Consider the following 56,297-nt stretch of genomic DNA (forward strand, 5'->3'; position numbering starts at 1 on the left):
CGAACGCACCGGCCGCGGCTGGCTGATCAGCGATATCTCGTTGTTGCGCACCGAGAAGATCTGGCCGTTGACCTCGTGCGCCGCATCGCTCGCCAGGTACACCGCCAGCGGGGCGATCTTCGACGGCGTCATCTGCTGGATCTTGGCCACGCGCGCCTTCTGCTCGTCGGTGTCGGTCGGGATGGCGCCGATCATGCGGCTCCAGGCGAAGGGCGCGATGCAGTTGGAACGCACGTTGAACTTCAGCATGTCGAGCGCGATCGACTTCGACAGCGCCGCGATGCCGAGCTTGGCGGCCGAGTAGTTGGCCTGGCCGAAGTTGCCGATCAGGCCCGAGGTCGAGGTCATGTGCACCATCGCGCCCGCGTTCTGTTCCTTGAAGAAGGTCGCGGCGGCGCGGCTCACGAAGTAGGTGCCGTACAGGTGGACCTTGATCACCGAATCCCACTCGTCGACCGACATCTTGTGGAAGAAGCGGTCGCGCAGGATGCCGGCGTTGTTGACCACCGCATCGATGCGGCCGAAGTTGTCGACCGCGCATTGCACCATGCGCGCCGCGCTGGCGGCATCGGCGACGCTGTCGGTGTTGGGCACCGCCTCGCCGCCGATCGCGTGGATCTCGTCGACCACCTGCTGCGCCGGACCGGCGCTGTGGCCGGCACCGTCGACCGCGGCGCCGATGTCGTTGACCACCACGCGGGCGCCGTGCCGCGCCATGGCCAGCGCGATGTCGCGGCCGATGCCGCCCCCCGCGCCGGTGACCAGAACCACTTTGCCTTCGACCATCGGATTTCTCCAGAAACTTGCCTGCGGAATCGCCTGCGCAGGATGCCACGGGCGGCGCCGCCCGTGCTTCGGGATTCCGAAAGAGGGGCTTCAGTCCGCCCTAGTTCCGCTCGCGCACCACCAGCGTCTGCACGGCGGTGCCGATCGGGCCCCGCTCGTCATAGAGTCGCGACAGCGTGAGGCCGGCGCCGCTGGCGTCGACCTGGGTTTCCGACGACAGGCCGATCCATTCGCCCGCCGGCGCGCGGTGCAGGTGCAGGTTCAGGTCGGCATTCGAGAACAGGAAGCGGTCGGGCGGCAGCACCCAGCTGAGCCCGTTGCCGAAATCGGCCGCGGCGGCGGCGCGCATCGCGGGCGAGTTGGGCACCCCTTGCACCAGCGGCACCGCCAGCCGGAACCATGCGGCGCCCGGGCCGGGCCGGGAAACGTCGCCCTGGGCCGCCAGGGTGTCGACCGCGGTGGCGTAGAACGAGATGCCCTCGGGCAGCCCCGGGATGCGCAGCGGCTCGCTGCAATCCTGCGGCGCCGGCAGCAGGCGCGCTGGCGACGGACCGGGCAGGCCGTCGGGCAGGGCCAGCGCCTGGCCGCGCAGCATCAGCGCATGGCCGCGCGCCACCAGCGTGTCGCCGGCCAGCAGCTCGATGGTGAGGCGCGTGGTCGAGCGCGCGGACTGCATGCTGAAACGGGTGGCGAGCGGTGCGACCGGCACCGGCTTGACCAGCTCGACGGTCAGGCGCGCCAGCTGCCAGCCGGGTTCGTCGATGGCGCTTTCGGACACGTGCGCGAGCAGGGCGCTGGGAGCGCCGCCGTGCTGCGCGCGAGGGTCCCAGGGGCCGCGCGAGAGCGCGCTGGGCAGCCAGGCCTCGCCCTCGCGGGTGAAGACGGCGGCAGGGCGTTCGGATTCGATCGGGGGATGGGTCATCGCCGTATTCTTACCGCAGCTGGTGCTTGAGCAGCTTGCCGGTCGCGGTGCGCGGCAGCGCCTCGCGCACTTCCCAGGCGCGCGGGATCTTGTAGCGCGCCAGCTGCGGCTCGAGGTACTTGCGCAGCGCGTCGCCGTCGAGCACCCGGGCCGGGCGTGCCACCATCACCGCGGTCACGGTCTCGCCCCATTCGGGGTGCGGCCGGCCGATGACGGCCACGTCCTGCACGTCGGGATGCATCGCCAGCACGTCTTCGACCTCCTTCGAGTAGACGTTCTCGCCGCCGGTGACGATCATGTCGCGCAGCCGGTCGACGATGAAGAGGAAGCCGTCCTCGTCGATCCGCGCCAGGTCGCCGCTGCGGTACCAGCCCTCGTCGTCGAAGGCGGCGGCCGAGGCCTCGGGGTTGTCGAGGTAGCCCTTCATGATCGCGGGCGAGCGCAGGTGGATCTCGCCCACTTCGCCGGCCGAGCAGCGCTCGCCGTCGGCGCGGCGCACCTCGACCGCGACCCCCGGCACGCCGGCGCGGCCGATCGAGCCGGCCTTGGCGATCGCCTCTTCGGGGTAGAGCACCGTGCCCAGCGGGCCCGACTCGGTCATGCCGTAGACCTGCACGAAGCGGTCGCTGCGGTAGCTGTCGGCCAGCTTGCGTGCCATGTCGGCGCCCAGCGGCCCGCCGCCGTAGGCCCACACCCGCATCGCGCTGAAATCGTAGGACTGCAGCTCGGCCACCACCTGCAGCGGTGCCAGGAAGGCGATCGGCGCGCCGAAGGTGAAGCTGATGCGCTCCTGCGCCAGCGTGTCGAGGAAGGCCTTGGGCGCGTACTCGCGCAGCAACACCACGCTGCCGCCCATCAGCAGGGTGCCGAGCAGCCAGTTGTTGAGCGGCGACGAATGCCAGGCCGGCATCGCGATCAGGGTGCGCTCGTGGCGCGTGATCGAGGTGCTTGCGGCCGCGCACACCGCAGCGAGGAACACGTTGGCATGGGTGTGCAGGCAGCCCTTGGGCTTGCCCGTGGTGCCCGAGGTGTAGAGGATCTCGGCCAGCGCGTCGGTGGCTGGCGGCGTGCCGCGCTCCAGGGGCGCGGCCTGCGCGAGCAGTTCGTCGAAGCTGGCCATGCCGGCGCCGGCGCTGTCGGTCGAGAGCCACGCCGGTGCATGCTCGACCTTCTGCGCGAGCGCCGCCAGTGCACCGTCGACCACGCACAGCTTGCTGCTCGAATGCCGCAGCACGTAGTCGACCTCGGGCGCCTGCAGCTTGTGGTTGACCGGCACCACCGCGGCCCCGAGCCGCCAGGCGCCGAACAGCGCGAGCACGAAGCCCTGCGTGTTGAAGCACAGCAGCGCCACGCGGTCGCCGGCGACGATGCCCTGGCCGCGCAGCACGGTGGCGGCGCGGCGGCTCAGCTCTGCGAACTCGGCGTAGCTGTAGGAGCGGCCCGCGGCGCGCAGGAACTCCTTGCCCGGCTGCACCCGGGCGTGCTGGTCGAGGATCGAAACGAAATCCGTCATGCTGCAATCCGCCTCACTGCCACGCGGCGCGCAGCAGCGCGGCCGGATCGCTGGTGCCCGAGGTGATGCCGGTCACCGGCCCCCAGTCGGGGTCGAAGCGGCTGCCGATGAAGGCGGCCGACGCCTCGGCGCTCGCGTGCTGCAGCATCAGGCAGGCCTGGGCCGTGAGCACCAGCCGCTGCGTGAAGCGGCGCGCCTGGCGTTCGAACTCGGCCGGCGGCAGCGCGACCGCGTCGCGCAGCGCCTGTGCCTGCGCCCGCAGGCGGCTGTCCTGCGACGCCACTTGCTGCAGGTGGTCGAGCACGAGGTGCGCATCGTCCGGATTGCGCGAGACCGCGCGCAGCACGTCCAGGCTCATCACGTTGCCCGAGCCTTCCCAGATCGAGTTGACCGGCGCTTCGCGGAACAGGCGGCCCATCGGGCCGTCTTCCACATAGCCGTTGCCGCCGAAGACCTCCATCGCCTCGCCGGTCAACGCCACCGCGCGCTTGCAGTTCCAGAACTTGGCGGCCGGCGTCACGAGCCGGCGCCAGGCGACGTCGAAGGGATCGGTCGAGCCGAAGTGCGAGGCCAGGTCCATCGCCAGCAAGGTGGCGGCCTCGGACTCGAGCGCCATGTCGGCGAGCAGCTCGGTCATCACGGGCTGCTCGATCAGCGCCTTGCCGAAGGCGTGGCGGTTGCGCGTGTAGTGCAGCGCCTGTGCCAGCGCCTGGCGGATGAAGCCGGCGCTGGCGAGCGCGCAGTCCAGGCGGGTGTAGGTCGCCATCTCGATGATGGTCGGGATGCCGCGGCCCTCGTCGCCGACCAGCACGCCCCAAGCCTCCTTGAACTCGACCTCGCTGCTCGAGTTGGAGCGGTTGCCCACCTTGTCCTTGAGGCGCTGGATCTGGATCGGGTTCTTGCTGCCGTCGGGCCGCCAGCGTGGCACGAAGAAGCAGGTGGACCCGCGCTCCTCGGTCTTGGCGAGCACCAGGTGGCCGTCGCACATCGGCGCCGAGAAGAACCACTTGTGTCCGGTGATCAGGAACTCGTCGCCCCAGGGGCCCCGGCCCGCCGGCACCGCGCGCGAGGTGTTGGTGCGCACGTCGCTGCCGCCCTGCTTCTCGGTCATGCCCATGCCGACCGTCATCGAGTCCTTCTGTGCGAAGGGCAGGTCGCGCGGATCGTGCACCGTCGCGTTCAGTTTGGGTTGCGTGGCCTCGAACAGCGCCGGATTGAGCCGCATCACCGGGATGCAGGCCTTGGTCATGGTGGTCGGACAGGTCGAGCCGGACTCGATCTGGCTGTGCATGTAGAGCGAGGCGCCGTAGGCGGTCCAGGCCGAGGGGCGCGGGTCGACGAAGGGCAGGTTGGCGATGCCGTTGCGGCGCGCGATGCCCATCATCGTGTGCCACGCAGGATGGAACTTCACGAGGTCGATGCGCTCGCCGGTGCGCGAGTGGGTGTGCAGTTCGGGCTCGTGGCGGTTGGCGTCTTCGGCGGCGCGGAGGGTCGCTTCGCAGCCGTACTCCGCGCCCTGGCGCAGCAGCTCGTCGTCGCGCCAGCCGGCACCGCCTCGCGCCACCGCGCGGCGCAGCGCCGGGTCGCTGGCGTAGAGGTTGTAGTCCTTGAGTTCGGGGGCCTGGTTGTCGGGATGGATGCCGGTCATGGTGTGCCTTTCGGGGGTGAAGGGGGCGCGGCCTCAGCCGCCCGCCGGGCGCCTCAGGCGGGTTGGGCCGAGGCGGTGGCAGCGGCCAGCGCAAGCGCGGCCGAGGCCGCCCGGAGGAAGGTTGTCATGTGTTGCTCGTCTCCCGTTTTTCTGCGTTCCGCGCCGGGCTTCGGCGCTGCTTTCCAGGGCTGCAGAATGCAGCCGGTCAGCTCTAAAAATTCTAGGAACAACCGACGCTTCGAGTGTTCGGGTTCCAGGCAAGGAGGCCAGGATCAAACGCTCACCGACTTCTCCCCCGAGGAGGAAGCCGCGACAGTCGCGCGCACTTCACACTTCCCAAGCCCTGCAGGACGCCTTTGTTCGGCTTTTGGTCGAGCGCGGCTACGCGGGCATCACGATCCGCGAGATCGTCCTGGTGGCCGGCACCGGCCTCGGCAGCTTCTATGAATACTTCGCGAGCAAGGAAGACCTCGCGCGGGTCTGCCTGCACCTGCGCTCCAAGGCGCTGCTGATGGCGCTGCGCGACGCGGCCGAACGCCACGCCGGCCGGCCGATGCGCGAGGTCGTCGACGCGGCGATTGAATCGCAGATCGAGGCGCACCGCGAGCACCCGCTCGAATGGGGCGCCCACTACCTGCTCGAGCGGCAGCTCTCCGGACCCGACGCCTACCGCAAGATGTACGACCGCTTCGTCGACGAGTGGGGCCAGGCGCTCGCGGCCGCGAGCGACGCCCTGCCGCCCGGCCCGAGGGCGGAGGCGGCACGGGTCTGCCTGACCTTGATCTACGGCCTGATGGCGCAGGCCCACATCGGCGTGCGCAGCGCGCCGGACATGCGGGCGATCTCGCGCCAGGCGCGCGGCGCGCTCCACGCCTACCTGGACAGCCTGCGGCCCGCCTGACTCAATGCCCCAGCGGCACGCTGGCTTCCTTCAACACCCGCAGCACGAAGCTCGACTTGCTGTGGCGGATGCCGGGGATCTTGTAGAGCTTCTCGCGCAAGAGGCGCTCGTAGTCGCGCGTGTCGCGCACCGCGATGCGGATGTAGTAGTCGTAGTCGCCCGACACCAGGTAGGCCTCCTGGATCTCGGGAATGGTCGCCAGCACGCGGCCGAATTCGTAGAGCGTCTCGTCGGTGTGGCTCTCGAGCGTGAGCTGGACGATCACGAAGTCGTTGTAGCCGAGCTTGGCCGGGTCGAGGTCGACCGTGTAGCGCTTGATCACGCCCTGCGATTCGAGCTTCTTGATGCGGGTCCAGCAACTGGTGGCCGAGAGCCCGACCGCGGCGCCGATCTCCTGCAGGGTCTTGCGCGAGTCCTCCCGCAGCTCCCGCAGGATGGCGAGATCGATTCTTTCCGATGAATCTTCGATCAAATCGTCTTTAGTGCGATTGGTTTTCATTGGATGGCGCGAATGAAGCGGAAAAATGAAGCCTATTCTGCGCCAGAGCCGGAAGAATCATGGCATGCAATCCTCCCTGGCCCTTTCCCCTTCGCCCGCCGCGCCGGCGCCCTTCGAGGCAGCGCGCCTGCGCAATGGCGCCGTCGCGCTGCTCGACACGCTGATCGACTGCGGCGTCGACACCCTCTTCGGCTACCCGGGCGGCGCCGCGCTGCCGCTGTACGACGCCCTGCACGGCGAGCCGCGCCTGCGCCACGTGCTGGTGCGGCACGAACAGGCGGCGGTCCATGCCGCCGAGGGCTATGCCCGCAGCACCGGCCGCGTCGGCGTGGTGCTGGTCACTTCGGGGCCCGGCGTCGGCAACACCATCACCGGCCTGCTCGATGCCATGAGCGATTCGGTGCCGGTGTTGTGCATCAGCGGCCAGGTCGCCAGTTCGGTGATCGGCACCCAGGCCTTCCAGGAGAGCGATGCGCTCGGCATGTCGCGGCCGGTCACCAAGTGGAACCACCAGCCGCGCTGCGCGGACGACGTTCCGTCGGTGATCCGCCGGGCACTGGAGATCGCGGCCTCGGGCCGGCCGGGGCCGGTGCTGGTCGATGTGCCGAAGGACGTGCAGCTGGCCTTGCTGCAGCGGCCCGCGCCAACGCAGCCGGCCGCGCCCGCGCGCAAGGCGCGCGCAGCGGTCCTGCCGCCGCCCGATGCCTTGCAGCGCGCGGCCGACCTGATCTCCACCGCGCGCCGGCCCGTGCTGTACGGCGGCGGCGGGCTCGTGAACTCGGGCCCGCTGGCCTGCGCCGCCTTCACGCGCCTGGTGCGCCGCCTCGACGCGCCCTGCACGTTGACGCTGATGGGCCTGGGCGCCTTCCCGGGTTCCGATCCGCGCTTCCTCGGCATGCTGGGCATGCATGGCGCGCTGGAGGCCAACCTCGCGATGCACGAGGCCGACCTCGTGGTCTGCGTGGGCGCGCGCTTCGACGACCGCGTCACCGGCAAGCTCGACGAGTTCTGTCCCCTGGCGCGGAAGATCCACATCGACATCGATCCGGGCAGCATCGACAAGGTGGTCAAGGTCGACGTGCCCCTGCCGGGCGATTGCGGCGCGGTGCTCGATGCCTTGCTGGCCCAGCCGGCACTCGACGGCCCGGCACCCGGGCGGCTCGCGCCCTGGTGGCAGCGCATCGCGCGCTGGCGGGCCGAGCGCTGCTTCGACTTCGCGCCGCGCGCCGGCGCGATCCTGCCGCAGCAGCTGATGGCGTCGCTGCAGGCCCAACTGGCCAACCGCGACGCGATCGTCTCGACCGATGTCGGCCAGCACCAGATGTGGGCCGCGCAGTACCTGCGCTTCGAACGGCCCGGCCGCTGGCTCACCTCGGGCGGCGCCGGCACCATGGGCTACGGCCTGCCGGCGGCCATCGGGGCGCAGATCGCGCATCCCGAGGCGCTGGTGGTGTGCGTGAGCGGCGATGCCTCGGTGCTCATGAACATCCAGGAACTGTCGACCGCTGTGCAGCATCGCACGCCGGTCAAGCTGGTGCTGTCGAACAATGGCTACATGGGCATGGTGCGGCAGTGGCAGGAGCTCAACCACGGCAACCGGCTGAGCCACAGCTGGAACGAGGCGCTGCCCGACTTCGTGGCGCTGGCGAAGGCCTTCGGCTGGGGCGCGCGGCGCGTCACGGCGCCCGCCGAGCTGGAGGCCGCGCTGGCGGAATGCCTCGCGAGCGCGGGTCCGTTCTTTCTCGACGTTCAGGTGGCGGCCGAGGAAAACTGCTTTCCGATGATGCCGTCCGGTTGCGGGCACCATCGGGTGATGCTCGCGAAGGACCGCTGGTACGCGGACCCGGTCACGGCAGCCAGCCCCTGAACAGGCGCTTGAACAACCGCCGCCGTGCCCGGTACGGCCGGGATTGCGCATGGCCGGCCGGCGCCGGGGCCGGTGCGGGAATCGCGGCGCTGGCCGCGAGTTGCGCCAGCGATTCGAAGAGCAGCCTTCTAGGCTCCAGGCGGATGCCGCCGAGGCGCAGGAAGTCGATGGCGACGCGGCCGGCCTGGAGGGAGTCGCCGCCGAGATCGAAGAAGTTGTCGGAACGTGATATCTCGAAAGGCGCCAGGCCCAGCACGCCGCCCCACACGCCCGCAAGGGCGATTTCGGCGGCGGTGGCGGGCTCGTCGCCGCGCCGGGCGGCCGAACGATCCTCCGCCTTCGGCGCCGGGAGCGCGTGCCGGTCGATCTTGCCATTGGGCAGCAAGGGGAGCGTCGGCAGCGCCACGTAGTGCTGCGGCAGCATGTAGCCGGGCAGCCAGGGCCTCAGGTGCTCCTTGAGCGCGAGCGCGTCGAGCGCCCCTTCGCGCGGTACCACGTAGGCCACCAGGCGGATGTCGCCCGGCCGGTCTTCGCGCGCCGTCACGAGGCACTGGGCCACCGAAGGATGGACCAGCAGGCGGGCCTCGATCTCGCCCGGCTCGATGCGATGGCCGCGCACCTTGACCTGGAAGTCGAGCCGGCCCTGGTGCTCGATCAGCCCGTCGTGCCGCCATCGCCCGCGGTCGCCGGTGCGGTACAGGCGGGCTTGCGGGTCCGGATCGAAGGGATCGGCGATGAAGCGCTCGGCGCTGAGTTCGGGCCGGTTCCAATAGCCCAGTGTGACGCCGTCGCCGCCGATGAAGATCTCGCCGGAAACGCCGGGCGGACATGGCCTGTGCTGCGCATCGAGCACGTGGATGCGGGTGTTGGCGATCGGCCGGCCGATCGAGATGGCCTGCGCGTCCGGCTGCACCTTCCAGCAGGTGGACCACACCGTGGTCTCGGTGGGGCCGTACATGTTCCAGAGCTCGCCGCTTCGCTGCAGGAGTTCGCGGGCCAGGCTCGGGTTCAGGCTCTCGCCGCCGACCAGGGCCTTGAAGGTCGGCGAGCCGCGCCAGCCGGCATCGATCAGCATGCGCCAGCTCGCCGGGGTGGCCTGCATCACGGAAGCCCGTGAGCGCTCGATCAACTGTCCGAGTGCGATCCCGTCGGTGGCCTGCTCGCGGGTCGCCAGCACGACCGTGGCGCCGATCGAAAGCGGCAGCAGCAGTTCCAGCACCGCGATGTCGAAACTCAGCGTGGTGACGGCCAGCACGGCGTCCTGCGCCGTGAGCCCGGGTTCGCGCTGCATCGACAGCAGGAAGTTGACCACCGTCCGATGCGGCACCACGACCCCCTTGGGCTTGCCGGTGGAGCCGGAGGTGTAGATCACGTACGCCGCGTCCCCGGCGCTCGCGTCGCGCTCGGCGTCGGGCGGCAGGGGCGTGTCGGGCTGCGCCGTCAGCGCGGCCTCTTCGCTGTCCGGCACCAAAGTCGGCAGCCCGTGCTCGCGCCACCATTCGATCATGTCCTGCGGGCTCATGAGCAGGCTCAGGCCGGCGTCCAGGGCCATGTCGAGCAGGCGCAGGCGAGGATAGGCCGGGTCCAGCGGCACGTAGGCGGCGCCCGCGGACAGGATCGCGAGTTGCGCAACCACCATGGACGGGCCACGCTCCAGGCACAGGCCGACGCGGCAGCCGCGCTGCACGCCCCTGTGGCGCAGCGCGTGCGCCAGGCGGTGCACGCGCGACCACAGTTCCGGGTAGCCCAGCGCCTCGCCCGGAATTTGGAGGATCGCCGTGCCGGCCGAGGCGCATTGCCCCGCGAGCAGGCCGTGCACCGTCATCGCGCGGGGGTAGGCGCTCTCGGTCTGGTTCCACGTCGCCAGCCTGGCCAGCTCCAGCGGGTCGGCGGCCGCCAGATCGTACAGCGGCCGTTCCGGATCCTGCATGAGCCGGTCCAGCAGATGGAGGTAGCTGTCCAGCAGCGCCTGCGCCGTCGCCGGCGCGAAGAGCTCGGTGGCGTAGGTCAAGGCCAGCGAACGCTCGTCCTCGGTCTCGATGGTGAGCGCCAGATCGAACTGGGTCGCTCCCAGGCTCAGGGGAATGAAGCTCGTCTCCAGCCCTTCGAACCGGGGATTCTGGCGGGGTGTGTTCTGCATGTTGAACATCGCGCGGACCTCGGGAACCCTGCTGCCGCTGTTGTTCCGCCGCAGACTGTCGACCACATGGTCGAAGGGCGCATGCTGATGACTGAAGGCCGACAGGCAGGTCTCGCGCACCTGGCACGCCAGCTCGCGGAAGTTCATGGCGGGCTGCACATCGCTGCGCACCATCAGGGTGTTGACCAGCGAGCCCACCAGGGTCTCGGCCTCGACCCGCGTGCGACCCGCAATCGGCGTTCCCACCACGATGTCCTGCTGGCCGCACTGGCGCGCGAGCAGCACCTGGAACGCCGCCAGCAAGGTCATGAAAGGCGTGAGGCCCAGGCGCCCGCTGAAGCGGGCTACTTCCTGCATCCAGTCGTCGGGGATCAGCCGTCGAACGTTCTCTCCGCGGCTCGTGCGCCGGCGGGTCACGGCGGAATCGGCCACCAGGTTCAAGGGGCTCATGCCGGCGAGTTGCTGCAGCCAGTAGCGGGTGTCGCCGGCCAGCGTCTCGGCGTCGGCATGGCCGCGTTCCCAGCTGGCGTAGTCGACGAAGTCGATCGATTGGCGCTGTGCGGGAGCGGGCGCTCCGGCGCAGGCGGCGTTGTACATCGCCTCGAGGTCCTGCAACAGCACGCCCCACGACCAGTCGTCTCCGATCAGGTGGTGCATCACCAGGACCAGCGCATGGTCCCGGGCGCCGAGTTCGACCAGGATGAAGCGGTGCAGCGGTCCGTGCGCCAGGTCGAAGGGCTCGGCGGCCAAGCGCGCGGCCTGCCGTTCGAGTTCGGTGTCCCGTTCGGGGCCGGGGGTGGCACGCAGGTCCAGCCCGACCAGGTTCGCCGGTTGCACCGGTCCGACGGTGGCCATCGGTTCGGCGTCCCCCATCGCGAAGGTGGTGCGAAACGCCTCGTGGCGGGCGACGAGCCCGTCGAGTGCCTGGCGCAGCGGCGCCGCCTGGAGGGGCCCGCGCAGGCGAAGCGCCTTGCGGACGTGGTACGCGGCACCGTGCGGGTCCATGTCGTGGAACATCCACATGCTGCGCTGCGAGAACGACACCGGCAGCGGCCGGTCGCGCGAGACCGGCACGATCGGGGCAGGCCCCGCGGCGGCGCCACCGGACAGCGCCGGCCGATGTGCATCGATCGCCCGGGCCAGGGTCTCGATGGTCGGATGTTCCAGCACGCTGCGCACCGGCAGTTCGACCTTCAGGGTCGCGCCGATGCGCGAAGCGATCTGCGTCGCCGACAGCGAGTGGCCGCCGAGCTCGAAGAAGTTGCTGCGAATGCCGAATCCGGATCGTCCGAGCACCGCCTGCCAGATGTCCATCAGGATGGATTCGGAGGTTGATCGGGGGGGCAGCCGGTCGAACTGTTCGGCGTCGACCCGGACGGCCTGGTCGTGCAGGTCGCGGCGCCTGACCTTGCCGCCCGGGCCGACCGGAATCGTCTCGAGCACGCGGATTCGCGCCGGGATCTTGAAGTCGGCCAGTTGCCCGAACAGCGTGGCGCGCAGCGCCTGTTCCTCGATGGCGTGGCCGGCCGCGGGGATCACGATGGCGTGCACGTCCTCGCCGAGTGTCGGGTGCGGCGCGGGGTAGGCCGCCGCCTGGGCGACACCGGGCAAACGCAGCAGGGCCTGCTCGACGTCGAAGGGCGAGATCTTCTCGCCGCCGCGATTGATCATCTCCTTGCTGCGTCCGGTGAGGAACAGGTCCCCGTTGGCGTCGAAGCGGCCCAGGTCGCCGGTGAGGAACCAGCCGTCGCGAAAGGCTTCCGCATTCGCCTCGGGGTTGTCCTCGTAGCCCTCGAAAAGGGCCGGACCGCGCGCCACCACGGCGCCGACCTGCCCGACGGGCAGGCTGTGGCCGTGTCCGTCGACCACGCGCAGCTCGGCGCCGACCGGGCGCCCCACGGAGCCCGGCTTGCGCGGCGCGGGCGGCAAGGGATTGCTCGCCAGCTGGGTGGCCGATTCGGTCATCCCATAGGACTCGATGACCGGCACTCCCCAGAGGTCCTCGACACGCCGCAGCAACGCCGCCGGCATGGGCGACGAGGCCGAGCGAATCAGGCGCAGGGCATGTGCGGGCACGGCGATGCCTTCGCGGGAGGCCTGGTCCGCGATGGCATGGTGGACGGTCGGCGCGGCGGTGTACCAGGTGGGCTCGAACTCGGCCATCCAGCCCATGAAGGCCGTGGCGTCGAAGGCCGGCGCGCAGACCACGGACGATCCGGCCGCCAGCGGCGCGAGCAGGCCGCCGACCAGGCCATGGCTGTGATGGATCGGCATCACGCACAGTGCGCGATCCGCCGGCGCGAGGGCGAGATGCCGCGCGATGCTGCGGGCCGAACACACGACCTGGCGCTGCCCGAGCGGCACCCGCTTGGCCTTGCCGGTGGTGCCCGAGGTGAACAGCACGAAGGCGGTCTGCGACGGCTCGGGCCAGGGGGCGTTGACGTCCGCCGCGCCTTCGGACGGGCGCGCGAGCCAGTGCGGAAGGTCGAACTCCAGGGGGACCAGGTTCAGGGTCCGTGCGAGTCGAGCCGGCACGGCATCGCCGGGCAACCCGACGATGGCGTCGGCGCGCGCATCGGCGAGCAGGGCCAGCAATTCGGGCTCGGGCAGTCCCGGAGGGAGCGGGATGCAGGTGGCTTGCGCGCCGATCGCCAGGGTGGCTACGGCCGACTCGATGCCGCTCGGCAGGACCACGGCGATGCGCGAGGCAGGGGAGAGCGCGCGAGCGGCCAGCCAGGGCCGCAGGCCCCGGACGATCGCGAACAGTTCGGCATAGGCGATGGCCGGCTGTCCGGGGGACAGCAGGGCCGTGGCCAAAGGCTGCACGAGCGCATGGAGCGCCAACTGAGTGTGCAGGGTTGCGGCGCCGTGCTCGTTCAAGACAGTTTCACCGGGCAGGCCGGCACAACCAGCAGAACGCAGCGGCGAGGCAGAACCATCGCGCCGTTGATGCGTTCTGGTGGTTGGTGGTTCCTGGACGTGGACAGCATCGAAACACTCTGCCGTGTTTCGGCTGAACTGACACTGACATCGAGGGGGCGTCTCACAGACAGGACTCCATTGCGTGATTTTGTTCACGAAGCTTGCTTGCCGCTCGAAACATGGCGCGCAAAAAGAAAACGGCGCTATCTTTTCGATAGCGCCGTTCTTTTACCAGCGATGGGTTTGCTGGTGGGCCCTGAGTGACTCGAACACTCGACCTACGGATTAAGAGTCCGCTGCTCTACCAACTGAGCTAAGAGCCCCTGAAAAGCATTACTGCTACTCAGGCAATCCCACGATTATAGCCATAACTTTTGCCGCTTCTTCAGGTCCGCTCAAAAATGCAGGCAATCCCCTGGCCGCCGCCGATGCACATCGTCACCAGCGCGTACCGGCCCTGGATGCGCTCGAGCTCGTACAGCGCCTTCACCGTGATCAGCGCGCCCGTGGCGCCGACCGGATGGCCGAGCGAGATGCCCGAGCCGTTCGGGTTCACCTTTGCCGGGTCCAGGCCCAGGTCCTGGGTCACGGCGCAGGCCTGCGCCGCGAAGGCCTCGTTGGCCTCGACCACGTCCATGTCCGAGGCCTTGAGGCCGGCTTTTTCGAGCGCCTTGCGCGAGGCCGGCACCGGACCGATGCCCATGTAGGCCGGGTCGACGCCGGCGAAGGCGTAGGCGACGATGCGCGCCATCGGCTTCAGGCCGCGCCGCGCGGCCTCTTCCTTTTCCATCAGCACCACCGCCGCCGCGGCGTCGTTGACACCCGAGGCGTTGCCCGCGGTCACCGTGCCGTTTTCCTTCAGGAAGGCCGGCTTGAGCTTGGCCATGTCTTCGATCCTGGCGTCGTTGCGCACGTGCTCGTCGGTGTCGAAGAGGGTGGTGCCCTTGCGGCTCTCCAGCGCCACCGGGACGATCTGCGACTTGAAGTAGCCGGCTTCGATCGCCTTCTGCGCGCGTTGGTGGCTGGCGAGCGCGGTCTGGTCCTGGGTCTCGCGGCTGATGTCCCACTTCTTGGCGATGTTCTCGGCCGTGATGCCCATGTGGATGGTCTGGAACGGGTCGTGCAGCGCGCCGAGCATCATGTCGACCATCTTGCTGTCGCCCATGCGGGCACCCCAGCGCGCCGTGAGGGACGCGAAGGGCGCCCGGCTCATGCTCTCGGCGCCGCCGCCGACCGCCACCTTGGCATCGCCGAGCTGGATGCTCTGCGCCGCGCTGACGATCGCCTGCAGGCCCGAGCCGCACAGCCGGTTGACTGTCAGCGCGGGGGTTTCCTGGGCGCAGCCGCCTTCGATCGCGGCAACCCGGGCCATGTACATGTCGCGCGGCTCGGTGTTGATGACGTGGCCGAAGACCACGTTCTCGACGTCCTTGCCGTCGACCTTGGCGCGGGCCAGCGCCTCCTTGGTGACCAGGGCGGCGAGCTTGGTAGGCGGGACGTCCTTGAGGCTTCCGCCGAAGGTCCCGATGGCGGTGCGAACGCCGCTGACGACAACCACTTCCTTCATGAATTTCTCCTTGGCAAACGAAGCGCCGATGATGCCAGCCCGGCTGCCGCCGCGGTAACGCCCGCGTTACGATGCGCTCCCCGAACAGGAGTGTTGCGATGACCGATTCCAGCTTTCCCCGACATGTGGTGGTCACGGGCGCCGCCGGCGCGCTGGGGCGCGCGGTGGTGCAGCAGTTTCTCGGGCAGGGCGCGCGCGTGGCCCTGGTCGACCATCGGCTGGAGCACCTGGCCAGCACCTTTCCGGGGCTGGACAACTCGCAGCACCTGCTGCTCGAAGCCGACGTGACTTCGACCGAGGCCATGGCCGGGGCAGGGCAGCGCATCCTGGCCGCCTTCGGCGGGCAGGTCGACGCCCTGGTCCACATCGCCGGCGGCTTCGAGATGGGCGAGCCGGTGCATGCGCTCGGTCGCGCGGCCTGGGACCGCATGATGAACCTCAACGCCTGGTCTTTCGTGGCGGTGACACAGGCGCTGGTGCCCGCGATGATCGAGCGCAGGGCCGGCCGGGTGATTGCCGTGAGCGCCAAGACCGCCGCCCGCGGCGCCGCCGCCATGGCCGCCTACATCGCCTCCAAGAGCGCGCTGCAGCGCCTGGTCGAGGCCGCCGCGGCGGAACTCGCGCCGCACGGCATCGGCGTCAACAGCATCGCGCCCAGCGTGCTCGACACGCCTGCCAACCGGCAGGCGATGCCCAACGCCGACCCGGGCCAGTGGGTGTCGACCGCGGTGGCGGCGCAGACCGTGGCCTTCCTGGCCTCGCCGGCCGCCGCGGCGCTGCACGGCCAGCACCTGGCGCTGGACGCCTGAGCGGCCTGGCGCCAGGGCGCGCCCGGTCGGGTTGCACCAAGGGGCAATCGCCGCTTCACCTTGGGACAAGTGCGTTTTGTGCCCGGCTTGCGCATGCTGTGGGCACGCTGCGGCGCGGCGGGTTGCCCGCACGCGCCAGCGCACCCCTCACAACCAGGAGTCGACATGGCATCGAAGAAACCCGCCGCCAGCCCGTCCGGAGCGAAGCCGCCCAATATCCTCGTGATCTGGGGCGACGACATCGGCATCGCCAACCTCAGCTGCTACACGCACGGCCTGATGGGCTACCAGACGCCCAACATCGACCGCATCGCCAGGGAAGGGATGAAGTTCACCGACTCCTACGGCGAGCAGTCCTGCACCGCCGGCCGCTCGTCCTTCATCACCGGCCAGAGCGTCTACCGCACCGGGCTCTCGAAGGTTGGCATCCCGGCCGCGCCGATCGGCATGAGCGACAAGATCGTCACCATCGCGGCGCTGCTCAAGACCCGGGGCTATGCCACCGGCCAGTTCGGCAAGAACCACCTGGGCGACCGCAACGAGATGCTGCCGACCAACCACGGCTTCGACGAATTCTTCGGCAACCTCTACCACCTGAACGCCGAGGAAGAGCCGGAGATGTACGACTACTACCCAGAGAAGGACTTCCCCAATTTCAGGAAGAAGAACGGCCCGCGCGGCGTGATCCACTCCTATGCCACCGACAAGGACGACGCGACCGAGGAGCCGCGCTGGGGCCGCGTCGGCAAGCAGAAGATCGAAGACACCGGCCCGCTGACCAAGAAGCGCATGGAGACCTGCGATGACGAATTCGCCGAGGCGGCGAAGGGATTCATCGGCAAGCAGCACGAGGCGGGCAAGCCCTTCTTCGTCTGGCTCAACTTCACGCACATGCACATGTTCACGCACACCAAGCCCGAGAGCCTGGGGCAGGCCGGGCGCTGGCAGTCGCCCTACCACGACACGATGATCGACCACGACAAGAACGTCGGCCAGCTGCTGGACTACCTCGACGAGCTCGGCATCGCCGAAGACACCTTCGTCATGTATTCGACCGACAACGGCCCGCACATGAACAGCTGGCCGGACGGCGCGATGACGCCTTTCCGCAGCGAGAAGAACACCAACTGGGAAGGCGCCTTCCGCATTCCGATGGTGGTGCGCTGGCCCGGCCATGTGCCCGCCGGCAGCGTCTCCAACGGCATCGTCCAGCACCACGACTGGCTGCCGACCTTCCTCGAGATGGCGGGCGAGCCCGACATCGTCGAGAAGTGCAAGAAGGGGGTGCAGGCGATCGGCCGAACGTACAAGAACCACATCGACGGCTTCAGCCTGCTCGGCCACATCACGGGCAAGGAGAAGGAGAGCCCGCGCAAGCTCTTCGTCTACATCAGCGACGACGGCGACATCCTCGGCCTGCGCTACGACAACTGGAAGGTGGTCTTCATGGAGCAGCGGCTGCCCGGCACCATGGCGGTGTGGGCCGAGCCCTTCGTCCGGCTGCGCCTGCCGAAGATATTCAACCTGCGAACCGATCCCTTCGAGCGGGCGGACACGACGTCGAACAGCTATTACGAGTGGTTCCTGTATCACGCCTACATCCTGTATGGCGCCTACGCGATCGCCGACCAGTTCGCCGCCACCTTCAAGGACTTCCCGCCGGTCCAGAAGCCCAATACCTTCACCATCGACGACGCGCTGTCGAAGATGGCCGAAGCCTCCGCGGGCGGCGCCACCTGAGCCGGCGGCCGCCGGTTCGGGAACAGCGTCATGAGCCGCCCGGCCCGCCCGCGTGGGTGGACCGCCCGCAGGGCCGGCCCGGGCCTGCCGCGAGCCCGCCCCGAGTGCTTCCCGCTGCAGGCGCTGGCCCTGGCGCCGGCCGTCCCGGGACCCGATCCCGACGCCCGGCTCAGCGACGACTACGTGCGCCTGGTGGCGCGCGACGCCTACTTCTGGGCCTGGCCGATCGTCAACGTATACAACCGGCGCATCGCCCTCGGCCGCTTGCCGCATCCGATGCTGCTGGGCGGGGTGCTGCCGGCCGGACCGGCCAACAGCCTCACGATGCTGAGCGACTACGTCGATCCCGCCGGGCGGGCGGTGGCCTGCCCGAACCATGACCTGGTGTGCGGCAGCGGCATCGTCGCCCTGGATCAGTCGCCGGTGGTGCTGCAGGTGCCCGACTTCGGCGATCGCTTCTGGGTCGTCCAGGTGCTGGATTCGCGCACCGACAGCATTGCCGAACTGGGCCGAATGTACGGCTCGCCGCCCGGCTTCTATCTGCTGGTGGGACCGAACTGGGTCGGCACGGTGCCGCCGGGCATCCGCCGGGTGTTCGTCTCGCAGACCCGTACCGGGGTCGTGATTCCGCGCGTGTTCCGCGACGACAGCGTCCCGGACCTGAAGACGGTGCAGCGGCTGATCAGCCAGCTCGGCCTGTACCCGGTGGCGCAGTTCGATGGCCGCATGAAGACGACCGACTGGCGCCAGGTGCCGGTGGTGCCTGCCGCGGCCGGCGGCGGGGACGCGGAAACCCGCTGGGTGGCGCCCGAGACGTTCCTGGCCGACCTGCCCGCCGCGCTGGCCGATGCCAGGCCGCTGCCGGGCGAGTCGGCGCGCTATGACCAGGTGCTGGCGGTGGTGGCCGCCGCCGCCAGGGACGCCCGCCTCAGGCAGGTCTTCGAGCAGGCGGTGGCGGCGGCCGACCGCGAGCTGGTCGAGCCCCTGTTCGAGTTCCGCAGCCATGGCCGTCGGCTGCCGCACCACTGGTCGACGATCGCCAACGGCGCCTGCTTCGGCACCGACTACTTCACCCGCACCGCGGTCGCGAAATCGAACATCTTCGTCAACAAGCCCAACGAGGCGCAGTGCTTCCACCAGGACTTCGACCGCGACGGTGCACGCCTGTGCGGCAGCGGACGCTACACGGTGACCTTCGCCCAGGGGGCCGTGCCGCCGGTGAAGGGTTTCTGGTCGATGAGCCTCTACAACGGCCGCCATCTTTTCGAGGTCAACGCGCTGGGACGCTATGCGGTGGGCAGCAAGAGCAGGATGCGGTTCGCCGCCGACGGCTCGCTGACCATCCACGTCCAGCCGCAGTCGCCCGGTGCCGAGCACGAGAGCAACTGGCTGCCGGCACCGGCTGGCAACGCGGGCGAGTTCTCGCTTTCGATCCGCGCCTACTGGCCGGAGTCCGCGGTGCTCGACGGCCGCTGGACGCCGCCGGCCGTGGTCCGCTGCGCATGAAGGAATCCATGATGATGAAGTCCAGAACTTCGGTCACGCGCGCGGCGCGCCGCCTCCTGCTGCTGGCCTGGCTGATGGCCGCGGCCACTCTGGCGCAGGCGCAGGGTCTGCCTTCCTGGAACGACGGTGCCGCCAAGCAGGCGATCCTGCGTTTCGTGGCCGATGTCACGACCCCGGGCTCGGCCGGCTTCGTGCCGCCGGGCGAGCGCATCGCGGTCTTCGACAACGACGGCACGCTGTGGCTGGAGCAGCCGATCTACGTGCAGTTCGCCTTCGCGCTCGACCGGGTCAAGGCGCTGGCGCCGAAGCATCCCGAATGGAAGACCACGCCGCCTTTCGACGCGATCCTCAGGGGCGACATGAAGGCCTTCGCGGCCTCGGGCGAGAAGGGCCTGATGCAGGTGCTCGCCGCCACCCATGCGGGGATGACGACCGAGGAGTTCTCGCGTGAGGTGGCCGACTGGCTCGCGAAGGCCCGCCATCCGCGCTTCAAGCAGCCCTACGAGGCGCTGGTCTACCAGCCGATGCTGGAGCTGCTCGCCTACCTGCGCGAGAACGGCTTCAAGACTTTCATCGTCTCGGGCGGCGGCGTCGAGTTCATGCGCGTCTTCGCCGAGAAGGTCTACGGCATTCCGCCCGAGCAGGTGGTCGGCTCGACCGGACAGCTGGCCTTCAAGACCGGCGCCGACGGCAAGCCGGTGCTGCTCAAGCTTGCGAAGATCGACCTGGTCGACGACCATGCGGGCAAGCCGGTCGGCATCCAGCGCTTCATCGGCCGGCGCCCGATCTTCGCCTTCGGCAATTCCGACGGTGACCAGCAGATGCTCGAATGGACCGCGGCCGGCGCCGGGCCTCGCTTCATGGGCCTGGTGCATCACACCGACGCCGAGCGCGAGTACGCCTACGACCGGACGTCCAGCGTCGGCAGGCTCGACAAGGCGCTGGACGAGGCCGGCACGCGGGGCTGGACCGTGGTCGACATGAAGCGCGACTGGAACAAGGTGTTCGCGTCGGACAAGTAGCCAAGGAGGTGCTCGCATGGCAGATGACAAGGCATGGGTCGACCCGGGGGCGGACTTCGATCGGGTCTCGGTCGAGCTGTCCTCGCGCCGGACCGGGATGTCGTTCCAGCGCACGCGCATGAGCGCGGAGCGGACCCTGATGTCGGTGATCCGGACATCGTTGTCGCTGATCGGCTTCGGCTTCACGATCTTCCAGGTGTTCCAGAAGCTGCACGACATGCAGGTGGTCAAGAGCAGCATGGCGGCGCGCCGCTTCGGCGAGGCGCTGGTCCTGATCGGGATCGCGATGCTGGTCTCCGGCATCGTCTACCACTGCACCTTCATGGCCGGGCTGCGCGCCGAACGCAAGATGCTGAAGAGCCAGGGGCTGATCCATGCCGAGAGCCAGTTCCCGCCGTCGCTGACGCTGGCGGTGGCGCTGCTGCTGTTGCTGCTCGGCTTCCTCGCCATCTCGAGCATGGTGTTCGACATCGGTCCCTTCGGGTCCTGAGGGGCTCCCGATGCGCCGAACGATGACTGGGTCCATGGTCGGGCCCGCCGTGCTGCTGGCCGCGGCCCTGCTGGCCGCCTGTTCCGGCAAGGAGGCCGACAAGCCGAAGCCGCCGCCCGCCGAGGTCTCGGTGCATGTCGTCAAGACCCAGACCGTGCCGGTGGTCTACGAGTTCGTGGGACAGACCGAAAGCTCGCAACAGGTCGAGATCCGGGCCCGCGTCAACGGCTTCCTCGAGCGGCGGGTCTATACCGAAGGCGCCTACGTCAAGGCCGGTGAGGTCATGTTCCTGATGGACGCCAAGCCTTTCGAGGCCAGCCTGAAGGCCGCCCGAGCCGAGCTGGCGCAGCAGCAGGCGCGCTTGAGCACGGCACGCGCCAACCTCGCCCGCGTGAAGCCGCTGGTGGCCGACGATGCGCTGGCCGTCAAGGACCTCGACGAAGCCACCGGCCAGGAGCAGGCCGCCGCGGCGGCAGTCGAAGCCGCGGCGGCCAAGGTCACCGACGCCCAGCTGAACCTGGGCTACGTGACCATCACCTCGCCGGTGGCCGGCATCTCGTCCTTCGCCAAGGTCCAGGACGGCGCCTATGTCAGCGCCGCCAACAGCCTGCTCACCTACGTCGCGAAGCTCGATCCGATGCGGGTCAACTTCAGCCTGTCGGAGAACGAGTCGCTGCGCGTCCAGGAAGAGATCGCCAAGGGCCAGCTCGTGAAGGCGCCGAACGACGACTATGGCGTCGAGCTGCTGTTGGCCGACGGATCGACCTTCCCGGCCCGGGGCCGCGTCACCTTCGCCGACGCGGCCTTCAGCCAGGAGACCGGCACCTTCCTGTTGCGCGCCGAGCTGCCCAATCCCAGGGGCCAGCTGCGCCCCGGCCAATTCGTCCGCGTCAAGGTGTCCGGCTTCACGCGGCCGAATTCGATCGTGGTGCCGCAGCGCGCGGTGCAGCAGGGCCCGCGCGGCCAGTTCGTCTGGACCGTCGACGGCGAGGGCAAGGTGATCCAGCGGCCGGTCGAGGCCGGTGACTGGCTCGGCGACCAATGGCTCGTGACCGGCGGGCTCAAGAATGGCGAGCGCGTGGTGGTCGACGGCTTCATGCGGCTGGCGCCCGGGATGGCGGTGAGCGCCAAGGAGGTGCCGGCGGAACCACTGCCCGTGGAGAAATCGACGCTGGCCGCGTCGGCGGCGCTGCCTTCGGTGTCGGCCGGACTGCCCGCCATGGGCGCAGTGTCCGCGCCGGCCATGCCGCCCGCCGCCGCCGACAAGGATGCCGTCTATTTCGAGCGCGGCCGCGCCGTGCTCGACGCCACCGGCCGCGCGCGGCTGCTGGGCGTGGCCGCGACGCTGAAGTCCCGCCCCGCGATGCGCGCCGAAGTGCAGGGCTATGTCGATGCCAGCGGCGACGCGGCCGCCAACAAGACGCTGGCCCGGGACCGGGCGCAGGCCGTGCGCGACGCACTGGTCGCCGCCGGCGTGGCGCCGGGTCGCATCGTGCTGCACGAACCCCCGAACCTGGTGGGTGCCGATTCGCCTGCGCTGGCACGCCGGGTCGACGTCGTGCTGGCGGAGGCACGATGAAGTTCGCGCACTTCTTCATCGACCGCCCGATCTTCGCGTCGGTCATCTCGATCATCATCGTGCTGGCCGGCGCGGTGGCGATGCTGAACCTGCCGATCGCGCAGTTCCCCGACATCACGCCGCCGCAGATCTCGGTCAGCGCCACCTACCCGGGCGCCAGCTCGGAGGTGGTTTCGCAGAACGTGGCGGCGCCGATCGAGCAGCAGGTCAACGGCGCCGACCGCATGATGTACATGAACTCGACCTCGAGCTCGACCGGCAACATGACCTTGTCGATCTATTTCGAAATCGGCACCGACCCGTCGCTGGCCCAGGTCGATGTCCAGAACCGGGTCAACCTGGCGCTGCCCACGCTGCCTTCGGCGGTCAGCAGCCAGGGCGTCTCGGTGGCCAAGAAGTCGCAGGCCTTCATGATGATCGTGGCGATCTATTCGCCCGACAACAGCCTCGATCCGACCTACATCGCGAACTACGCCAACATCAACGTGCTGGACGCGATCAAGCGGGTGCCGGGGGCCAACCAGAGCTCGATCTTCGGCTCGCCCGACTATGCGATGCGGCTGTGGCTCAAGCCCGACCGCATGGCGGGCCTGGGCCTGACGGCCTCCGACGTGCAGCGGGCGGTGGCGGCGCAGAACCAGCAGTACGCCGCCGGCCGGCTCGGCGCCTCGCCGACCGCGACGCCGGTGCAGCAGACCATTCCGGTCACGACCTCGGGCCGCATGACCGAGCCCTCGCAGTTCGACAACATCATCCTGCGTGCCCAGCAGGGCACCGGCGCCATCGTCCGGGTCAAGGACATCGGCCGCGCCGAGCTGGGCGCCAAGGACTATTCGATCCGCTCCAAGTACAACGGCAATACCGCCACCCTGATCGCGATCTACCAGCAGCCGGGTGCCAACGCGCTGCAGGTCGCGACCGACGTGAAGAAGCTGCTCGGCGAGATGAGGCCGACCTTCCCCGAAGGCCTGGACTACGACATCGCGCTCGACACCACCGACTTCGTGCGCGAGTCGATCAGCGAAGTGGTCCACACCTTCGTCGAGGCGGTGGTGCTGGTCGTGCTGGTCGTCTTCCTGTTCCTGCAGAGCTTCCGCGCGACGCTGGTGCCGATCCTGGCGGTGCCCGTGTCGATCCTCGGGGCCTTCATCGGCATGACCGCGATGGGCTTCTCGATCAACATGCTCACCCTGTTCGGCATGGTGCTGGCGATCGGCATCGTGGTCGACGACGCCATCGTGGTGGTCGAGAACGTCGAGCGCAACATGGCCGAGTTCGGCCTCGGCCCCAAGGAGGCCGCGAAGAAGGCGATGGACGAGGTCAGCGGCCCGGTGGTGGCCATCGTGCTGGTGCTGTGCGCGGTGTTCATCCCGGTGGCCTTCCTGTCGGGCATCACGGGCCAGCTCTACAAGCAGTTCGCGATCACGATCGCGGTGTCGGTGGTGTTCTCGGGCCTGGTGGCGCTGACGCTCTCGCCGGCGCTGGCGGCCATCCTGCTGAAGCCGCCGAAGCCGGGCGAGCACGAGAAGAAGGGCTTCTTCGGCTGGTTCAACCGGCGCTTCGAGCGCCTTACCGAGGGCTACACCTCGACCACCCGATTGGCGATCCGGCGCGTGGGCTTCTCGCTGCTGCTGATCGCCGGCATGGTCGCCATCATGCTCGGGCTCTTCAAGCGCGTGCCGTCGACCTTCCTGCCGGTCGAGGACCAGGGCTACATCTTCACCGCGGCAATCATGCCCGACGCCGCCAGCTCGACCGCACCGAGGCGGCCACCGACCGTGCCCAGCAGTGGTTCAGCAAGCAGCCGGCGGTGAAGTCGGTGGCGTCGGTGCCCGGCTTCAGCCTGATCGACTCGCAACTCAAGTCCAACGCGGGCGTGCTCTTCGTGTCGCTCAAGGGCTTCGCCGAGCGGCAGGCGCCTGGCGACCGCGCCGACGCGCTGATCCGCGACGCCACGGCCGAATTCTCGACCTTCAAGGAAGGCGTGATGGTGCCGGTCAATCCGCCGTCGATCCCGGGGCTGGGCACCACCGGCGGCTTCGAGTTCTGGGTCCAGAGCGAAGGCGACGCCAGCCTGCAGCGGGTCGAGGAGGTGACGCGGGAGATCATCGCCAGGGCGCGCCAGCGGCCCGAGCTGCGCGGCGTCAACTCGACCATCAACACCCGCTCGCGGCAGCTGCTGGTCGACGTCGACCGCGACAAGACCGAGAGCCTGGGGGTGTCGGTGGACGAGGTCTATTCCACGCTGCAGACGCTGTTCGGCTCGCTCTACGTGAGCCAGTTTCCGAAGAACAGCCGGCTGTTCCAGGTCATCCTGCAGGCCGAGCCCGACTACCGCATCAAGCCGGACGACCTGCAGAACATGTTCGTGCGCAACCACGACGGCAAGATGGTGCCGCTGAAGGCCGTGGCCACCACCCGATACGTGACTGGCGCCGACATCGTCACGCGCTTCAACAACTTCACCGCCGCCAAGATCACCGGCGACGCCGCCGAGGGCTACAGCTCGGGCCAGGCGCTGGACGCCATGGAGGCGCTCGCCAGGGAGGTGCTGCCGCAGGGCTTCTCCTTCGCCTGGTCCGGGCAGTCCTACGAGGAGCGCAAGGCCGGGTCCACCGCCGGCATGGTGTTCGCCTTCGCAGTCGTGATGGTGTTCCTGATCCTGGCCGCGCAGTACGAGAAGTGGACGCTGCCGCTCGGCGTGCTGCTGGCGGTGCCCTTCGCGTTGTTCGGCGCCATCGCCGCGATCTGGATGCGCGGCATCCAGAACGACGTCTATTTCCAGATCGGGCTCACGGTGCTGATCGCGCTGGCGGCCAAGAACGCGATCCTGATCTTCGAGTTCGCGGTCGAGCTGCGCCACAAGGAGGGCCTGTCGGCGTACGACGCCGCGGTCGGCGCCGCCAAGCTGCGGCTGCGGCCGATCATCATGACCTCGCTGGCCTTCATCCTCGGCTGCATTCCGCTGGCCATCGCCAGCGGCGCCTCGGCCGCCAGCCGGCAGTCGCTGGGGACCGGCGTGATCGGCGGGATGCTCGGCGCGACCCTCATCGCCATCTTCTTCATCCCGATGTTCTTCTGGGGCTTCGAGACGCTCGGCGATCGCGCGGCGGCCAGGAAGCCGTCCGCCGATCCCGCCGGGCCCGCGCTGCCCGAAGCGGGGGGAGCCACCGATGCCCCGCACTGACAGGCTCCTCCTCGGCCGCGCCGGCGCCGCTCTCGGGCTGGCGGCGCTGCTGGCCGGCTGCATGCTGGGCCCGGACTACCGGCGCCCGGCGCTGGACATCCCAGCCGAATTCCGCGGCGCAAGCCCGCCGACCGCGGCCGAGCTCGCGCTGGCCGATTCGGCTTGGTGGCGCCAGTTCGGCGACCCCACGCTCGACGCGCTGATCGTCGAAGGCCTGCGCAACAACCAGGACCTGGTGGTGGCGGCGGCGCGGGTCGAGCAGTTCTACGGCGTGCTCGGCACCACGCGCAGCCCGTTGTTCCCGCAGGTCGGTGCCGACGCGGCCGGCAGCCGGACCCGGGCCAGCGAGCAGACGATCAGCCCGGCGCCGTCGATCAACCCTTACAACGCGGCCCAGGTCACGCTGCTCGCGAGCTGGGAGGTCGACCTGTTCGGGCGCATACGGCGGCTGACCGAGGCGGCGACCGCCGACCTGAAGGCGAGCGAGGCCTCCCGGCGCGGCACCGTGCTGTCGGTGGTGGCGGCGGTCACCACCGGCTACGTGCGCCTGCGCGAGCAGGACCGCGAGCTCGAGGTCGCGCGCAGCACCTTGAAGCTGCGCACCGATTCGCTCAAGCTGTTCGAGCGCCGCTTCAAGGGCGGCGTGGTGTCGGCGGTCGAGGTGAGCCAGGCCCGCTCCGAATACGCCACCGCCCTGCGCGCCGTGCCGGTGCTGCTGCAGGCCATCACCGAGCAGGAAAACGCGCTCTCGGTGCTGATCGGGCGCGACCCGGGGCCGATCGCCCGCGGGCGCAGCATCGATGCGCTGGCGGCGCCCGCCGTGCCCGGAGGGCTGCCGTCCGAGCTGCTCGACCGGCGTCCTGACATCCTTCAGGCCGAGCAGACGCTGGTCGCCGCGAATGCGCGCATCGGCGCCGCCAAGGCGGCGTACTTCCCGACCATTTCCCTGACCGGCGCCTTCGGGCAGGCGAGCCGCTCGCTGTCCGACCTGTGGGGCGGCTCGGCGCGCATCTGGAGCTATGGGGCCGACGTCAGCCTGCCGATCTTCACCGCCGGCGCCATCGCCGGCCAGGTGGAGAGCGCCGAGGCCGGGCAGCGCGCGGCGCTGGCCCAGTACCGCAAGACCGTGCAGGCGGCCTTCGGCGAGACCGCGGACGCGCTCGCCGGCATCGGCAACTCGCGCGAATCCCTGGCCGCGCAGCAGATCCAGGTCTCGGCGCTGATCAACTACGCGCGCCTCGCGAGCAAGCGCTTCGAAGGCGGCTACACCAGCTACCTCGAGGTGATCGACGCCGAGCGCAGCCTGTTCAACGCCCAGGTGCAGCTGGCGCAGGCGCAGGGGGACGTGCTGCTGAGGGCGGCTTCGCTCTACAAGGCGCTGGGCGGAGGGTGGGTGGATCTGGCGAACCAGGATGCGCCGCAGCCGGCGGTGCGGCTGGGGGAACGGCCGCCGTTGGTGCCTTGAGGGCGGGTGCCAGGCCGAAAAGAAGTGTTGGTGGAGAGGATGAGGATCGAACTCACGACCTCCGCATTGCGAACGCGGCGCTCTCCCAGCTGAGCTACCCCCCCAACGCAGACAGAATTCTAACCAGAACCGGCCCCGGTTTGCACGACGGCGTGGCGGCCGTGCCAAGATGCGCGCCTCGCACACCCTGGAGCAGAACCGATGGCTTCGTACGATCCCGCCTGGCTGGACCGCATGTACAACAACCGCGCCCTGGTGCCCGACCATCCGGCGTACTTCGAGCGCTGGGCGGCGGAATCAGCCGCCACTCGCGCCGCCCAGCCTTGCCATGTCGACTTGCGCTACGGCGACGGCGTGGGCGAGACGCTCGACGTCTTTCCGGCGCCGGTGCCTGATGCGCCGGTGCTGGTGTTCATTCACGGCGGCTATTGGCGCGCGCTCGACAAGAGCGAGCATTCATTCATTGCGCGCCCTTTCAACGACCGCGGTGTCTGCGTCGTGGTGCCCAACTACGCGCTGTGTCCGGGCACGCCCGGCCAGCCGGTCGGCATCGACGACATCGCGTTGCAGATGGTGCAGGCGCTCGCCTGGACCTGGCGCCACGTCGCCGCGCACTGCGGCGATCCGTCACGCATCACGGTCTCGGGCCACTCCGCCGGCGGGCACCTGGCGGCGATGCTGCTGGGGTGCGACTGGCAGGCGGTCGCGCCCGATCTGCCGCCGCAACTGGTGCGCAACGCGCTGTCGATCTCGGGCATACACGACCTGCGGCCGCTCCAGCATGCGCCGTTCATCGCCGACACACTGGGGCTGGACGACGCGCAGGCGCGGCGCCTGAGCCCGGCGCTGTGGCCGGCGCCGGCGCGGGGCCGGCTCTGGGCGGTCGCCGGCGGCGACGAGAGCGAGGAATTCCAGCGCCAGAACGCGCTGATCCGCGACGCCTGGGGTCCGCGGACCGTGCCGGTGTGCGAACTGATGCCGGGGCGCAACCATTTCAGCGTCCTGGATGCGCTGGCCGAGCCGGCGCATCGGCTGCACCAGCTGGCGGCGCAGCTGCTGGAGGCTTGAGCCCGGCCGGCCTACATGAGCAGGTGTTCGCCGGCGTTGTCGCCGCCCAGCGTGACGTAGTTGACCCTGCGGATGTCCATCAGCTTGCGCCCGCCGGCATAGCTGATCGAGCTCTGGATGTCCTGCTCCATCTCGACCAGCGTGTCGGCCAGCTTGCCCTTGATCGGCTCCAGGATGCGCTTGCCCTCGACGTGCTTGTATTCGCCCTTGTTGAAGTCGCTGGCCGAGCCGTAGTACTCCTTGAAGAGGGCGCCGTCGACCTCGACCGTCTTGCCGGGCGACTCTTCATGGCCCGCGAACAGCGAACCGATCATCACCATCGACGCGCCGAAGCGGATGCTCTTGGCGATGTCGCCATGGTCGCGGATGCCGCCGTCGGCAATGATCGGCTTGGTCGCCACGCGGGCGCACCACTTGAGCGCCGACAGCTGCCAGCCGCCGGTGCCGAAGCCGGTCTTGAGCTTGGTGATGCAGACCTTGCCCGGGCCGATGCCGACCTTGGTGGCGTCGGCGCCCCAGTTCTCGAGGTCGATCACGGCCTCGGGCGTGCCGACGTTGCCGGCGATCACGAAGCTCTTGGGCAGCTTCTTCTTGAGGTAGCCGATCATGTTCTTCACGCTGTCGGCATGGCCGTGCGCGATGTCGATCGTGATGTATTCGGGCGTCAGGCCGGCGGCGACCATCTGGTCGACCGTGTCGTAGTCGGGCTTCTTGACGCCCAGCGAGATCGAGGCGAACACGCCCTGGGCGTGCATGTCCTTGACGAACTGGAGGTTGTCCAGGTCGAAGCGGTGCATCACATAGAAATAGCCGTTCTTGGCCAGCCAGGTGCAGATGGTCTCGTCGACCACCGTCTTCATGTTGGCCGGCACCGTCGGGATGCGGAAGCTGCGCCCGCCCAGCATGACGCTGGCGTCGCATTCCGAGCGGCTTTCCACCACGCATTTGCGGGGCAGCAAGAGGATGTTGTCGTAATCGAAAATCTGCATACCAAGCTCCTTTGTGTAAGGTGAATGAGCGCTTGGTCCGGCCGGTTTTCGAGCTGTCTGCACTGCGGGACGCAGCGTGAAACGGGCACAAAAAACCGGGCGCAAGAAACTTGGGCCCGGTGACTGATTTTACACGCTTGCCCGCGTCGGGGGCTTGGGCAACTTCGTATAACCCCGATACGCAGGGCTTTCTACAATCGACGGATGTTCACCGACCTCGCGGCCGCCGCAGATTCGCCGCTGCTCCACAACCTCAACCCGGAGCAGCGTGCCGCCGTCACGTTGCCGGCCGGCAACGCCCTGATCCTGGCGGGCGCCGGTTCCGGCAAGACCCGGGTGCTGACCACCCGCATCGCCTGGCTGCTGCAGACCGGCCAGGTGTCGCCGGGCGGCATCCTGGCCGTGACCTTCACCAACAAGGCCGCCAAGGAAATGATGACCCGGCTGGGCGCGATGCTGCCGGTCAACGTGCGCGGCATGTGGATCGGCACCTTCCACGGCCTGTGCAACCGCTTCCTGCGGGCCCACTGGAAGCTCGCCAACCTGCCGTCGACCTTCCAGATCCTCGACACCCAGGACCAGCTCTCGGCCATCAAGCGGCTGATGAAGCAGTTCAATGTCGACGACGAGCGCTTTCCGGCCAAGCAGACGCAATGGTTCATCGCCGGCGCCAAGGAAGACGGCCTGCGCCCGCGCGACGTCGAGGCCCGCAGCGACGACGACCGCAAGAAGGTCGAGCTGTACCAGCTCTACGAAGAACAATGCCAGCGCGAGGGCGTGGTCGACTTCGGCGAGCTGATGCTGCGCAGTTACGAACTGCTGCGCGACAACGACCCGGTCCGCGAGCACTACCAGCGGCGCTTCCGCCACATCCTGATCGACGAGTTCCAGGACACCAACCGGCTGCAGTACGCCTGGATCAAGATGCTCTCGGGCACGACGGCCGAGGGCCGCTTCACGCCGAACGACAACAGCGTGATCGCGGTCGGCGACGACGACCAGAGCATCTATGCCTTCCGTGGGGCGCGGGTGGGCAACATGGCCGATTTCGTGCGCGAGTTCGATGTCTCGCACCAGATCAAGCTCGAGCAGAACTATCGCAGCTACAGCAACATCCTCGATTCGGCCAATGCGCTGATCAGCCACAACACCAAGCGGCTGGGCAAGAACCTGCGCACCGACCAGGGCCCCGGCGAGCCGGTGCGGGTCTACGAGGCGACCAGCGACTTCGCCGAGGCGCAATGGATGGTCGAGGAGATGCGCCAGCTGGTGCGCGACGGCATCGATCGCAAGGAAATGGCCGTGCTCTACCGCAGCAATGCGCAGAGCCGGGTGATCGAGACGGCGCTCTTCAATGCCGCGGTGCCGTACCGCGTGTATGGCGGGCTGCGCTTCTTCGAGCGGGCCGAAATCAAGCACGCGCTGGCCTACCTGCGGCTGCTCGAGAACAAGGACGACGACACCAGCTTCCTGCGGATCGTCAATTTCCCGCCGCGCGGCATCGGCGCCCGCAGCATCGAGCAATTGCAGGATGCGGCCCGGGCCGCCGGCCGGTCGATGCACGACGCGGTGAGTGCGGTCGGCGGCAAGGCCGGCAGCAACCTGACCGCCTTCGTGGCGAAGATCGACGTGCTGCGCGAGCAGACACAGGGCCTGTCGCTGCGCGAGATCATCGAGCTGGTGCTCGACCACAGCGGCCTGATCGAGCATTACAAGGCCGACCGCGAAGGCGCCGACCGAATCGAGAATCTGGAAGAACTGGTGAATGCGGCCGAGAGCTTCGTCACCCAGGAGGGCTTCGGCCGCGACGCGGTGGCGCTGCCGGTCGACGAGCTGCGCCAGTCGCCGGCCAGCCAGGGCCTGGACCCGAACCGGCCCGTGCTCGACGAGCCGCTGGCGCCCGACGCCGAGACCGGCGAGACCCTGAGCCCGCTGGCCGCCTTCCTGACCCATGCGGCGCTGGAATCGGGCGACAACCAGGCCCAGGCCGGCCAGGACGCGGTGCAGCTCATGACCGTGCACGCGGCCAAGGGCCTCGAGTTCGACTGCGTCTTCATCACCGGCATGGAAGAGGGCCTGTTCCCGCACGAGAACTCGATGAGCGACAACGAGAGCCTCGAGGAAGAACGGCGGCTGATGTACGTGGCCATCACGCGCGCACGCCAGCGGCTCTACATGAGCCACTCGCAGACCCGGATGCTGCACGGCCAGACCCGCTACAACCTCAAGAGCCGCTTCTTCGACGAACTGCCCGAAGGCGCGCTCAAGTGGCTGACGCCCAAGAACCAGGGCTTCACGCCTTCGGCCTTCGGCTATGGCGGCGGCTATGCCACGACCCGCGGCGGCGCCGGCGGCTTCAGCAAGGATTCGTTCGCCAGCCCGCCGGTGCCGCCGCAGAAGGCCGCGCCGTCGCACGGGCTGCGCTCGGGCATGCAGGTGTTCCACAACAAGTTCGGCGAGGGCACGGTGACCGCGCTCGAAGGCACCGGCGACGACGCCCGCGCGCAGATCAATTTCCCGCGCCACGGCATCAAGTGGCTGGCGCTCTCGGTCGCCAAGCTCACGCCCGTCTGAGACCTCCGCCATCCCGGCCACGGCCGGCGCAGCCCGGCCCGTTGGTGAAACACTGCGGAACCGGCTTCGCCGGGCCGCTGGTGTTGCCCCCCGGCAGGGGGGTGGGCGGCTACACGCAGTGAGCCAACCTGGGGGGCGAGCCTATTCCTGGAAGCTGTCGCGGAAGGTGAACCAGGTGCTGGTGAAGAACATCGCCGCCATCACCAGCGCGCCGGCGATCATCATGGCGCCGCCGATCGCGGCGGCACCGTCGCCGGCACCCATCGCGCCCACCGCCACCAGCAGGCTGGCGAGCAGGCTCAGCACGATGCCGGCGCCGATGAAGACGCCGACCCAGGCCAGGCCGAACACGGTGAGGGCGCCGAAGTTCTTGAAGCAGGCCACGAAACTGAAGAACAGGCTCTTGGCCGGCGGCACGCGGTGCCAGTGGACCAGCGCCGGTGCGTGCCAGAAAGCCAGCGAGAGCGGCAGGTACAGCCCCATGGCGATCCAGAGTGCAACCTGGAATTCGGTCGATTCCGCCAGCTCGCGGGTGAGCGGGCCGCCGAGCAGGTAGACGCGGGCGAACTGGCCGCCGTCGGCCAGGGCCGAGATCGCCATGACCCCGAGGAACAGCCCGGCATACAGCGCGCCCAGCACCGCCATCGGCCGCACGTCGGTGCGAACCGCATTCAGGGCCGCCAGGAAGACGGTGCCGGCCGCCGGCTTTTCGGGCCCGGCGGCCTGCTGTGCCGCCGCCATGAGCCCGAGGGTCATCGTCGGCAGCAGCATCAGCGCGATCGCGGCGCCGACCAGCGGCAGCTGCGAGGCGATCGAGACCAGCGCCATGAAGAAGAAGAACAGCGAGATGAAGGCCAGCGGTTGCCGGGCGAAGGCCTTGAGCCCGCTACGGACCCACAGCACGCCGGTACGGGCCGGCACGAGATTGAGTTTCATCGGGTCCGGTCAGGCGGCCAGCGCGTCGGCGCCGGTCGCAAATTCGAAGGTGGCGTGGGCGCGCTGCCGCAGCACGCGCTCGAAGTGGGTGGGGTCGTGGGCCTTGAGCATGCTGGCTTCGCGCGGCAGGTGGAAGTCCCAGAGGCGCGAGATCCAGAAGCGCAGCGCCGCGGCCCGCAGCATCGCCGGCAGCAATGCCCGCTCAGGCGCCGTCAGCGGCCGCACGGTGCCGTAGGCGGCCAGCAGGGCATCGGCCCGGGCCGCATCGTGGCGGCCGCTGGCCAGGTCGATCGCCCAGTCGTTCAGGCAGACGGCGAGATCGAACAGCCAGCTGTCGGCGCCGGCGAAATAGAAATCGAACACCCCGGTGAGACGCGGCGCATCGGCGCTGGCGTGGGTGTCGAACATCGCGTTGTCGCGGAACAGGTCGGCATGCACCGGCCCGCGCGGCAGCGCCGCATAGGCCGAGGACTCGGCCACGTGGTTCTGGTAGGCCAGCTCGCTGCGCAGCAGGGCGGCCTGGGCGGCGTCCAGGTGGGGCAGCACCACCGGCATGGTGTCGTTCCACCAGGCCAGGCCCCGCAGGTTGGGCTGGATGCGGGGGTAGTCGCGGGCCGCCAGGTGCATGCGGGCGAGCAGCCGGCCGAGTTCGGCGCAATGGGCGGCCGAGGGGGCCAGTTCGCTCTTGCCGTTGAGGCGCTGGACCACCGCCGCCGGCTTGCCCGCCACCGTGTGCAGCAGCTCGCAGGGGGCGTTGGCCGGGATCGACAGCGGGTGGCCCTGGGGCGGCGCCACGGCCGGGTCGGCCACCGGCTCGGGCACCGGGATGCCGCGCGCCGCCAGGTGCTTCATCAGGCAGAGGTAGTAGGGGAGCTGCTCGGCGCCCAGGCGCTCGAACAGGGTCAGGACATATTCGCCGGATTCGGTGCTGGCGAAGTAGTTGGTGTTCTCGATGCCGCCCTCGATGCCCTTGAGGGCGGTCAGGGCGCCCAGGCCGAGGCGCCGGACGAGCGCGTCTGCTTCGTCGAATCCGACTTCCGTGAAAACCGCCACTGCGCGCTCAGAACTTGAAGACGTTCCACCAGACCCGCGAGCCGCCTTCGCCCGCGCTGGAGTCGGACTGGCCCTGGCTGCGGCTGCGCTCCTCGGTGTTGGGCAGGACCTGGTAGGCCGGCGCGTTGTTCTTGGGCTTGACCTTGATGTCCTGGGTCTGGCCGCCGACGCGGAGTTCGTCGATGGTGGCGCCGCTGTCTTCGACGTGGATGCGCTCGATCGTCTGGTTCTGGCGGCCGGCGGCCTTGTCGGGGTCCGGCTGCGCCTGGGCGGGCGCCGGGGCCGCAGGCTGCGGGTTTTGCGCAAAGACGACGGCGGCGGGCGCGGCGCAGGCCAGCGCGAGCAGTGCCAGGCGAACCAGGGGCATGGAAGAAGACATGGAAGAGATTGTAGGTCCGGGTCCGGTCCGGAGATAGCCACGAGGGCCGATCTTTTCGGCCTTCCGGGGGCGGCCGCGCGGCACGGCAAAATGGCCCGATGACCGACAAGAAAACGCTGCTGCTCGTGGACGGATCGAGCTACCTCTATCGCGCCTTCCACGCGATGCCCGATCTGCGCGCCGTTCCGGGCGACAACGGCAGCCCCGCCACCGGGGCCATCCGCGGAATGATCAACATGATGCAGGCGCTGCGGCGCGAGGTGCGGGCCGACTACGCGGCCTGCGTCTTCGATGCGCCCGGAAAGACCTTCCGGGACGACTGGTATCCCGACTACAAGGCCAACCGCTCGCCGATGCCGGACGATCTGCGCAGCCAGGTCGAGCCGATCCACCGCGTGGTGCGGATGCTCGGCTGGCCGGTGCTGACGGTGCCCGAGGTCGAGGCCGACGACGTGATCGGCACGCTGGCGCGCACCGCCGCCCGCCAGGGCATCGAGGTGATCGTCTCCAGCGGCGACAAGGACCTGAGCCAGCTGGTGGACGAGCACGTCACGATCATCGACACCATGAACGGCAAGAAGCGCGACGTGGCCGGCGTGACGGCTGAATTCGGCGTGCCGCCGAACCTGATGATCGACTATCAGACGCTGGTCGGCGACAGCGTCGACAACGTGCCGGGCGTGCCGAAGGTCGGCCCCAAGACCGCCGCCAAGTGGCTGCTCGAATACGGCTCGCTCGATGCCCTGATCGCGCGCGCGGCCGAGGTCAAGGGCCAGGCCGGCGAGAACCTGCGCCAGGCCCTCGACTGGCTGCCCCAGGGCCGCCGGCTGGTCACGATCCGCACCGACTGCGAGCTCGGCGAGCATGTGGCCGGCCTGCCGGCGCTGGACGCGATCGCGATCGGCCCGCAGCAGGTCGACGCGCTCAAGGATTTCTACGAGCAGTACGGCTTCAAGAGCCTGGTGAAGTCGCTCGAGGCGCACGCCGTGCCGCCCGAACTGATCGAGGAAAACAAGAAGCGCGGCGGCCCGGAGGCGAACGGCGACCTGTTCAGCGACCCGGCCCAGGCGGCGGCCGAGAAGGTCAGCAACCTGGCCTACGACACGGTCATGACCTGGGAGGCCTTCGACGCCTGGCTGGCCAAGATCGAGGCCGCCGAGCTGGTCGCGCTCGACACCGAGACCACCTCGCTCGACGAGATGCGCGCCGAGATCGTCGGCCTGAGCTTCAGCGTCGAGCCGGGCGCGGCGGCCTACATCCCGGTGGCCCACAACTACCCCGATGCGCCGGCGCAGCTGCCGCGCGACGAGGTGCTCGCCAAGCTCAGGCCCTGGCTCGAGAACGGCGCGAAGAAGAAGCTGGGCCAGCACGTCAAGTACGACCGCCACGTGTTCGCCAACCATGGCATCGAGGTGCAGGGCTACGCCCACGACACCATGCTGCAGAGCTATGTGCTCGAAGTGCACAAGCCGCACGGCCTGGCCAGCCTGGCCGAGCGGCACCTGGGCCGCAGCGGCATCGACTACGAGGACCTGTGCGGCAAGGGGGCGCACCAGATCTCGTTCAGCCAGGTGTCGATCGACAAGGCGGCCCAATATTCGTGCGAGGACTCCGACCAGACGCTCGACGTGCACCGGGTGCTCTGGCCGAAGCTCGAGGCCGACGAGAAACTGCGCTTCGTCTACGAGCTCGAGATGGCCAGCAGCGAGACGCTCTACCGGATCGAGCGCAACGGCGTGCTGATCGACGCGCCGACCCTGGCGTCGCAGAGCAACGAACTCGGCAAGCGCATCATGGCGCTCGAGGAGGAGGCCTACGCGCTCGCGGGCCAGCCTTTCAACCTCGGGTCGCCCAAGCAGATCGGCGAGGTCTTCTTCACCAAGCTCGGGCTGCCGGTGATCAAGAAGACGCCGAGCGGCGCACCGAGCACCGACGAGGAAGTGCTCGAGAAGCTGGCCGAGGATTTCCCGCTGCCGGCGAAGATCCTCGAGCACCGCGGCTTGTCCAAGCTGAAAGGCACCTACACCGACAAGCTGGGCCTGCTGGCCAATCCGCGCAGCGGCCGCGTCCACACGCACTACGCGCAGGCGGTGGCGGTGACCGGGCGGCTGTCGAGCAACGACCCGAACCTGCAGAACATCCCGATCCGCACGCCCGAGGGCCGGCGGGTGCGCGAGGCCTTCGTGGCGCCCGCGGGCCGTGTCATCGCGAGCTCCGACTACTCGCAGATCGAGCTGCGCATCATGGCCCACATCAGCGGCGACGAATCGCTGCTGCGGGCCTTCACCGAAGGCATCGACGTCCATCGCGCAACGGCGGGCGAAGTCTTCGGCGTCCCGGTCGACCAGGTGTCGAGCGAGCAGCGCCGCTATGCGAAGGTGATCAACTTCGGCCTGATCTACGGCATGAGCAGCTTCGGGCTGGCGCGCAACCTCGGCATCGAGACCAAGGCCGCGGCCTCCTACATCGAGCGCTACTTTGCCCGCTACCCTGGTGTGAAGGTCTACATGGACGAGACCAAGGCGCTGGCCAAGGAGAAGGGCTATGTCGAGACCGTGTTCGGCCGCCGGCTCTACCTGCCCGAGATCAACTCGCCCAACGGCCCGCGCCGCGGCGGCGCCGAGCGCGCCGCGATCAATGCGCCGATGCAGGGCACGGCGGCCGACCTGATCAAGCTCAGCATGGTCAAGGTGCAGCAGGTGCTCGATGCCGAGCAGCGCGGCACGAAGATGATCATGCAGGTGCACGACGAACTGGTCTTCGAAGTGCCCGAGGAAGAGGTCGAGTGGGTCCGCACCGAAATACCGCGCCTGATGGCCGGCGTGGCCGACCTCAAGGTCCCGCTGCTGGCCGAAATCGGCTTCGGACCCAACTGGGACAAGGCACATTGAGAATCCCCAAGAGAAAAATGAACCCGATGAAACGCTCCGCTCTCGCCACCTTTGCGCTCTGCGCCGTCTGCGCCGCCTGGATGGGCAGCGCATCCGCCGCCCCCGATGCACGCATCGCCGCGCTGGCCGCCAATGAAAAACCGGCGCTGCTGCAGACCTTGAACCAGCTGGTCTCGATCGAATCCGGCAGCCGCGACCTCGAAGGGCTCGACAAGATCGCCAACCTGATCGCGGACAAGTTCCGTGCGCTCGGAGGCCAGGTCGAACTGATCGATCCCTCGGCCGACGCCTACCGCATGGAGGACACGCCCGAGAAGATCGGCAAGGTCGTGCGCGCGACCTTCAAGGGCACCGGCAGCAAGAAGATCATGCTGATCGCGCACATGGACACGGTCTACCAGATCGGCATGCTGAACAAGCAGCCCTTCCGCATCGAAGGCGACAAGGCCTACGGTCTTGGCATCGCCGACGACAAGCAGGGCATCGCCGTGATCGCCCACACGCTGGCGCTGCTGAAGGCGATGGACTTCAAGGAGTACGGCACGCTGACCGTGCTGATCAACGGCGACGAGGAGATCAGCTCGCCCGGAGCGCGCAAGCTGATCACCCAGCTGGGTGGCGAGCACGACGTCGTGATGTCCTACGAAGGTGCCTACATCCACGGCGACAAGCTGTCGCTGGCCACCGCGGGCATCGCCTCGGTCACCCTGAACGTCACCGGCAAGGCCTCGCACGCGGGGTCGGCGCCGGAGCTGGGCGTGAATGCGCTGTACGAACTGTCGCACCAGATCCTGCAGATGCGCGACCTGTCCGACCCGGCGACCGGTCTCAAGATGAACTGGACCATCTCGCGCTCGGGCAGCAACCGCAACGTGATCCCGGCCAGCGCCACGGCGGGCGCCGACGTGCGGGTGCTCAGGGTCGCGGACTACGACCGCATCGAGCAGCAGGTGCAGGAGCGGGTGAAGAAGCAGCTCGTCCCCGAGGCCAAGGTCGAGCTGAAGTTCGAGCGCCGCCGGCCGCCGCTCGAGGCCAACGACGCCTCGCGGGCCCTGGCGCTGCATGCGCAGCAGATCTACAAGGAGATGGGCCGCGAGCTGGGCGCCGACGACAAGGTCGCCGGCGGTGGCACCGATGCGGCCTTCGCGGCCCTGAAAACCAAGGCGGCCGTGGTCGAGCGCTTCGGCCTGCAGGGCTTCGGCGCCCACTCGGCCGACGCCGAGTACGTGCTGATCGATTCGATCGAGCCGCGGCTGGCGCTGTCGGCGCAGCTGATCATGGACATCTCGCGCGACAAGATCTCATCCCCCTGAGCGATTGATGCGCCTGCGCCACATCGAGGTCTTCAACGCCATCATGCTCACCGGCAGCGTGAGCGCCGCGGCGCGGCTCATCAACATCACGCAGCCGGCGGTCAGCCGCACCTTGCAGCATGCCGAGATCCAGCTCGGCTTTCCGCTGTTCCAGCGCGCCAAGGGCCGGCTCTCCGCCACCACCGAGGCGCTGGCCCTCTATCCGCACATCGAGCGCCTGTTCGCGCAGCTCGACGAGGTGCAGCGGCTGGCGGCCAACCTGCGCACGGCGAGCGATGCGGGCGAACTCCGCGTCCTGAGCGTGCTGGCCTTGAGCTACGAGGTGCTGCCGCGGGCCTTGAAGCGCTTCCGCGAGCAGCATCCGTCGATCGCGGTGACGCTCGAGTCGCTGCATTCGCCGCAGATCATGTCGGCGCTGCTGCTCCAGGAGGCCGATGTCGGCTTCGCGTTCAGCCCGGCGGTGCATCCCTCGCTGACCCAGGAGGCGCTGGCCGACAGCCGCATGGTCTGCATCGCCCCGAAGGGCATGCTGCCGCGGGCCCTGCTGCGCAACGGCTCGGTGGCCCTGCACGACCTTGTCAAGCTGCCGGTGATCGGGCTCGACAGCCGCGACCCGGTGGGCACCAGCCTGAGCCAGGCCTGCCGGCAGGCCGGCGTGGGCTTCCAGCAGGCGGTGGTCACGGTGCAGACCTACCATGCGGCGCTGGCGATGGCGCACCATGGACTGGGCGTGGCGCTGGTCGACGGCTGCACCGCGAATTCGGCCGATCGCGGCAAGGTCGACGTGCTGACGCTCGAGCCGCACATCCCGGTGCCGATCCGCGCGCTGCGCTTCGCCGGCCGGCCGGATTCGGTCGCGGTGCGCAGCATCACCCGCTTCATGCGCGAGGCGATCGAGGAGATGAAGGTGCCAGGATGAGCCGCCCTCCCGACCGCCTGACGTCCTTGTTCCACAGCGGCGACGCCCTGCGCAGCCGAAGCGTGAGCGATGTCGTGCTGTGGGGCCGGCTCGACCTGCCCGCGCCGCCCGCGCGCCTGGTTGCCGATTGGGAGCGGGAGGTCGCCGCGCGGCTGGAACTGGAGCCCGGCGATGTCGAGTCCCTGCCGCTGGCGCGCGCCCGTGCCCGTTGGCCGGACTACCGGCACTGCGTGCAGGCGATGTCCGACTGGACGCGCACGCTGGGGTTGTCCGAGGTGCTGGCTACCAGCGAGGTCGCCCTGATGGCCTGCCGGGGCGCGCGGTACCACCATGACGGCGAGCACTACGGCGGGGCCGCCTTCTGCAATCTCTTCGTCAGCGAGGACAAGGGCCTGGACCTGCACTTTCCGGTGGCGGGCCATCGAATCCCGCTGGCCCGCGGGACGGCGGTGGTGTTCGACACCGGCCAGCCGCACGCCGTCATCCGGCGCCACGGCGGCGGCTTCGACCCGGCCGATTTCGCGCCCGGCCTGGACTGCACCCAGGTGTTCCTGACCTGGGAACTGCCGATCGAAGACCCCCATGTGGGACGCACACTCCGGGTGGACTTCGACACCGATCCCGCCGCCGCCCTGGGGATCGACCAGGAGCAGGTCCGCCTGAACGGTGAACGGGCCGTGGTCTGCTCCGAGTCCGGCCGCTGGCGCCGGCCGGCCTGAGTGCCCGCTCAGCGCCCCGAAATCCGCGCCCATGCCGCCCGCAGGCGTCGCGCGCGGTCTTCGAACAGGTACGAGCCCGCTAGCGCCAGCAGACCTGAAATGACCCCTGTCACGAGCGCCTCGGCGTAGGGGATGTCGTAGTGATTGGCATGCGAGTAGGCGTCGCCCAGCGCGGTCAGGCAGCCGACGACCAGCGCATTTCCGTACCGGTTGCCGTAGAGCCTGGCCGCCGGCGTGAAGGTCAGGAGCACCGCCAGGATGCCGGTCGCCAGGCCGGTCTGCAGTGCGGTCGCCCAATGCGCCGCGCTCATCAGGTTGCTCCAGCTCCCCGGCATGCAGGTCATGCAGGCGGAGGTGGGCTGCCAGAAGCGCTGGATGAACAGCCTGGCGCGGCGTTTCCAGTCGGTCGAGATCATGGGGTCCCCGTCGAGGATCTGGAGGAAATGATCGCATGGAAGACGACCGCGGACTCTTCGCTCACGATGAGCGGCCGGGCGCCGGACTCGCTCAGTCCAGCGCCTCCGCCACCCGCTCGGCCGAGCCGAACGCCAGCGTGAACCCCAACGCCCCGTGGCCGGTGTTGAAGAGCATGTTCGAGGGGGCGCCCGCGAGCCGCCCGACGATCGGCACGCCGGTCGGCGTGGCCGGCCGCATGCCGGTCCAGGGCTGCAGTGCTTCGAGCCGGCCCGCGCGCGGGAAAACGGCGCGCGTGGCCTCGGCCAGCGCCTCGATGCGCTGGGCCGGGATGCTGGCGTCGTGCCCGACCAGCTCGGCCATGCCGGCCACCCGCAGGCGCGATCCGATGCGCGCGAACACCACCTTTCGGACGCTGTCGGTGACGCTCACCTGCGGCGCCGCGCCCGGTGTCGGATCGACATCGACCGTGATGCTGTAGCCCTTGAGCGGATAGACCGGCAGGTAGGCGCCGAGCTGGCGCCCGAGCCGGTGCGAGGCCGTGCCCAGCGCCATCACGAAGGCATCGGCCTCGACGTCGCCGGCGGCGGTGTGCACCGCCGCCACCCGCCCGTCGCGGGCATCGAAGCCGGTGATCTCGGTGTCGAGCATGAAGCGCACGCCGCGCGCGCGCAGCGCCCGCAGGAGCTCCGTGCAGACCTTGAGGCAGTCGGCCGCGCATTCGCTGGGCGTGTGGACGGCGCCGGCGATCCGCGCCCGGTAGCTGGCCAGCGCCGGCTCGATGGCGATGCACTCGTCGGCCGTGACCAGGCGCTGCTGGCTGCCCATGGTCCGCTGCAGTTCGAGCTGCCGCTGGGCGCCGGCCAGCGATGCAGCACTGGCGTAGAGCACCAGCTTGCCGGTGGCCGAGAAATCGCAGTCGGGCGCGACGTCGGCGCGCATGGCCTCGAAGGCGGCTCGGCTGCGCGCCGCGAGCGCCAGCAGGCTGGCGGTGCTCTCGTGCGAAGTGCGGGCGTTGCAGGCCGCCAGGAAGGTCAGGGCCCAGCGCCATTGCAGCGGGTCGAGCTGCGGGCGCAGCTTGAGCGGCGAGGAGGGCGACAGCAGCAGCTTGGGCAACTGCTTCCAGATCGACGGGTCGGCCAGCGGCTGGACGTACGAGTAGCTCAGCTGCGCGCCATTGCCGCCGCTCGCTCCGGCGCCGGGCGCGGCACGGTCGATCACGCTGACCTGGAAACCCTGGCGGTTCAGCCGCCAGGCGGTCGCCAGGCCGACGATGCCGGCCCCGAGCACGCAGACGTGCATGACGCGTTCCTCTCTCTTGTTTCGGAAGGGTCGACTGTAGGTTCGCGCCGGCGCGCCGGGAAATGCCAAAAGCGCGGCAGCCCATAGCCAAAGCACATGGCATGCCCAGCCCATAACTTTTGGTCATGCCCCGGCGCAGAAAAGGAATTGTGAGCCGCGCAGGAATGATTCCTACACTTGCTTACCTTCAATCAGCCGAAAGGGCTCCATGAAATTCTCCGCATCGATGGCCGCGGTCCTGCTCGCCGCAGCCACCACCGGCGCCCAAGCCGCCGACACCCTGGCCAAGATCGCCGAGAGCGGCAAGATCACCCTGGCCTACCGCGAATCGTCCGTGCCCTTCAGCTACCTCGCGGGCGGCGAGAAGCCGATCGGCTTCTCGGTCGAACTGTCGAACGCGGTGGTCGACGCGGTCAAGAAGAAGCTCAACAAGCCCAAGCTCGAGGTGGCGCTGATGCCGGTGACCTCGCAGAACCGGATCCCGCTGATCAGCAACGGCACCATCGACCTGGAGTGCGGCTCGACCACCAACAACACGGCGCGTGCCAAGGACGTCAGCTTCGCGATCAACCACTTCTACACCGGCACCCGGCTGCTGGTGAAGAAGTCCTCGAAGATCAAGAACTACGCCGACCTGGCGAAGAGGACCGTGGCCAGCACCACCGGCACCACCAACGCCCTGGTCATGCGCAAGTACAACACCGAGAAGAACCTCGACATGGACCTGGTGCTCGGCAAGGACCACGCCGACGCCTTCCTGCTGGTCGAGAGCGACCGCGCGGTCGCCTTCGCGATGGACGACATCCTGCTGTTCGGCCTGATGGCCAACGCCAAGAACCCGGCCGACTTCGAGGTCGTCGGCGACGCGCTGCAGGTCGAGCCCTATGCCTGCATGCTGCCCAAGGACGACCCGGCCTTCAAGAAGCTGGTGGACGACACCTTCATCGACCTCATGAAGAGCGGCGAGTTCGAGAAGATGTACGCCAAGTGGTTCCTGCAGCCGATCCCGCCCAAGGGCGTGCCGCTGAACCTGCCGATGAGCCCGCAGCTGCGCGAGAACATCCAGGCGCCGAACGACAAGCCCGCGACCTGAACCCGAGAGGCGGCATCGAATGCTCGCGCCGCAAACGGTCGGCATCCTCGGCGGCATGGGCCCGGCGGCCGGCGCGGACTTCGTGCGCCTGTTCGTCGACGCCTGCGCCCGCCTGCTGCGCGCGCACGGCCAGGTGGTCGGCGACCAAGCCTTTCCGGAGCACTGGCTGGCCCAGGTGCCGGTGCCCGACCGCAGCGGTGCGCTCGAGTCGAGCGAGTCCGGCGCCCACCAGCCGCTCGAGCCGATGCTGCAGGCGCTGGGGCGGCTGGCCGCGCTGGGCAGCCGCGCGGTGGCCATCGCCTGCAACACGGCGCACGCCTGGCACGGGACGCTGCAGGCCCGCTTTCCGCAGGTCGAGGTGCTGCACGTGGCGCGGGAGGTGTCGGCCCACCTGGCGGCGCAGGGCGTGCGCGGCGCCGCGCTGATGGCGACCGAAGGCACCTACCGGGTCGGTCTCTACGCGCAGGCGATGGCCGACGCCGGCATCGCCTGCCACCTGCCGCGGGACGAGGAGCGCCGCCTCCTCATGCGCGGCATCTATGACGGCGTGAAGGCCGGCGACATGGGGCTGGCCCGTTCCTGCTTCAGCGGGGTGGCGCTGCAGCTGGCGCAGCGCCACGGGCCGGTCGCGATCGTCATGGGCTGCACCGAGATCCCGCTCGGGCTGCAGGGGGCGGCCGGGACCGAGGGCCTGGCCTTGCTCGACCCGGCGCAGGTGCTGGCGTCGGCGCTGGCGGCGCGCGCCTATCGCGGCGCTCCGGGGCATCCCCCTTGACACGGTTGATAAGATCGAAGCGCCGAAGCCGTCCGATGGGCGGCTTTTGTTTTTGCCTCCCAAGCGCGAAGCCGCCATGAATTTGTTTGCCATCATCGCCGCGACCCTGGTCGCCGGCATCGGAAGTGTCTGGATCGCCGCGCTGCTGCTGCGTGTGGGAGTGCGCAGCGGCTCCGGCGGGGTCAATCCGCAGCACCTGCTGAGCCTGGCCGCGGGCGCCTTGCTCGCGACCGCCTTCATGCATCTGCTGCCCGAGGCCTTCGAGAGCCGGATCGAACCCGGTGTACTGTTCGGCGTGCTGCTGTTCGGGCTGGTCTTCTTTTTCCTGCTCGACAAGGCGGAGCTGTGGCACCACGGCCACGAGCATCACCAGGGCCATGACCACGGCCACGGCCACGCCCATGCGCATGCGCATGCCCATGCCCATGCCCATGCGCACGGCCACGACCATGCGCCGCGCGGCGGCGGCGGCTGGGCCGTGCTCACCGGCGACAGCGTGCACTGCTTCGGCGACGGCATCCTGATCGCCTCGGCCTTCATTGCCGACCTGCGGCTGGGCATGGTGGCGGCGATCGCGGTGCTGGCGCACGAGGTGCCGCACCATATCGGCGACCTGGTGGTGCTGCGCCAGAGTTCAGCCAACCCGCGGGCGGCGCTGGTCAAGGTCTCGCTGGCCGGCACCATGACGGCGCTCGGCGGCGTGGTCGGCTGGTGGCTGGTCGACCGGCTGCACGGCTGGCTGCCGTATTTCCTGGTGCTGGCGGCCAGCAGTTTCGTGTACGTGGCCCTGGCCGACCTGATCCCGCAGCTGCAGAAACGGCTGCCCGCGCGCCAGACCGCCTTGCAGATCGTCTGGCTGGTGGCAGGCATCGTGCTGGTCACGCTGGTGAGCCGCCTGGCGCATGGCGACCACGACCATGCCCACGAAGGCGCCGGCCAAGACGCCGCCCACGAAGCGGCCCACACGCATTGAATGGACACCCGCGGCGCTTTCTGACAAGCTTCTTGTCCCTCCGCCGATGAGGTGGATTCGGCTGGGGCGCGCCTACTGGAGCGCATCATGCAAAGCAGCAATCTAGGAGTCCGATCATGACCAGCGCCGACCCCCCTCTGCGGTCCGGAGAAGCCGCAGACGAACCCGAGATCGACGACACCGATGACGTCTTGCCCGAGGACGAAGAGGAATTCGATTCGGACGAAACCGGCGCCACCGACGAGCTGTCGGAAGAAACCGGCATCGACCTCACCGACGCCAGCGAACTCGACGCCGACAACGTGCCGGCCGACGAGGAATTCGACCGGGTGATCCAGGCACCGGATTGATTTCGCCCCGCTTCGGGGCGAGTCGGAGGCTCAGTCCTCGAGGGTAAAGCCCACCTTCAACGTCACCTGCCAGTGGCCGACCTTGCCGTCGACCACGTGGCCGCGGGTCTCGGTGACCTGGAACCACTGGATGTTGCGCACCGATTCGCTGGCCTTCGCGATCGCGCGGCGCACTGCATCGTCGCTGCTGGTCGGGGACGAGCCGGTGAGTTCCAGAAGCTTGTAGACGTGATCGGACATGGTGGTCTCCTTTTTTCGGGACCGCCATGGTGGCACGTTCGCAGCCGTCTGTGGGGGCTCCCTATACTTCCGGCGCATGCACCCCTCTCAAGTCGGAATCCGCCGGGCCGCTCGCCTTGTCCTCTCGTTGCTGGCCGCGGTGCTGCTGGCCGGCTGCTACGCCCCGGTGCGGTTGATGCCCACCCCGGTGAGCTTCAGCAACGGTGACATCGACCCCTTCGAGAAGATCGGCGAGAAGCTCAAGACCACCGACGTGCCGGTGTTCTATGCCACCAACCGGCTGGCCCTGATCGAGCATCCCGATCCGGTCCACACCATCGTGCCGACCGACGACCTGCGCATGGGCGTGGCGCATGTGCGGGTCGGCGACGAGTCGCTCGACTGGGAGACGCTGCATCGGCTGTCGACCAGCGCCGACCCAGACGAGCGCCCGATCGTCCACCTCGAGCGGCTCGAGCAGAAGGCGGTGCTGCGCTCGAACGAGGACGTGAAGAATTCGCCCGAGGCCCAGGCCTTCTTCGCGATGATCAACAAGGCGCTGGCCGCCAGTCCCAACAGCGAGCTGCTGATCTACGTGCATGGCTCCAACAACACGGTCCCCCGTGCGGCCGCCCAGGCGGCGCAGTTTCGCCATTTCACCGGACGGCGGATGGTGGTGCTGGTCTTCATGTGGCCTTCTGCGGGATCGATCCTGCGCTACCTGACCGACGTCAACAATGCGGCCAGCACGGTCGAGCCCTTCGCGCGGATGGTCGAGCTGCTGGGCGAGAACACCACGGCGTCGAAGATCGACGTGCTGGCCTACAGCGCCGGCGCGCAGGTGCTGAGCCCGGCACTGGTGCAGCTGGGCACGCCGCGGCCCGGCGAGACGCGGGCCCAGCTGCAGCAGCGCCTGCGGCTCGGGCAGATCTACTTCGCGGCGCCGGACATCGACACCCGCCGCTTCGTCAACGAGCTGACCGGCTACATCGACATCATCGAGCGCGTGAGTATTGCCGCCAACCTCAACGACTCGGTGCTGCGCTTCGCCGCCATCGTCGGCCGCGCCTCGCGCGCGGGCCGACCCGACGTGACCGAACTCGACGAGGAGCAGACCCGCTTCCTGGTCGACGCATCGCGCAAGCTGCGCTTCGACCTGATCCGCGTCGACCCGAACGACATCCCCAACCTGCCCGAGAGTTCGCACGCCTTCTGGTACGACGACCCCTGGGTCAGCGGCGACATGGTGGCGCAGTTCCTGTTGAATGCGCCGCCGCCGCGGCGCGGGCTCGACGAGCAGCAGACCCCCGGCGGCGCGCGCTACTGGCGCTTCCCGGCCGATTTCTACGACCGGATCTACCAGTTGTTCCGGCCTAGGGCGGGTGGTTAGGGCTTCGGGCTGCCGCTGTACTTTGTGACGCTGTCAGCGACGATCTGGTAGCCGCTGACACCCATCATCGAGTCGTTGCGCACGGTCTGCAGCTTGCCGCTGACCCAGACCGTGTCCATGGCGCGGAACTTCGCACCCTGCTTCGGGCGGACGTGGAGGATCTGGTTGGCCGGCGGCGGCGGCGTGTGGATGCAGGCGCCGAAGTAGGGCACCAGCAGGAACTCGGTGACCTCGCCCTTGTTCTCCTCGAGCGGCACGATGAAGCCCGGGATCTTCACGTCGACGCCGTTGAGCGCCGGATTGGTCGGTGCGTTGTTCGACACCTCCTGCAGCTTCATGAGCAGCTCGTTGGCGCGCGGGTCGCTGTCGTCGAGCTTGCTCAGGTCGATGCCCTTGAGCTCCTTGCCGGGGTCCCAGTCCTTGGGCACCAGCTCTTCCCAGGTGATGACGCGCGGCTGGCCCGGCACGGCCTTGGTGTCGGCGACCTTGCCGCCGAGCGGCTGGGTCGGCGAGGTGGCCTGCGGCGCCGGGCCGGCCGCGAGGGCGCTGCCGGCGATGGTGAACGAAAGCAGCGACAGAAGAAGAGGGCGCAAGTTCATGTGTCAGATCCTGGGTGAGAGTCCATCGGCAAGCGACAGCCTGTAGGCACGAATGCCCGGCAGCAAACTGGCGAGCCAACCGGCCGCCAGCACGCTCGCGAGCAGCAGCCATTCGTTGGGGGTGGGTTCGGTCAGCCGCAGTGCGAGACCGAAATGGGACTGCAGCCAGGGCGACAGGCAGGCGACGCCGAGCACTGTCGCCACGACGCCGAGCAGCACGCCCAGCAGCGTCACCAGGGCGCCTTCGAGCGCCAGCAGCGCCAGCACATGGCGCAGGCTGGCGCCGACCGCGCGCAGCACGGCGAGTTCACGGCGCCGTTCGTTCAGGCCCGCCATCACCACCGACACCAGCCCGGCCAGGCTCACCAGCGCGACCAGTGCCGACATCAGCAGCAGCGCGTTCTCGCCGACGCCGACCACGCGCCAGAGTTCGTCGAGTGCCACGCCCGGCAGGATCGCCATCAGCGGCTCGCCGCCATAGGTCGAGACCCAGCGCTGGACCGCGAACACGGCGGCCCGGTTCTTCAGGCCGACCAGCACCGCCGTCACGGTCTTGGGCGTGAGGTCGAACTTGCGCACCTGCTCGGCCGGGATCTTGAGGCCCGGCATCGGCGCGCCGCCGACCCATTCGAGGTGGATCGCCTCCATCGCCTCGAGCCCGATGTGGACCGTGCGGTCGACCGGCGTGCCGGTGCGCGCGAGCACGCCCACCACGGTGAAGGGCTTGTCGGCATGGTCGGAGACGTCGAGCTCGCCGCTGCCGTGCGCCAGCGTGATCTGCTGGCCGACGCGATAGCCGAGCGAATCCGCCACCTCGGCGCCGACCACGGCGTCGAACAGCTCGGCGAAGGGCTTGCCTTCGCGCAGCCGCAGCGGCTGCCGGTTGCCGTAGCGGAAGCGCTCGAAATAGGCCGGCGTGGTGGCCAGCACCGAGAAGCCGCGATGGGAGTCGCCGAGCGACACCGGCACCACCCAGGCGACGCCCGGGTGGGCGGCCAGCGCCTGCACGCTCTTCCATTGCAGGTTGTTGGTGGCGGCGCCGATGCGGAACACCGAATACAGCAGCAGCTGGGTCGAGCCGGTGCGTGCGCCGACGATCAGGTCGGTGCCCGACACGGAGGACGAGAAGTTCTCGCGCAGCTCGGTGCGGATGCGTTCGACGCCGAGCAGCAGGAAGGTCGACAGCGCGATCGACAGCACCGTGAGCGCGAGCGTGAAGCGCCGGTTCCAGGCACTGCGCCAGGCGATGCCGAACAGCGCCGTCATGCCGCCACCCCCGAGGCGGCGCGGTTGATCTCGGGCAGCAGCACGTGGCGCGAGAAGCGCGCGGCGATGCGCTGGTCGTGGCTCACGAAGACCAGCGCGCTGCGATGGGCCGCGCAGGCCGCCAGCAGCACGTCGAGGAAGGCCTCGCGGCGGTCCTCGTCGAGCGCCGAGGTGGGCTCGTCGGCGATCACGACCTCGGGATGGCCGATCAAGGCCCGGGCGGCCGCCACGCGCTGCTGCTGGCCGACCGACAGCTGCATCGCCTGGCGCTGCCAGAGGCTGCTGTCCAGGCCCATGCGGGCCAGCAGTTCGCGGGCCTGCGCCTGTGCCGAGCCGTCCTGCGAGGCCTGTGCCATGCGGCGGCCCGAGAAGCGGCAGGGCAGCAGCACGTTGTCGAGCACGCTGAGGTAGGGCAGCAGGTTGAACTGCTGGAAGATGTAGCCCACGTGCGCGACCCGGGCCCGGTCGCGCGCGGCGCCCGAGTGCGCGGCCCAGTCGTGGCCCAGCAGCCGGACCTGGCCGGCGTCGGCGATCAGCACGCCGGCCAGCAGCGACAGCAGCGTGCTCTTGCCGCAGCCGCTCGGCCCGTGCAGGAACACCGCCTCGCCGGCATCGACCTCGAAGCGCTCGATGTCGATGCAGGCGCGGTCGGCGCCCGGCCAGGCGAAGCGCAGCGCTGCGGCCGAAAGGACAAGGCTCACGGTCGGATCACTTGCCCCAGGCCAGCCGGATCGCGGGCCGCTTCAGCGTGCGCTTGAACTGGCCCTGCGGCGCCGCGATCTGGGCGTCGATCTGGCGCGGCCCCTTGAAGGCGTTGAACAGCTCGACGTCGATGAACTTGGCGGCCGCCGTGTTGGTGCAGTTGAATGCGAAGCTGCCGTCCAGGTCGGCGTGGCCTTCGGCGGCGCCTTCTTCGCCCTTGCCCAGCCCCAGCGTGGCCGAGCGCAGCGTCACCGGGCCGAGCTTGCAGTTCGCGGCCGGATCGATCTTGAACAGGTCGGCGCCGGCGCGCAGTTGCGCGATCGCGTCCTCGACAGTCTTCTTCTCGGCGTCGGTGCGCGGAGCGCGCTCGAAGCCGACGAAGTTGTCGAGCGGGGATTCCATCGCGATCACGATGGTCGGGCCGTCGACCACGATGTCGAGCCTGATCTGGCCATGGACGTGGGCGGCTTGTGCCTGGGCCGATGCGGCCAGGGGAGCGGCCAGGAGGGCGGTGATCGCGAAGGTGACGAACGGTCGTCGGAACAGGGTCATGCTTGGGCGCCTTGCCGGGTCGGCAGCCCCGGCGTGTTGCTCCATTCGCTCCAGCTGCCGGCATAGAGCGCGGTCGGCCCGAGGCCCGCGATCTGCATGGCGAGCAGGTTGGGCACGGCGCTCACGCCGCTGCCGCATTGGTGGACGACCGTCGCGGGATCCCGGCCCGCCAGCAAATCCTCGAACTCGGTGCGCAACTGCGCGGCCGGCTTGAACTTTCCGTCGGGACCGAGGTTCTCGGTGAAGGGCCGGTTCAGGGCCCCCGGGATGTGACCCGCGATCGGGTCCAGAGGTTCCACCTCGCCGCGATATCTTGCGGCGGCGCGGGCGTCGATCAGCGTCTGGTCAGGCTGCTCGAGCCGGGCCGCGACCGTTCGCGTGTCGACCAGCTTCAGCAGCGGCGCGCCGGCGACGAAGTTCGACTGGAAATGCGTCGGCTCCTCGCGGCTCGTGACCTCGCCGCCCGCGGCCTGCCAGGCCTGCAGGCCGCCGTCGAGCACGGCCGCGGCCTCGTGGCCCATCCACTTGAGCATCCACCAGAGCCGGCCGCAATAGTTGGCGCCATTGCGGTCGTACACCACCGCCTGCATGCCGTTGGCGAAACCGACGCTCGACAGCCAGGCCGCGAAGCGCTCGCGGCTGGGCAGCGGGTGGCGCCCGCCCGAGGCCGGCGGGCCATCGTCCTGCGCCACCACCACGCCGTGGGCGCCGGGCGCGCCATGCTTGGCGCTCAGGTCGGTGTCGATGTTGGCGTACACCGCGCCCGGGATGTGGGCCGCGCGGTACAGCTGCGGGCCGGCGTCGGGCTTCATCAGCTCGAAGCTGCAGTCGAACACCATCGATGCGGTGCCGCTTGCCAGCAGGGTCTTCAGCTGCTCGGCGGAAATCAAGGTCGTGTACATGGAAGCTCCCCTTCAGTGTTCCTCGGCGGGCGCCTTGGGCAGCGAGCGCTGGCGCAGCACGGTGGCGGCGATGCCGCTGCAGACGATCAGTGCCATGCCGGCCCAGCCCGAGGCGTCGATCCGGTCGCCGAACAGCAGCACACTGTAGATCGCCGCAAAGACGATGCCGGAATACTGGAGATTGGCGACCAGCAGGGTACCGCTTTCAGTCTTGGCGCTGGCGTAGGCGCGTGTCATGCAGAGCTGGCCCAGCGCCGCCAGCACGCCCACCGGCAGCAGCCACAGCGCGTGGCCCCAGGTCCATTCGGCCCACGGCGTGGCCCCGCCCAGCAGGGTGCCGAGGCCGCCCGCGACGGCAGAGCCGACCGCGAAATAGAACACCGTGCGCGCCTCAGGCTCGCCGAGCCGTGACAGCGCGACGACCTGCATGTAGGCGAAGGCAGCCGTGAGGCCGGACAGCAGGCCCATCAGTCCGGCGAAGCCCTGGTTGTCGCCGACCGTCGGCTTGAGCATCAGCACCACGCCGCCGAAGCCGGCCAGCACGGTCAGCACCAGCGGGCCTTGCAGCGGCGGCCGCGCAATGTTGCCGTCGCGGCCCGGCACCGGCACCCAGGCGAGCAGGGCGCCGCCGACCAGGAAGGCGGCGATCCAGACGCTGCTCATGTAGTTGAGCGTCATCGCGGTGGCCAGCGGCATGTGGGCGATGGCGAAGAACCAGGCGCCCAGCGAGACCACGCCGATCAGGCTGCGCCAGGCATGCATGCCGGGATAGCGCGTGCCCAGCGTGACGCCGCGGCTGCGTGCCAGCACCCACAGGAAGACGATGCCGATCAGGCCGCGGTAGAACACCAGTTCGGCGCTGGAGAACCAGGCCGAGGCGAACTTCACGCACACGCCCATGGTGGCGAAGATCAGTGCGCCCAGCACCATCCAGAGCGCCTGCATCAGGAGGGGCTGCGCATCTCGCGGCGGTACCACTCGTGGAACTGCTGCATGCCGTCTTCCATCGGGCTCTGGTAGGGACCGCTCTCGTCGTCGCCGCGCAGCATCAGGGCGCGGCGGCCGGCGTCCATGCGCTCGGCGATCTCGTCGTCTTCGACGCAGGTCTCCATGTAGGCGGCCTGCTGGGCCTCGACGAATTCGCGCTCGAAGGCGACGATCTCTTCCGGGTAGAAGAACTCAACCATGTTGAGCGTCTTCTGGGGCCCGATCGGATGCAGCGTCGACACCGTGAGCACGTGCGGATACCACTCGACCATCACGTGCGGGTAGTAGCTGAGCCAGATCGCGCCGTAGCGGGGTGGGTTGCCGTTGCGGTACTTGAGCAGCTGCTCTTGCCAGCGCTGGTAGACCGGGCTGCCGGCGCGCCCGAGCCGGTTGGCCACGCCCACCGTCTGGACCGAGAAATGATGGCCGAACTCCCAGCGCAGGTCGTCGCAGGTGACGAAGCTGCCGAGGCCGGGGTGGAACGGGCCGACGTGGTAGTCCTCGAGGTAGACCTCGATGAAGGTCTTCCAGTTGTAGTTGCACTCGTGCAGTTCGACACGGTCGAAGGCGTAGCCCTCGAAGTCGAGGTCCAGCCGCGGGCCGAGCCGGGACAGGTCGGCGCCGATGTCGCGGCCGCGACCGTTGGCGCTCTGCTCGAACAGCAGCCCGTTCCATTCGGTCAGCGGGTAGTTGTGCAGGTTGAGGCAGGGGTCCTGCTCGAAGTGCGGGGCGCCGATCAGGGTGCCGGTGGTGCGGGCGTCGGCGGCGGCGTAGGTCCAGCGGTGCAGCGGGCAGACGATGTTGCCGCCGGCCTGGGCATCGAGTTGGCCGCGGCCCTGCAGGATCAGCGCCTGGCGATGGCGGCAGACGTTGGAGATCAGCTCCACCCCCTTCGGCGTGTGCACCAGCGCGCGGCCTTGCTGTTCCTGGGGCAAGGTATGGAAGTTGCCCGGTTCGGGAACCGTGAGACGGTGGCCGACGTAGCGCGGCCCGTCGGCGAAGAGCGTTTGCAGCTCGCGGGCGTAGAGCGCCTCGTCGAAGTACGCGGAAACCGGAAGTTGGCTCGAGGCCTGCTGCAGTTGAAGACTTAAATCAGACATGGGTGACCTGACCAAGCTCCCCACAGGGAGAGAGAAATAAAAACGGAAGGCTGCCGTCGAAGGTGTGGACGGCCCGAAGGAGTGCGCCGGCAGCGCCGGCTTTTGGGAGAGGGCGATTGTACCCTCGGCGCCGCATTCCTGCCCCCGCCCTAAAATGGCGCGTTTCACGCCAAACCCCTGAATGCCCAAGGTGCCTCCCTCTCCCATGCCCGCCGATGCGTCCGCCGTGGCCAGCTCGCCCGACACCGGTCCCTTGCCCGCGAGCTACGAAGCCGGGCTCCAGGAACTCGAACAACTCGTGACCGAACTCGAATCCGGCCAGTTGCCGCTCGACAAGCTGCTCGGCAGCTACCAGCGCGGCGCCGCGCTGCTCGCCTTCTGCCGCGACCGCCTGCAGGCGGTCGAAGACCAGATCAAGGTGCTCGACGCGGGCAGCCTCAAGGTCTGGGCCGGCGAATGAAGGGCGTGGACACCTCGCGCTGGGATGCGGCGCGGCTGGCCGCCTGGAGCGACCCCCACCTGGCGCGGGTCGAGTCGGCGCTGTCGCGATGGGTGGGCGTCGATGCCCCGGTCCGGCTCGGCGATGCCATGCGCTATGCGGTCCTCGACGGCGGCAAGCGGTTGCGGCCCCTGCTGGTGTTTGCGGCCAGCGAAGCGGTCGGAGGCCAGCCGGCCGCGGCCCTGCGCGCTGCCTGCGCGGTCGAATTGATCCACGCCTACTCGCTGGTGCACGACGACCTGCCGTGCATGGACAACGACGTGTTGCGCCGCGGCAAGCCGACGGTCCACGTGGCGTTCGGCGAAGCCGGCGCCCTGCTGGCGGGCGACGCCCTGCAGGCGCTGGCCTTCGAATTGCTCACGCCCGCCGGCGACGAAGTGGCAGCCGAGGTCCAGGCCCAGCTCTGCCGTCTGCTGGCCACGGCGGCCGGCAGCCAGGGCATGGCTGGTGGCCAGGCGATCGACCTGGCCAGTGTCGGCCTGGCGCTCGACGAGGCCCAGCTGCGCGAAATGCACCGGCTCAAGACCGGCGCGCTGCTGCAGGGCAGCGTCGAGATGGGCGCGGCCTGCGGCGACCGGCAGCCGCCCCCGGTGCTCGCCGCCCTGCGCGACTACGGCGCCGCCGTGGGTCTTGCGTTCCAGGTGGTGGACGACATCCTCGACGTCGTCGCCGATTCCGAGACGCTCGGCAAGACCGCCGGCAAGGACGCCGCCAGCGACAAGCCCACCTACGTGTCGCTGCTCGGCCTGGACGGCGCCCGCGCGCAGGCCCGCGAACTGCTGGCCCGGTCGCTCGCCGCGCTCGATCGCAGCACCCTGGCCGACACCGCCGCGCTGCGGGCGCTGGCCCACATGATCGTGGACCGCGATCGATAACAACAACACATCCCCATGGCTCCGCTGCTCCCCACCATCCACGATCCCTCCGTGCTGCGCCGGTTCGACCGCGTGCAGCTCAAGCAACTGGCCGACGAGGTGCGCACCTGCGTGCTCGACAACGTGTCGCGCACCGGGGGCCACCTGAGCTCGAACCTCGGCACGGTCGAGCTCACGGTCGCGCTGCATCATGTCTTCAACACGCCGCACGACCGGCTGGTGTGGGACGTGGGCCACCAGACCTATCCGCACAAGATCCTGACCGGCCGGCGCGAGCGCATGCCGACCCTGCGCCAGCTCGGCGGCATCTCGGGCTTCCCGCAGCGCAGCGAGAGCGAGTACGACACCTTCGGCACGGCCCATTCGTCGACCAGCATCTCGGCTGCGCTCGGCATGGCGATGGCGGCCAAGCAGAAGGGCGAGGACCGGCATTCGGTGGCGATCATCGGCGACGGCGCGTTGACGGCCGGCATGGCCTTCGAGGCGCTCAACAACGCCGGCGTCTGCGACTGCAAGCTGCTGGTGATCCTGAACGACAACGACATGTCGATCAGCCCGCCGGTGGGCGCGCTCAACCGCTACCTGGCGCAGCTGATGAGCGGCAACTTCTATGCCGCCGCCAAGAACGTCGGCAAGAGCGTGCTGCGCGCGGCGCCGCCGCTGTTCGAGCTGGCCAAGCGCTTCGAGCAGCATGCCAAGGGCATGGTGGTGCCGGCCACGCTGTTCGAGCAGTTCGGCTTCAACTACGTCGGCCCGATCGACGGCCACGACCTCGATTCGCTGATCCCGACGCTCGAGAATCTCAAGCATCTCGACGGCCCGCAGTTCCTGCATGTGGTCACCAAGAAGGGCCAGGGCTACAAGCTGGCCGAGGCCGACCCGGTGGCCTACCACGGGCCGTCCAAGTTCGACCCCGCCGTCGGGCTGGTCAAGCCCGCGACGGCGCCGAAGCAGACCTTCACGCAGGTCTTCGGCCACTGGCTGTGCGACATGGCGGCGCAGGACGGCCGCCTGGTCGGCATCACGCCGGCGATGCGCGAGGGCTCGGGGCTGGTCGAGTTCGAGCAGCGCTTTCCGGGCCGCTACTACGACGTCGGCATCGCCGAGCAGCATGCAGTCACCTTCGCGGCCGGACTGGCCTGCGAAGGCCTGAAGCCGGTGGTGGCGATCTACTCGACCTTCCTGCAGCGCGCCTACGACCAGTTGATCCACGACGTCGCGATCCAGAACCTGCCGGTGGTGTTCGCGCTCGATCGCGCGGGGCTGGTGGGTGCCGACGGCGCGACGCACGCGGGTGCCTACGACATCCCTTTCCTGCGCTGCATTCCGAACATGAGCGTGGCCTGCCCGGCCGACGAGGCCGAGTGCCGGCAGCTGCTGAGCAGTGCCTTTGAACAGGACCACCCGGTGGCGGTGCGCTACCCGCGCGGCGCCGGCGCCGGCGTCACGCCGCCGCTGACGCTCGAAGGGCTGCCGTTCGGCAAGGGCGAGATCCGTCGCGAAGGCCGCCGCATCGCGATCCTGGCCTTCGGCACCTTGCTGTATCCGGCGCTCACGGCCGCCGAGGCGCTCGACGCCACGGTGGTCAACATGCGCTGGGCCAAGCCGCTCGACGTTGAGCTGTTGCTGAAGGTTGCCGGCACGCACGATGCCATCGTCACCCTGGAAGAGGGCGCGATCATGGGCGGCGCGGGCAGCGCGGTGCTCGAAGCGCTGCAGGCAGCGGGCGTGCAGAAGCCGGTGCTGCAGCTGGGCTTGCCGGACCGCTTCATCGAGCATGGCGATCCGGCCAAGCTGCTGGCGGGCATCGGCCTCGACGCGGCCGGCATCGAGCGGTCGATCCGGGCTCGGTTCTAGGTAGCTGACTGGGCGGCCGGTTGGCCGAGGCGCCGCAACCCGTACACTGGCGCGATGGACAGGATCTTCGAGCAGGTCGCGCGCGCCATGGAGCCGGTCGTCGAGCTGCGCGAGGATGCCGCCACGCACACCTACGCCTACGGCGTGCGCGCGCCGCGTGCGGTTGGTGTGGTGCTGCCGGTGTCTTTCGACGAAGGCGACTTGGTAGGTTCTACCCGCCCAGATAGGCGTCCTGCACCTTCGGATTCCCGAGCAGCTCGCGCCCGTCGCCTTCCAGCACGATCTTCCCGGTCTCGATCACATACGCGCGGTCGGCGATCTTCAGCGCCTGGCGCACGTTCTGCTCGACCAGGAATACCGTCAGGCCCGCCTTGTTGATCTCGCGCAGCGTCCGGAAGATGTCTTGCACGATGATCGGCGCCAGGCCCATCGAGGGTTCGTCGAGCAGCAGCACGCGGGGCTTGGCCATCAGTGCCCGGCCGATCGCCAGCATCTGCTGCTCGCCGCCCGAGAGGTTGCCAGCCAGGCCGTCCGAGCGTTCCTTGAGCCGCGGGAACAGTGTGTAGATGTGGTCGAGGTCGTCGGCACGCTGGGCGCGGCTGTCGCGCCGCGTGTAGCCGCCGAGCTCGAGGTTCTCGCGCACGCTCAGCGTGGTCAGCGTCGCGCGGCCCTCGGCCACCTGGACCATGCCGGATGCCACGATCTTGTGCGGCGAGAGCGGCGTCAGGTCCTGGCCGCCCAGCACCACCCGTCCGGCGGCCTTCTTGACCAGCCCCGACAGGGCCAGCAGCGTGGTCGACTTGCCGGCGCCGTTGGCGCCGACCAGGGTCGTGATCTGGCCTTCGTGCAATTCGAAGTCAATGCCCTTGACGGCCTCGATGTGGCCGTAGGAGACCTTCAGGCCCTCGACCTTGAGCAGGGGAGAGGCACTCATGCGGCGGCTCCCTCGTTGGTGGCTTCGTCTTCCTCGCGGCCGAGGTAGGCCTCGATCACCTGCGGGTCGTTGCGGATCTGGTCCGGGCCGCCGCGCGCGATGAT

47 protein-coding genes, 2 tRNA genes and 1 pseudogene (2 of these 50 cut by a window edge) are annotated in these 56,297 nt (G+C 69.2%); 25 read left to right on the forward strand and 25 right to left on the reverse strand.

All coding sequences use genetic code 11. From position 1 onward, the window contains the following. The 4 genes from QZH52_RS05735 to QZH52_RS05750 form a co-directional block, all read right to left on the reverse strand. Positions 1-786: the 5' portion of an SDR family NAD(P)-dependent oxidoreductase gene (locus tag QZH52_RS05735; protein ID WP_286535455.1), read on the reverse strand. 120 nt of this gene lie to the left of the window's left edge; 786 of the gene's 906 nt are visible here — the first part of the coding sequence; its start codon is at positions 784-786; the stop codon falls past the left edge of the window. A 100-nt stretch (positions 787-886) separates the two neighbouring features. Then, a complete protein-coding gene (locus QZH52_RS05740; protein WP_301805295.1) occupies positions 887-1,708 on the reverse strand; it encodes a thioesterase family protein in 822 nt (273 codons plus the stop codon). A gap of 10 nt (positions 1,709-1,718) precedes the next feature. Further along, entirely contained in the window at positions 1,719-3,221 is a 1,503-nt protein-coding gene (locus tag QZH52_RS05745) for a class I adenylate-forming enzyme family protein (RefSeq protein ID WP_301805297.1), read from the reverse strand. 13 nt (positions 3,222-3,234) lie between these two features. Beyond that, entirely contained in the window at positions 3,235-4,869 is a 1,635-nt protein-coding gene (locus tag QZH52_RS05750; RefSeq protein WP_301805300.1) for an acyl-CoA dehydrogenase family protein, read from the reverse strand. 343 nt (positions 4,870-5,212) lie between these two features. Here QZH52_RS05750 and QZH52_RS05755 point away from each other — a divergent pair, with 343 nt between their 5' ends. After that, complete coding sequence (locus QZH52_RS05755; RefSeq protein WP_301805760.1) at positions 5,213-5,770, forward strand: TetR/AcrR family transcriptional regulator; 558 nt, start codon at positions 5,213-5,215, stop codon at positions 5,768-5,770. A 1-nt stretch (position 5,771) separates the two neighbouring features. On the opposite strand, the gene QZH52_RS05760 is transcribed toward QZH52_RS05755, so the two are convergent. Further along, positions 5,772-6,269: an Lrp/AsnC family transcriptional regulator gene (locus QZH52_RS05760; RefSeq protein ID WP_301805302.1), complete on the reverse strand. Its 498-nt coding sequence runs from the start codon at positions 6,267-6,269 to the stop codon at positions 5,772-5,774. A gap of 64 nt (positions 6,270-6,333) precedes the next feature. On the opposite strand from QZH52_RS05760, the gene ilvB reads away from it, so the two are divergent. Further along, positions 6,334-8,136: a biosynthetic-type acetolactate synthase large subunit gene (gene ilvB / locus QZH52_RS05765; RefSeq protein ID WP_301805305.1), complete on the forward strand. Its 1,803-nt coding sequence runs from the start codon at positions 6,334-6,336 to the stop codon at positions 8,134-8,136. Here the strand turns inward: ilvB and QZH52_RS05770 are convergent. Beyond that, positions 8,117-13,102 carry a non-ribosomal peptide synthetase gene (locus QZH52_RS05770; RefSeq protein WP_301805309.1) on the reverse strand — a complete coding sequence of 1,662 codons (4,986 nt, stop codon included), beginning with the start codon at positions 13,100-13,102 and terminating at the stop codon, positions 8,117-8,119. The two genes, ilvB and QZH52_RS05770, sit on opposite strands and share 20 nt — an antisense overlap. A 6-nt stretch (positions 13,103-13,108) precedes the next feature. Here QZH52_RS05770 and QZH52_RS05775 point away from each other — a divergent pair, with 6 nt between their 5' ends. After that, positions 13,109-13,462 (forward strand): hypothetical protein, encoded by a 354-nt coding sequence (locus QZH52_RS05775; RefSeq protein WP_301805313.1) that lies wholly within the window; start codon positions 13,109-13,111, stop codon positions 13,460-13,462. On the opposite strand, the gene QZH52_RS05780 is transcribed toward QZH52_RS05775, so the two are convergent. Both QZH52_RS05780 and bktB read right to left on the reverse strand, forming a co-directional pair. Next, positions 13,446-13,521 (reverse strand) — tRNA-Lys (locus QZH52_RS05780). The genes QZH52_RS05775 and QZH52_RS05780 overlap by 17 nt on opposite strands. A gap of 62 nt (positions 13,522-13,583) precedes the next feature. Beyond that, positions 13,584-14,765: a beta-ketothiolase BktB gene (gene bktB, locus QZH52_RS05785; RefSeq protein ID WP_301805316.1), complete on the reverse strand. Its 1,182-nt coding sequence runs from the start codon at positions 14,763-14,765 to the stop codon at positions 13,584-13,586. Between the two features lie 98 nt (positions 14,766-14,863). Between bktB and QZH52_RS05790 the strand changes: the two genes are divergently transcribed. The 8 genes and pseudogenes from QZH52_RS05790 (at position 14,864) to QZH52_RS05830 (ending at position 26,563) form a co-directional block, all read left to right on the forward strand. After that, positions 14,864-15,574 (forward strand): SDR family NAD(P)-dependent oxidoreductase, encoded by a 711-nt coding sequence (locus QZH52_RS05790; protein WP_301805318.1) that lies wholly within the window; start codon positions 14,864-14,866, stop codon positions 15,572-15,574. A gap of 165 nt (positions 15,575-15,739) precedes the next feature. Beyond that, positions 15,740-17,314 (forward strand): arylsulfatase, encoded by a 1,575-nt coding sequence (locus QZH52_RS05795; RefSeq protein ID WP_301805320.1) that lies wholly within the window; start codon positions 15,740-15,742, stop codon positions 17,312-17,314. 30 nt (positions 17,315-17,344) lie between these two features. Beyond that, positions 17,345-18,820, forward strand: a complete 1,476-nt coding sequence (locus tag QZH52_RS05800; RefSeq protein ID WP_301805324.1) for a DUF1254 domain-containing protein — start codon at positions 17,345-17,347, stop codon at positions 18,818-18,820. Between the two features lie 14 nt (positions 18,821-18,834). Then, complete coding sequence (locus QZH52_RS05805) at positions 18,835-19,842, forward strand: HAD family hydrolase (protein ID WP_436411545.1); 1,008 nt, start codon at positions 18,835-18,837, stop codon at positions 19,840-19,842. Positions 19,843-19,858: 16 nt separating this feature from the next. Next, complete coding sequence (locus QZH52_RS05810; RefSeq protein WP_286535468.1) at positions 19,859-20,332, forward strand: YidH family protein; 474 nt, start codon at positions 19,859-19,861, stop codon at positions 20,330-20,332. Positions 20,333-20,366: 34 nt separating this feature from the next. Further along, positions 20,367-21,911 (forward strand): efflux RND transporter periplasmic adaptor subunit, encoded by a 1,545-nt coding sequence (locus QZH52_RS05815; protein ID WP_366919270.1) that lies wholly within the window; start codon positions 20,367-20,369, stop codon positions 21,909-21,911. After that, a pseudogene (locus QZH52_RS05825) lies at positions 21,908-25,098 on the forward strand (efflux RND transporter permease subunit). The gene QZH52_RS05815 and the pseudogene QZH52_RS05825 overlap by 4 nt, the downstream one beginning before the upstream one ends. Continuing rightward, a complete protein-coding gene (locus QZH52_RS05830; protein ID WP_301805329.1) occupies positions 25,085-26,563 on the forward strand; it encodes an efflux transporter outer membrane subunit in 1,479 nt (492 codons plus the stop codon). Before QZH52_RS05825 ends, QZH52_RS05830 begins: the two are co-directional and overlap by 14 nt. A gap of 28 nt (positions 26,564-26,591) precedes the next feature. Here QZH52_RS05830 and QZH52_RS05835 read toward each other — a convergent pair. Further along, positions 26,592-26,667, reverse strand: a tRNA-Ala gene (locus QZH52_RS05835). 97 nt (positions 26,668-26,764) lie between these two features. On the opposite strand from QZH52_RS05835, the gene QZH52_RS05840 reads away from it, so the two are divergent. Next, positions 26,765-27,631, forward strand: a complete 867-nt coding sequence (locus QZH52_RS05840; protein ID WP_301805332.1) for an alpha/beta hydrolase — start codon at positions 26,765-26,767, stop codon at positions 27,629-27,631. A gap of 11 nt (positions 27,632-27,642) precedes the next feature. Here the strand turns inward: QZH52_RS05840 and QZH52_RS05845 are convergent, their stop codons facing one another. After that, complete coding sequence (locus QZH52_RS05845; protein ID WP_301805334.1) at positions 27,643-28,620, reverse strand: GMP reductase; 978 nt, start codon at positions 28,618-28,620, stop codon at positions 27,643-27,645. A 204-nt stretch (positions 28,621-28,824) separates the two neighbouring features. Between QZH52_RS05845 and QZH52_RS05850 the strand changes: the two genes are divergently transcribed. After that, positions 28,825-31,194: a UvrD-helicase domain-containing protein gene (locus QZH52_RS05850; protein ID WP_301805337.1), complete on the forward strand. Its 2,370-nt coding sequence runs from the start codon at positions 28,825-28,827 to the stop codon at positions 31,192-31,194. Positions 31,195-31,335: 141 nt separating this feature from the next. Here the strand turns inward: QZH52_RS05850 and QZH52_RS05855 are convergent, their stop codons facing one another. Genes QZH52_RS05855 through QZH52_RS05865 form a run of 3 tightly spaced genes read right to left on the reverse strand, consistent with a single transcriptional unit; the run spans position 31,336 to position 33,562 of the window. Continuing rightward, the gene (locus tag QZH52_RS05855) at positions 31,336-32,130 is read right to left on the reverse strand and encodes a BPSS1780 family membrane protein (RefSeq protein WP_301805340.1); all 795 of its coding nucleotides are present in this window, start codon (positions 32,128-32,130) and stop codon (positions 31,336-31,338) included. A 9-nt stretch (positions 32,131-32,139) separates the two neighbouring features. Continuing rightward, positions 32,140-33,183 carry a homoserine kinase gene (locus QZH52_RS05860; RefSeq protein WP_301805341.1) on the reverse strand — a complete coding sequence of 348 codons (1,044 nt, stop codon included), beginning with the start codon at positions 33,181-33,183 and terminating at the stop codon, positions 32,140-32,142. 7 nt (positions 33,184-33,190) lie between these two features. Next, positions 33,191-33,562, reverse strand: coding sequence for a hypothetical protein (locus QZH52_RS05865; RefSeq protein WP_286526409.1), 372 nt, complete (start codon positions 33,560-33,562; stop codon positions 33,191-33,193). A 98-nt stretch (positions 33,563-33,660) separates the two neighbouring features. On the opposite strand from QZH52_RS05865, the gene polA reads away from it, so the two are divergent. Genes polA through QZH52_RS05885 form a run of 4 tightly spaced genes read left to right on the forward strand, consistent with a single transcriptional unit; the run spans position 33,661 to position 39,404 of the window. Then, positions 33,661-36,453: a DNA polymerase I gene (polA, locus tag QZH52_RS05870; protein WP_301805346.1), complete on the forward strand. Its 2,793-nt coding sequence runs from the start codon at positions 33,661-33,663 to the stop codon at positions 36,451-36,453. 17 nt (positions 36,454-36,470) lie between these two features. Next, positions 36,471-37,766 (forward strand): M20/M25/M40 family metallo-hydrolase, encoded by a 1,296-nt coding sequence (locus QZH52_RS05875; RefSeq protein WP_436411546.1) that lies wholly within the window; start codon positions 36,471-36,473, stop codon positions 37,764-37,766. Between the two features lie 7 nt (positions 37,767-37,773). Next, entirely contained in the window at positions 37,774-38,685 is a 912-nt protein-coding gene (locus QZH52_RS05880; RefSeq protein WP_301805353.1) for a LysR family transcriptional regulator, read from the forward strand. Further along, positions 38,682-39,404, forward strand: a complete 723-nt coding sequence (locus QZH52_RS05885) for a hypothetical protein (protein ID WP_301805355.1) — start codon at positions 38,682-38,684, stop codon at positions 39,402-39,404. The genes QZH52_RS05880 and QZH52_RS05885 overlap by 4 nt, the downstream gene beginning before the upstream one ends. Positions 39,405-39,412: 8 nt before the next feature. Here the strand turns inward: QZH52_RS05885 and QZH52_RS05890 are convergent, their stop codons facing one another. Together QZH52_RS05890 and QZH52_RS05895 are read right to left on the reverse strand one after the other, a co-directional pair. Continuing rightward, positions 39,413-39,817, reverse strand: coding sequence for a hypothetical protein (locus tag QZH52_RS05890; protein WP_301805766.1), 405 nt, complete (start codon positions 39,815-39,817; stop codon positions 39,413-39,415). Positions 39,818-39,911: 94 nt separating this feature from the next. After that, positions 39,912-41,120 (reverse strand): D-amino acid dehydrogenase, encoded by a 1,209-nt coding sequence (locus QZH52_RS05895; RefSeq protein ID WP_301805357.1) that lies wholly within the window; start codon positions 41,118-41,120, stop codon positions 39,912-39,914. A 208-nt stretch (positions 41,121-41,328) separates the two neighbouring features. Here QZH52_RS05895 and QZH52_RS05900 point away from each other — a divergent pair, with 208 nt between their 5' ends. The 4 genes from QZH52_RS05900 (at position 41,329) to QZH52_RS05915 (ending at position 44,311) form a co-directional block, all read left to right on the forward strand. Further along, positions 41,329-42,213 (forward strand): transporter substrate-binding domain-containing protein, encoded by an 885-nt coding sequence (locus tag QZH52_RS05900; protein WP_301805360.1) that lies wholly within the window; start codon positions 41,329-41,331, stop codon positions 42,211-42,213. Positions 42,214-42,232: 19 nt separating this feature from the next. Continuing rightward, positions 42,233-42,988 carry an aspartate/glutamate racemase family protein gene (locus QZH52_RS05905; protein ID WP_301805363.1) on the forward strand — a complete coding sequence of 252 codons (756 nt, stop codon included), beginning with the start codon at positions 42,233-42,235 and terminating at the stop codon, positions 42,986-42,988. A 76-nt stretch (positions 42,989-43,064) separates the two neighbouring features. Beyond that, entirely contained in the window at positions 43,065-43,961 is an 897-nt protein-coding gene (locus QZH52_RS05910) for a ZIP family metal transporter (protein ID WP_301805366.1), read from the forward strand. Positions 43,962-44,077: 116 nt separating this feature from the next. Beyond that, positions 44,078-44,311: a hypothetical protein gene (locus QZH52_RS05915; protein ID WP_286526398.1), complete on the forward strand. Its 234-nt coding sequence runs from the start codon at positions 44,078-44,080 to the stop codon at positions 44,309-44,311. A gap of 30 nt (positions 44,312-44,341) precedes the next feature. On the opposite strand, the gene QZH52_RS05920 is transcribed toward QZH52_RS05915, so the two are convergent. After that, positions 44,342-44,551 (reverse strand): dodecin, encoded by a 210-nt coding sequence (locus QZH52_RS05920; RefSeq protein WP_286369278.1) that lies wholly within the window; start codon positions 44,549-44,551, stop codon positions 44,342-44,344. A 76-nt stretch (positions 44,552-44,627) separates the two neighbouring features. Here QZH52_RS05920 and QZH52_RS05925 point away from each other — a divergent pair, with 76 nt between their 5' ends. Continuing rightward, positions 44,628-45,920: an alpha/beta hydrolase gene (locus QZH52_RS05925; protein WP_301805368.1), complete on the forward strand. Its 1,293-nt coding sequence runs from the start codon at positions 44,628-44,630 to the stop codon at positions 45,918-45,920. On the opposite strand, the gene QZH52_RS05930 is transcribed toward QZH52_RS05925, so the two are convergent. Genes QZH52_RS05930 through QZH52_RS05960 form a run of 7 tightly spaced genes read right to left on the reverse strand, consistent with a single transcriptional unit; the run spans position 45,917 to position 52,028 of the window. Then, on the reverse strand, positions 45,917-46,519 hold the full coding sequence (locus QZH52_RS05930) for a DUF3299 domain-containing protein (RefSeq protein ID WP_301805370.1): 603 nt from the start codon (positions 46,517-46,519) through the stop codon (positions 45,917-45,919). The genes QZH52_RS05925 and QZH52_RS05930 overlap by 4 nt on opposite strands. Before the next feature lie 3 nt (positions 46,520-46,522). Continuing rightward, entirely contained in the window at positions 46,523-47,785 is a 1,263-nt protein-coding gene (locus QZH52_RS05935) for an ABC transporter permease (protein WP_301805372.1), read from the reverse strand. Then, a complete protein-coding gene (locus QZH52_RS05940) occupies positions 47,782-48,486 on the reverse strand; it encodes an ABC transporter ATP-binding protein (RefSeq protein ID WP_301805374.1) in 705 nt (234 codons plus the stop codon). Before QZH52_RS05940 ends, QZH52_RS05935 begins: the two co-directional genes overlap by 4 nt. Positions 48,487-48,493: 7 nt before the next feature. Next, positions 48,494-49,039 (reverse strand): DUF2796 domain-containing protein, encoded by a 546-nt coding sequence (locus tag QZH52_RS05945; RefSeq protein WP_301805376.1) that lies wholly within the window; start codon positions 49,037-49,039, stop codon positions 48,494-48,496. Beyond that, complete coding sequence (locus tag QZH52_RS05950) at positions 49,036-49,941, reverse strand: sulfurtransferase (RefSeq protein WP_286535512.1); 906 nt, start codon at positions 49,939-49,941, stop codon at positions 49,036-49,038. Before QZH52_RS05950 ends, QZH52_RS05945 begins: the two co-directional genes overlap by 4 nt. A 12-nt stretch (positions 49,942-49,953) precedes the next feature. Then, positions 49,954-50,886 (reverse strand): DMT family transporter, encoded by a 933-nt coding sequence (locus QZH52_RS05955; RefSeq protein ID WP_286526389.1) that lies wholly within the window; start codon positions 50,884-50,886, stop codon positions 49,954-49,956. After that, a complete protein-coding gene (locus tag QZH52_RS05960) occupies positions 50,886-52,028 on the reverse strand; it encodes an aromatic ring-hydroxylating oxygenase subunit alpha (protein WP_286535513.1) in 1,143 nt (380 codons plus the stop codon). Before QZH52_RS05960 ends, QZH52_RS05955 begins: the two co-directional genes overlap by 1 nt. Before the next feature lie 181 nt (positions 52,029-52,209). Between QZH52_RS05960 and xseB the strand changes: the two genes are divergently transcribed. Genes xseB through dxs form a run of 3 tightly spaced genes read left to right on the forward strand, consistent with a single transcriptional unit; the run spans position 52,210 to position 55,259 of the window. Beyond that, on the forward strand, positions 52,210-52,488 hold the full coding sequence (xseB, locus tag QZH52_RS05965) for an exodeoxyribonuclease VII small subunit (RefSeq protein ID WP_286535514.1): 279 nt from the start codon (positions 52,210-52,212) through the stop codon (positions 52,486-52,488). After that, positions 52,485-53,402 carry a polyprenyl synthetase family protein gene (locus tag QZH52_RS05970; RefSeq protein WP_301805378.1) on the forward strand — a complete coding sequence of 306 codons (918 nt, stop codon included), beginning with the start codon at positions 52,485-52,487 and terminating at the stop codon, positions 53,400-53,402. The genes xseB and QZH52_RS05970 overlap by 4 nt, the downstream gene beginning before the upstream one ends. Positions 53,403-53,417: 15 nt before the next feature. Continuing rightward, positions 53,418-55,259, forward strand: coding sequence for a 1-deoxy-D-xylulose-5-phosphate synthase (gene dxs, locus QZH52_RS05975; RefSeq protein ID WP_301805379.1), 1,842 nt, complete (start codon positions 53,418-53,420; stop codon positions 55,257-55,259). A 211-nt stretch (positions 55,260-55,470) separates the two neighbouring features. Here the strand turns inward: dxs and QZH52_RS05980 are convergent, their stop codons facing one another. Beyond that, positions 55,471-56,193 carry an ABC transporter ATP-binding protein gene (locus QZH52_RS05980; RefSeq protein ID WP_301805382.1) on the reverse strand — a complete coding sequence of 241 codons (723 nt, stop codon included), beginning with the start codon at positions 56,191-56,193 and terminating at the stop codon, positions 55,471-55,473. Next, a protein-coding gene (locus QZH52_RS05985; protein WP_301805385.1) for an ABC transporter ATP-binding protein crosses the window boundary here: on the reverse strand, positions 56,190-56,297 show its 3' portion. 693 nt of this gene lie beyond the right edge of the window; only the last 108 of its 801 coding nucleotides appear in the window; its start codon lies beyond the right edge, outside the window — the gene reads right to left on this strand; it ends in the stop codon at positions 56,190-56,192. The genes QZH52_RS05980 and QZH52_RS05985 overlap by 4 nt, the downstream gene beginning before the upstream one ends.

The sequence above is a fragment of the Variovorax ginsengisoli genome, from assembly GCF_030486595.1.
Lineage (GTDB): Bacteria > Pseudomonadota > Gammaproteobacteria > Burkholderiales > Burkholderiaceae_C > Variovorax > Variovorax ginsengisoli_B.

What these genes read in the sequence shown, in the direction of transcription:
- QZH52_RS05740 (WP_301805295.1), bottom strand. Translation starts at nt 1,708, where the DNA reads ATGACCCATCCCCCGATCGAATCCGAACGCCCTGCCGCCGTCTTCACC.
- QZH52_RS05745 (WP_301805297.1), bottom strand. Translation starts at nt 3,221, where the DNA reads ATGACGGATTTCGTTTCGATCCTCGACCAGCACGCCCGGGTGCAGCCG.
- QZH52_RS05750 (WP_301805300.1), bottom strand. Translation starts at nt 4,869, where the DNA reads ATGACCGGCATCCATCCCGACAACCAGGCCCCCGAACTCAAGGACTAC.
- QZH52_RS05760 (WP_301805302.1), bottom strand. Translation starts at nt 6,269, where the DNA reads ATGAAAACCAATCGCACTAAAGACGATTTGATCGAAGATTCATCGGAA.
- ilvB (WP_301805305.1), top strand. Translation starts at nt 6,334, where the DNA reads ATGCAATCCTCCCTGGCCCTTTCCCCTTCGCCCGCCGCGCCGGCGCCC.
- QZH52_RS05775 (WP_301805313.1), top strand. Translation starts at nt 13,109, where the DNA reads ATGGAGCGCCAACTGAGTGTGCAGGGTTGCGGCGCCGTGCTCGTTCAA.
- bktB (WP_301805316.1), bottom strand. Translation starts at nt 14,765, where the DNA reads ATGAAGGAAGTGGTTGTCGTCAGCGGCGTTCGCACCGCCATCGGGACC.
- QZH52_RS05790 (WP_301805318.1), top strand. Translation starts at nt 14,864, where the DNA reads ATGACCGATTCCAGCTTTCCCCGACATGTGGTGGTCACGGGCGCCGCC.
- QZH52_RS05795 (WP_301805320.1), top strand. Translation starts at nt 15,740, where the DNA reads ATGGCATCGAAGAAACCCGCCGCCAGCCCGTCCGGAGCGAAGCCGCCC.
- QZH52_RS05800 (WP_301805324.1), top strand. Translation starts at nt 17,345, where the DNA reads ATGAGCCGCCCGGCCCGCCCGCGTGGGTGGACCGCCCGCAGGGCCGGC.
- QZH52_RS05805 (WP_436411545.1), top strand. Translation starts at nt 18,835, where the DNA reads ATGAAGTCCAGAACTTCGGTCACGCGCGCGGCGCGCCGCCTCCTGCTG.
- QZH52_RS05810 (WP_286535468.1), top strand. Translation starts at nt 19,859, where the DNA reads ATGGCAGATGACAAGGCATGGGTCGACCCGGGGGCGGACTTCGATCGG.
- QZH52_RS05815 (WP_366919270.1), top strand. Translation starts at nt 20,367, where the DNA reads ATGGTCGGGCCCGCCGTGCTGCTGGCCGCGGCCCTGCTGGCCGCCTGT.
- QZH52_RS05830 (WP_301805329.1), top strand. Translation starts at nt 25,085, where the DNA reads ATGCCCCGCACTGACAGGCTCCTCCTCGGCCGCGCCGGCGCCGCTCTC.
- QZH52_RS05840 (WP_301805332.1), top strand. Translation starts at nt 26,765, where the DNA reads ATGGCTTCGTACGATCCCGCCTGGCTGGACCGCATGTACAACAACCGC.
- QZH52_RS05845 (WP_301805334.1), bottom strand. Translation starts at nt 28,620, where the DNA reads ATGCAGATTTTCGATTACGACAACATCCTCTTGCTGCCCCGCAAATGC.
- QZH52_RS05850 (WP_301805337.1), top strand. Translation starts at nt 28,825, where the DNA reads ATGTTCACCGACCTCGCGGCCGCCGCAGATTCGCCGCTGCTCCACAAC.
- QZH52_RS05855 (WP_301805340.1), bottom strand. Translation starts at nt 32,130, where the DNA reads ATGAAACTCAATCTCGTGCCGGCCCGTACCGGCGTGCTGTGGGTCCGT.
- QZH52_RS05865 (WP_286526409.1), bottom strand. Translation starts at nt 33,562, where the DNA reads ATGTCTTCTTCCATGCCCCTGGTTCGCCTGGCACTGCTCGCGCTGGCC.
- polA (WP_301805346.1), top strand. Translation starts at nt 33,661, where the DNA reads ATGACCGACAAGAAAACGCTGCTGCTCGTGGACGGATCGAGCTACCTC.
- QZH52_RS05875 (WP_436411546.1), top strand. Translation starts at nt 36,471, where the DNA reads ATGAACCCGATGAAACGCTCCGCTCTCGCCACCTTTGCGCTCTGCGCC.
- QZH52_RS05880 (WP_301805353.1), top strand. Translation starts at nt 37,774, where the DNA reads ATGCGCCTGCGCCACATCGAGGTCTTCAACGCCATCATGCTCACCGGC.
- QZH52_RS05885 (WP_301805355.1), top strand. Translation starts at nt 38,682, where the DNA reads ATGAGCCGCCCTCCCGACCGCCTGACGTCCTTGTTCCACAGCGGCGAC.
- QZH52_RS05895 (WP_301805357.1), bottom strand. Translation starts at nt 41,120, where the DNA reads ATGCACGTCTGCGTGCTCGGGGCCGGCATCGTCGGCCTGGCGACCGCC.
- QZH52_RS05900 (WP_301805360.1), top strand. Translation starts at nt 41,329, where the DNA reads ATGAAATTCTCCGCATCGATGGCCGCGGTCCTGCTCGCCGCAGCCACC.
- QZH52_RS05905 (WP_301805363.1), top strand. Translation starts at nt 42,233, where the DNA reads ATGCTCGCGCCGCAAACGGTCGGCATCCTCGGCGGCATGGGCCCGGCG.
- QZH52_RS05910 (WP_301805366.1), top strand. Translation starts at nt 43,065, where the DNA reads ATGAATTTGTTTGCCATCATCGCCGCGACCCTGGTCGCCGGCATCGGA.
- QZH52_RS05915 (WP_286526398.1), top strand. Translation starts at nt 44,078, where the DNA reads ATGACCAGCGCCGACCCCCCTCTGCGGTCCGGAGAAGCCGCAGACGAA.
- QZH52_RS05920 (WP_286369278.1), bottom strand. Translation starts at nt 44,551, where the DNA reads ATGTCCGATCACGTCTACAAGCTTCTGGAACTCACCGGCTCGTCCCCG.
- QZH52_RS05925 (WP_301805368.1), top strand. Translation starts at nt 44,628, where the DNA reads ATGCACCCCTCTCAAGTCGGAATCCGCCGGGCCGCTCGCCTTGTCCTC.
- QZH52_RS05930 (WP_301805370.1), bottom strand. Translation starts at nt 46,519, where the DNA reads ATGAACTTGCGCCCTCTTCTTCTGTCGCTGCTTTCGTTCACCATCGCC.
- QZH52_RS05935 (WP_301805372.1), bottom strand. Translation starts at nt 47,785, where the DNA reads ATGACGGCGCTGTTCGGCATCGCCTGGCGCAGTGCCTGGAACCGGCGC.
- QZH52_RS05945 (WP_301805376.1), bottom strand. Translation starts at nt 49,039, where the DNA reads ATGACCCTGTTCCGACGACCGTTCGTCACCTTCGCGATCACCGCCCTC.
- QZH52_RS05950 (WP_286535512.1), bottom strand. Translation starts at nt 49,941, where the DNA reads ATGTACACGACCTTGATTTCCGCCGAGCAGCTGAAGACCCTGCTGGCA.
- QZH52_RS05955 (WP_286526389.1), bottom strand. Translation starts at nt 50,886, where the DNA reads ATGCAGGCGCTCTGGATGGTGCTGGGCGCACTGATCTTCGCCACCATG.
- QZH52_RS05960 (WP_286535513.1), bottom strand. Translation starts at nt 52,028, where the DNA reads ATGTCTGATTTAAGTCTTCAACTGCAGCAGGCCTCGAGCCAACTTCCG.
- xseB (WP_286535514.1), top strand. Translation starts at nt 52,210, where the DNA reads ATGCCCAAGGTGCCTCCCTCTCCCATGCCCGCCGATGCGTCCGCCGTG.
- QZH52_RS05970 (WP_301805378.1), top strand. Translation starts at nt 52,485, where the DNA reads ATGAAGGGCGTGGACACCTCGCGCTGGGATGCGGCGCGGCTGGCCGCC.
- dxs (WP_301805379.1), top strand. Translation starts at nt 53,418, where the DNA reads ATGGCTCCGCTGCTCCCCACCATCCACGATCCCTCCGTGCTGCGCCGG.
- QZH52_RS05980 (WP_301805382.1), bottom strand. Translation starts at nt 56,193, where the DNA reads ATGAGTGCCTCTCCCCTGCTCAAGGTCGAGGGCCTGAAGGTCTCCTAC.